The sequence below is a fragment of the Ornithinibacillus jepli genome (assembly GCF_047228935.1).
Taxonomy (GTDB): domain Bacteria; phylum Bacillota; class Bacilli; order Bacillales; family Amphibacillaceae; genus Ornithinibacillus.
This window is the reverse complement of sequence record NZ_JBFEGG010000003.1, coordinates 346,029-403,699: the sequence shown is the minus strand read 5'-3', so window position 1 is coordinate 403,699 and position 57,671 is coordinate 346,029. Positions and strand designations below refer to the sequence as shown.

The 57,671-nt window shown below is 36.5% G+C and carries 52 protein-coding genes, 1 tRNA gene and 1 other RNA gene; 6 read left to right on the top strand and 48 right to left on the bottom strand.

What is annotated here, in order from left to right; all coding sequences use genetic code 11:
* Positions 1 to 336: 336 nt before the first annotated feature.
* From ssrA to secG, 7 genes are all read right to left on the bottom strand, one after another.
* Positions 337 to 697: a transfer-messenger RNA gene (gene ssrA, locus AB1K81_RS13755) on the bottom strand.
* 159 nt (positions 698 to 856) lie between these two features.
* On the bottom strand, positions 857 to 2,518 hold the full coding sequence (locus AB1K81_RS13750; RefSeq protein ID WP_412977226.1) for a M20/M25/M40 family metallo-hydrolase: 1,662 nt from the start codon (positions 2,516 to 2,518) through the stop codon (positions 857 to 859).
* 62 nt (positions 2,519 to 2,580) lie between these two features.
* Positions 2,581 to 3,048, bottom strand: coding sequence for an SsrA-binding protein SmpB (smpB, locus tag AB1K81_RS13745; protein WP_412977225.1), 468 nt, complete (start codon positions 3,046 to 3,048; stop codon positions 2,581 to 2,583).
* Between the two features lie 143 nt (positions 3,049 to 3,191).
* Positions 3,192 to 3,998: a zinc transporter ZupT gene (gene zupT, locus AB1K81_RS13740; RefSeq protein WP_412977224.1), complete on the bottom strand. Its 807-nt coding sequence runs from the start codon at positions 3,996 to 3,998 to the stop codon at positions 3,192 to 3,194.
* A gap of 206 nt (positions 3,999 to 4,204) precedes the next feature.
* Entirely contained in the window at positions 4,205 to 6,484 is a 2,280-nt protein-coding gene (gene rnr, locus AB1K81_RS13735) for a ribonuclease R (RefSeq protein WP_412977223.1), read from the bottom strand.
* Between the two features lie 40 nt (positions 6,485 to 6,524).
* Positions 6,525 to 7,271: an alpha/beta hydrolase gene (locus tag AB1K81_RS13730; protein ID WP_412977222.1), complete on the bottom strand. Its 747-nt coding sequence runs from the start codon at positions 7,269 to 7,271 to the stop codon at positions 6,525 to 6,527.
* 141 nt (positions 7,272 to 7,412) lie between these two features.
* Positions 7,413 to 7,646: a preprotein translocase subunit SecG gene (gene secG, locus AB1K81_RS13725; protein WP_412977221.1), complete on the bottom strand. Its 234-nt coding sequence runs from the start codon at positions 7,644 to 7,646 to the stop codon at positions 7,413 to 7,415.
* Between the two features lie 179 nt (positions 7,647 to 7,825).
* Here secG and AB1K81_RS13720 point away from each other — a divergent pair, with 179 nt between their 5' ends.
* Positions 7,826 to 8,752: an alpha/beta hydrolase gene (locus AB1K81_RS13720; protein ID WP_412977220.1), complete on the top strand. Its 927-nt coding sequence runs from the start codon at positions 7,826 to 7,828 to the stop codon at positions 8,750 to 8,752.
* A gap of 114 nt (positions 8,753 to 8,866) precedes the next feature.
* On the top strand, positions 8,867 to 10,579 hold the full coding sequence (gene ptsP / locus AB1K81_RS13715; RefSeq protein WP_412977219.1) for a phosphoenolpyruvate--protein phosphotransferase: 1,713 nt from the start codon (positions 8,867 to 8,869) through the stop codon (positions 10,577 to 10,579).
* Positions 10,580 to 10,681: 102 nt separating this feature from the next.
* Here ptsP and AB1K81_RS13710 read toward each other — a convergent pair whose 3' ends face one another.
* From AB1K81_RS13710 to AB1K81_RS13655, 12 genes are all read right to left on the bottom strand, one after another.
* Positions 10,682 to 11,656, bottom strand: coding sequence for a nucleoside hydrolase (locus AB1K81_RS13710; RefSeq protein WP_412977218.1), 975 nt, complete (start codon positions 11,654 to 11,656; stop codon positions 10,682 to 10,684).
* A 228-nt stretch (positions 11,657 to 11,884) separates the two neighbouring features.
* Positions 11,885 to 13,174: a phosphopyruvate hydratase gene (gene eno, locus AB1K81_RS13705; RefSeq protein WP_412977217.1), complete on the bottom strand. Its 1,290-nt coding sequence runs from the start codon at positions 13,172 to 13,174 to the stop codon at positions 11,885 to 11,887.
* Positions 13,175 to 13,191: 17 nt separating this feature from the next.
* Positions 13,192 to 14,730 (bottom strand): 2,3-bisphosphoglycerate-independent phosphoglycerate mutase, encoded by a 1,539-nt coding sequence (gene gpmI / locus AB1K81_RS13700; protein WP_412977216.1) that lies wholly within the window; start codon positions 14,728 to 14,730, stop codon positions 13,192 to 13,194.
* Positions 14,727 to 15,485: a triose-phosphate isomerase gene (tpiA, locus tag AB1K81_RS13695; protein ID WP_412977215.1), complete on the bottom strand. Its 759-nt coding sequence runs from the start codon at positions 15,483 to 15,485 to the stop codon at positions 14,727 to 14,729. Before tpiA ends, gpmI begins: the two co-directional genes overlap by 4 nt.
* A gap of 22 nt (positions 15,486 to 15,507) precedes the next feature.
* Complete coding sequence (locus AB1K81_RS13690; RefSeq protein WP_412977214.1) at positions 15,508 to 16,689, bottom strand: phosphoglycerate kinase; 1,182 nt, start codon at positions 16,687 to 16,689, stop codon at positions 15,508 to 15,510.
* A 139-nt stretch (positions 16,690 to 16,828) separates the two neighbouring features.
* Positions 16,829 to 17,836 carry a type I glyceraldehyde-3-phosphate dehydrogenase gene (gene gap / locus AB1K81_RS13685; RefSeq protein WP_412977213.1) on the bottom strand — a complete coding sequence of 336 codons (1,008 nt, stop codon included), beginning with the start codon at positions 17,834 to 17,836 and terminating at the stop codon, positions 16,829 to 16,831.
* A 38-nt stretch (positions 17,837 to 17,874) separates the two neighbouring features.
* Positions 17,875 to 18,903, bottom strand: coding sequence for a sugar-binding transcriptional regulator (locus AB1K81_RS13680; RefSeq protein WP_412977212.1), 1,029 nt, complete (start codon positions 18,901 to 18,903; stop codon positions 17,875 to 17,877).
* A gap of 152 nt (positions 18,904 to 19,055) precedes the next feature.
* A complete protein-coding gene (locus tag AB1K81_RS13675) occupies positions 19,056 to 19,307 on the bottom strand; it encodes a glutaredoxin family protein (protein WP_412977211.1) in 252 nt (83 codons plus the stop codon).
* Between the two features lie 260 nt (positions 19,308 to 19,567).
* Positions 19,568 to 20,422 (bottom strand): N-acetylmuramoyl-L-alanine amidase family protein, encoded by an 855-nt coding sequence (locus tag AB1K81_RS13670; RefSeq protein ID WP_412977210.1) that lies wholly within the window; start codon positions 20,420 to 20,422, stop codon positions 19,568 to 19,570.
* A gap of 342 nt (positions 20,423 to 20,764) precedes the next feature.
* Entirely contained in the window at positions 20,765 to 20,983 is a 219-nt protein-coding gene (locus AB1K81_RS13665) for a BhlA/UviB family holin-like peptide (RefSeq protein WP_412977209.1), read from the bottom strand.
* 255 nt (positions 20,984 to 21,238) lie between these two features.
* Positions 21,239 to 21,730 carry a sigma-70 family RNA polymerase sigma factor gene (locus tag AB1K81_RS13660; RefSeq protein WP_412977208.1) on the bottom strand — a complete coding sequence of 164 codons (492 nt, stop codon included), beginning with the start codon at positions 21,728 to 21,730 and terminating at the stop codon, positions 21,239 to 21,241.
* A 209-nt stretch (positions 21,731 to 21,939) separates the two neighbouring features.
* A complete protein-coding gene (locus tag AB1K81_RS13655) occupies positions 21,940 to 22,134 on the bottom strand; it encodes an XtrA/YqaO family protein (RefSeq protein WP_412977207.1) in 195 nt (64 codons plus the stop codon).
* A gap of 236 nt (positions 22,135 to 22,370) precedes the next feature.
* Here AB1K81_RS13655 and AB1K81_RS13650 point away from each other — a divergent pair, with 236 nt between their 5' ends.
* Together AB1K81_RS13650 and AB1K81_RS13645 are read left to right on the top strand one after the other, a co-directional pair.
* Complete coding sequence (locus tag AB1K81_RS13650) at positions 22,371 to 22,796, top strand: helix-turn-helix domain-containing protein (RefSeq protein WP_412977206.1); 426 nt, start codon at positions 22,371 to 22,373, stop codon at positions 22,794 to 22,796.
* Positions 22,797 to 22,973: 177 nt separating this feature from the next.
* Positions 22,974 to 23,429 (top strand): ImmA/IrrE family metallo-endopeptidase, encoded by a 456-nt coding sequence (locus AB1K81_RS13645; protein ID WP_412977205.1) that lies wholly within the window; start codon positions 22,974 to 22,976, stop codon positions 23,427 to 23,429.
* Between the two features lie 345 nt (positions 23,430 to 23,774).
* On the opposite strand, the gene AB1K81_RS13640 is transcribed toward AB1K81_RS13645, so the two are convergent.
* A complete protein-coding gene (locus tag AB1K81_RS13640) occupies positions 23,775 to 23,990 on the bottom strand; it encodes a hypothetical protein (protein WP_412977379.1) in 216 nt (71 codons plus the stop codon).
* Positions 23,991 to 24,346: 356 nt separating this feature from the next.
* A tRNA-Arg gene (locus AB1K81_RS13635) sits at positions 24,347 to 24,422 on the bottom strand.
* A gap of 256 nt (positions 24,423 to 24,678) precedes the next feature.
* Between AB1K81_RS13635 and clpP the strand changes: the two genes are divergently transcribed.
* A complete protein-coding gene (gene clpP / locus AB1K81_RS13630) occupies positions 24,679 to 25,266 on the top strand; it encodes an ATP-dependent Clp endopeptidase proteolytic subunit ClpP (protein WP_412977204.1) in 588 nt (195 codons plus the stop codon).
* 85 nt (positions 25,267 to 25,351) lie between these two features.
* Here clpP and AB1K81_RS13625 read toward each other — a convergent pair whose 3' ends face one another.
* From AB1K81_RS13625 to AB1K81_RS13540, 18 genes are all read right to left on the bottom strand, one after another.
* Positions 25,352 to 25,606, bottom strand: a complete 255-nt coding sequence (locus AB1K81_RS13625; protein ID WP_412977203.1) for an HPr family phosphocarrier protein — start codon at positions 25,604 to 25,606, stop codon at positions 25,352 to 25,354.
* Between the two features lie 106 nt (positions 25,607 to 25,712).
* Positions 25,713 to 26,660, bottom strand: a complete 948-nt coding sequence (gene whiA, locus AB1K81_RS13620; RefSeq protein WP_412977202.1) for a DNA-binding protein WhiA — start codon at positions 26,658 to 26,660, stop codon at positions 25,713 to 25,715.
* A gap of 18 nt (positions 26,661 to 26,678) precedes the next feature.
* The gene (locus tag AB1K81_RS13615) at positions 26,679 to 27,638 is read right to left on the bottom strand and encodes a gluconeogenesis factor YvcK family protein (protein WP_412977201.1); all 960 of its coding nucleotides are present in this window, start codon (positions 27,636 to 27,638) and stop codon (positions 26,679 to 26,681) included.
* A 3-nt stretch (positions 27,639 to 27,641) separates the two neighbouring features.
* Positions 27,642 to 28,526, bottom strand: coding sequence for an RNase adapter RapZ (rapZ, locus tag AB1K81_RS13610; protein WP_412977200.1), 885 nt, complete (start codon positions 28,524 to 28,526; stop codon positions 27,642 to 27,644).
* A gap of 454 nt (positions 28,527 to 28,980) precedes the next feature.
* Positions 28,981 to 29,931 carry a thioredoxin-disulfide reductase gene (trxB, locus tag AB1K81_RS13605; RefSeq protein WP_412977199.1) on the bottom strand — a complete coding sequence of 317 codons (951 nt, stop codon included), beginning with the start codon at positions 29,929 to 29,931 and terminating at the stop codon, positions 28,981 to 28,983.
* Between the two features lie 78 nt (positions 29,932 to 30,009).
* A complete protein-coding gene (locus AB1K81_RS13600) occupies positions 30,010 to 31,020 on the bottom strand; it encodes a tetratricopeptide repeat protein (RefSeq protein WP_412977198.1) in 1,011 nt (336 codons plus the stop codon).
* Between the two features lie 147 nt (positions 31,021 to 31,167).
* Positions 31,168 to 32,817 (bottom strand): glycerol-3-phosphate dehydrogenase/oxidase, encoded by a 1,650-nt coding sequence (locus AB1K81_RS13595; RefSeq protein ID WP_412977197.1) that lies wholly within the window; start codon positions 32,815 to 32,817, stop codon positions 31,168 to 31,170.
* 111 nt (positions 32,818 to 32,928) lie between these two features.
* Entirely contained in the window at positions 32,929 to 33,477 is a 549-nt protein-coding gene (locus tag AB1K81_RS13590; protein WP_412977196.1) for an acyltransferase, read from the bottom strand.
* Between the two features lie 2 nt (positions 33,478 to 33,479).
* Entirely contained in the window at positions 33,480 to 34,115 is a 636-nt protein-coding gene (gene ppaX, locus AB1K81_RS13585; RefSeq protein ID WP_412977195.1) for a pyrophosphatase PpaX, read from the bottom strand.
* Positions 34,090 to 35,049 (bottom strand): nucleoside recognition domain-containing protein, encoded by a 960-nt coding sequence (locus AB1K81_RS13580; RefSeq protein WP_412977194.1) that lies wholly within the window; start codon positions 35,047 to 35,049, stop codon positions 34,090 to 34,092. The genes ppaX and AB1K81_RS13580 overlap by 26 nt, the downstream gene beginning before the upstream one ends.
* A 26-nt stretch (positions 35,050 to 35,075) precedes the next feature.
* On the bottom strand, positions 35,076 to 35,942 hold the full coding sequence (gene lgt, locus AB1K81_RS13575; protein ID WP_412977193.1) for a prolipoprotein diacylglyceryl transferase: 867 nt from the start codon (positions 35,940 to 35,942) through the stop codon (positions 35,076 to 35,078).
* 4 nt (positions 35,943 to 35,946) lie between these two features.
* The gene (gene hprK, locus AB1K81_RS13570) at positions 35,947 to 36,882 is read right to left on the bottom strand and encodes an HPr(Ser) kinase/phosphatase (RefSeq protein WP_412977192.1); all 936 of its coding nucleotides are present in this window, start codon (positions 36,880 to 36,882) and stop codon (positions 35,947 to 35,949) included.
* Positions 36,883 to 37,021: 139 nt separating this feature from the next.
* Entirely contained in the window at positions 37,022 to 37,381 is a 360-nt protein-coding gene (locus AB1K81_RS13565) for a phage holin family protein (protein WP_412977191.1), read from the bottom strand.
* Between the two features lie 764 nt (positions 37,382 to 38,145).
* Positions 38,146 to 38,817 carry a bacillithiol biosynthesis deacetylase BshB2 gene (gene bshB2 / locus AB1K81_RS13560; protein ID WP_412977190.1) on the bottom strand — a complete coding sequence of 224 codons (672 nt, stop codon included), beginning with the start codon at positions 38,815 to 38,817 and terminating at the stop codon, positions 38,146 to 38,148.
* 27 nt (positions 38,818 to 38,844) lie between these two features.
* Positions 38,845 to 39,198, bottom strand: a complete 354-nt coding sequence (locus AB1K81_RS13555; RefSeq protein WP_412977189.1) for a YojF family protein — start codon at positions 39,196 to 39,198, stop codon at positions 38,845 to 38,847.
* Between the two features lie 115 nt (positions 39,199 to 39,313).
* Positions 39,314 to 42,190, bottom strand: a complete 2,877-nt coding sequence (gene uvrA, locus AB1K81_RS13550) for an excinuclease ABC subunit UvrA (RefSeq protein WP_412977188.1) — start codon at positions 42,188 to 42,190, stop codon at positions 39,314 to 39,316.
* A 7-nt stretch (positions 42,191 to 42,197) separates the two neighbouring features.
* Positions 42,198 to 44,183 (bottom strand): excinuclease ABC subunit UvrB, encoded by a 1,986-nt coding sequence (gene uvrB / locus AB1K81_RS13545; RefSeq protein ID WP_412977187.1) that lies wholly within the window; start codon positions 44,181 to 44,183, stop codon positions 42,198 to 42,200.
* A 178-nt stretch (positions 44,184 to 44,361) separates the two neighbouring features.
* Positions 44,362 to 45,462, bottom strand: coding sequence for an MGDG synthase family glycosyltransferase (locus tag AB1K81_RS13540; protein ID WP_412977186.1), 1,101 nt, complete (start codon positions 45,460 to 45,462; stop codon positions 44,362 to 44,364).
* A 93-nt stretch (positions 45,463 to 45,555) separates the two neighbouring features.
* On the opposite strand from AB1K81_RS13540, the gene AB1K81_RS13535 reads away from it, so the two are divergent.
* On the top strand, positions 45,556 to 46,380 hold the full coding sequence (locus AB1K81_RS13535; RefSeq protein ID WP_412977185.1) for a metallophosphoesterase: 825 nt from the start codon (positions 45,556 to 45,558) through the stop codon (positions 46,378 to 46,380).
* Between the two features lie 2 nt (positions 46,381 to 46,382).
* On the opposite strand, the gene AB1K81_RS13530 is transcribed toward AB1K81_RS13535, so the two are convergent.
* From AB1K81_RS13530 to secA, 9 genes are all read right to left on the bottom strand, one after another.
* Positions 46,383 to 46,922, bottom strand: coding sequence for a YkoP family protein (locus AB1K81_RS13530; RefSeq protein ID WP_412977184.1), 540 nt, complete (start codon positions 46,920 to 46,922; stop codon positions 46,383 to 46,385).
* A 131-nt stretch (positions 46,923 to 47,053) separates the two neighbouring features.
* Positions 47,054 to 48,226, bottom strand: coding sequence for a PDZ domain-containing protein (locus AB1K81_RS13525; RefSeq protein ID WP_412977183.1), 1,173 nt, complete (start codon positions 48,224 to 48,226; stop codon positions 47,054 to 47,056).
* Between the two features lie 164 nt (positions 48,227 to 48,390).
* Positions 48,391 to 49,869, bottom strand: coding sequence for a S41 family peptidase (locus AB1K81_RS13520; RefSeq protein WP_412977182.1), 1,479 nt, complete (start codon positions 49,867 to 49,869; stop codon positions 48,391 to 48,393).
* 192 nt (positions 49,870 to 50,061) lie between these two features.
* Entirely contained in the window at positions 50,062 to 51,405 is a 1,344-nt protein-coding gene (locus tag AB1K81_RS13515; RefSeq protein WP_412977181.1) for a murein hydrolase activator EnvC family protein, read from the bottom strand.
* Positions 51,406 to 51,505: 100 nt separating this feature from the next.
* On the bottom strand, positions 51,506 to 52,399 hold the full coding sequence (ftsX, locus tag AB1K81_RS13510) for a permease-like cell division protein FtsX (RefSeq protein WP_412977180.1): 894 nt from the start codon (positions 52,397 to 52,399) through the stop codon (positions 51,506 to 51,508).
* On the bottom strand, positions 52,389 to 53,075 hold the full coding sequence (gene ftsE, locus AB1K81_RS13505; RefSeq protein WP_412977179.1) for a cell division ATP-binding protein FtsE: 687 nt from the start codon (positions 53,073 to 53,075) through the stop codon (positions 52,389 to 52,391). The genes ftsX and ftsE overlap by 11 nt, the downstream gene beginning before the upstream one ends.
* Before the next feature lie 250 nt (positions 53,076 to 53,325).
* Complete coding sequence (locus AB1K81_RS13500; protein WP_412977178.1) at positions 53,326 to 53,679, bottom strand: c-type cytochrome; 354 nt, start codon at positions 53,677 to 53,679, stop codon at positions 53,326 to 53,328.
* Positions 53,680 to 53,845: 166 nt separating this feature from the next.
* Positions 53,846 to 54,944, bottom strand: a protein-coding gene (gene prfB / locus AB1K81_RS13495; protein ID WP_412977177.1) for a peptide chain release factor 2 whose coding sequence is annotated in 2 segments (ribosomal slippage) — positions 53,846 to 54,880 and positions 54,882 to 54,944 — 1,098 coding nt in all. Because the reading frame shifts where the segments join, the coding sequence is not laid out codon by codon here.
* A gap of 144 nt (positions 54,945 to 55,088) precedes the next feature.
* Entirely contained in the window at positions 55,089 to 57,599 is a 2,511-nt protein-coding gene (gene secA, locus AB1K81_RS13490) for a preprotein translocase subunit SecA (RefSeq protein ID WP_412977176.1), read from the bottom strand.
* Positions 57,600 to 57,671 lie beyond the last annotated feature (72 nt).

Here is a 57,671-nt window from a genome sequence, read left to right as displayed (position 1 = left end):
ATCTACTTCCTGACAAAATTAAAGTTCACTCTATAGGATGAGTATTTCTGTAGCCATCTATCTAATAAACCACTAGGAATATTATACTATCATTTAATAATAGATGAATTTTCCAATATTTTCTCTTTTGGTTCTTTAAAATTTTATAATCAAAAAACTCATATTATTAAAGAACACTTCAATCGTTAGAACCCAAACAGTAATCTTTCTAACAATTCTAAAACAATCCTCTGTATCGTACCAATTGGAATTAATGAAAAATAAAGCATAGACTTTCCAAATAGAAAGTCTATGCTTTAAACCACAATAACGCAAAAAAACCACCAACATATGTATTGGTGGAGACGGCGGGAGTCGAACCCGCGTCCAAAGGTAACGACACTCAGGCTTCTACACGTGTAGTTGGTATATTATATTTCGCTATCTCTTCAGCCTACCAACAGGCTTCCGAGTAGCTAGTCTGATTAATTTCTACGGCCATCCTCAGACGGTGGATGCCGTAATAGCCCGCTCAATTTGAGACCCTTCAATCCGCTTCACGGGCGAAAGCGGGAAGGATCCTTTAGGCTAGCTTATGCAGCTGCTAAAGAGTAATTGTTTTCTTTGCCAGTTATATTTAGGCGATAACGTTTTACGAGTCGTAACCTCGACGCGCAACCTGAGCTCGACCTACCCCTGTCGAATCCGTAACGTCCCCATAAAAGGAAAACGCTCGGGTATATACGAGCACAAATTATTATTTAATTGTTGGCCGCTCATTGGCGACATATTCTATTATAACATATCCAAATACATTTTCAAGGGTACTACCGTGGGATGTTTTCCCAGTAAAGCTTTCGTTTCCCAGTAGACTCATTTATTCAATTAGTAGTTTTTCTATGACGAGCTTCGTCATATTCGGCACAATCTCCATTGAGTAATCAATTTCTACTCGTTCAAGTTTCTTATGCGCATCAAACCCATATGGTCCAATATTGATTACCGGAACATTTATATCACGTATTGCTTCATAATCCACATAATGCTTTGTTCCCCAAGCTGGATTATTTTCCTTAACAGCATTAATCCCCGCTTCATCATCACTGATTGCCATAAAACTCATATCCGAAATATATGGGAAGAAGTTCTTAACCTTTATTGGTTTATCATAAATAGTCTGTATGGTTTCCACTGCTCTTTCTAATGCATCATTCAACCTGCGTTCATTAGGAGTCTTTTCAGTCAATTCAATTCTTGGGTAATACAACGATGAGTAAAAAAGTATAATGGCAGGATCCTTATCCTCCATCCACTTCCATGCCTCTTCCACAACTTTTAAAGCAAATAGTCTTGTATCTAGTGATTCATCATGAAGTAATGCCATTTTAAAAGTATCCATCGAATCTAAATACTTCTTTCCATAAGCCTTCACTAACATTGCTTCCATTTCCTCGTAGGTAAACACTCTAGGGTTCCATTTAACACCGTCGTACTTTTCCCCAGACATCTTACAATATGCTTTATAGCTTTTATCAAAAGTATCTAATGCATTCTGAAAAGCAGTCTCAGCTTGCTCCTTTAAAATGGAGAGTACTTTTTTCGGCGTCCACGAATGAATGAAAAAGTTATAATACACAAATGCTCCCAACGCTGTTTGCACATTATAGGCTGTCTTAAGATCCATTTGTTTTAAAGCTACTGGAGGTAATGTATACTCACCATATGATTCATTACAAAGCTGTGAATTATAACTAATCTGTCTTGTCAGTTCGGAAGCAATAAAATTAGGATCAATTCCCTCAAAAGCAGCACCAACATGGGTTTCTGCTCCAGTAATATAGAAGGATGGTAGTAATTTTCCTACTGTACCTTTATAAATATACCGGTTCGGATCTCCTTCATATAAAGGAGATACAAAATCAGCATTTATCGCTGCAACATACTCAAATTCAAGATCCTTTTTCCATTTTTTTAATGTCTCTAAAGCAGAGAGAATACCATGAGAACCGTCCTCTTCATCACATTCTGCAAGGAACACGAGGTTACCATCTAGTTTTTCCGGATGTTCTGAAAAATATTGTAGTAAAAATAAGTTACTTGCTACTCCGCTCTTCATATCTAAAGCTCCGCGCCCAAATAACCACTCATTAGGTAACAGTTGCTCCCGAGCTTTGTAAGGGATATCTTCTTCCTTTAAGATTTCCATCCATTCATCAGGCTGAAAAGCATAATCCCCTTGTTGATTGAAATCTTCCACTCCAACTGTATCCATATGCCCCATCATAATCACCGTTCGATTGCTGTTACCTTTTCCTTTCACATAAGCTAATACATTATAGCGATTCATTTCATCGTTATTGGTTTTCTCGATAATTAACTGGTCGGGATTCGTTTGGAAATACGAGAAAGAAGCGATCATCGTATATAACGAGTGGGCTATCACACTTTCCCCTTCCGTATTGACAATACTTCGAATCGAAACAAGCTGCTTCGTAAGGTTTAACACATCATCACGGCACTTTATTATAGTATATCCCATTATGTTTATCCCCTTTTATAGACTAAACCATCAGCAGAATAAATCATGCTGATGGAAAAGGTTTATCTATTATAGTCTTTTATAGCTCGGTCAATATCTCTCTTCACTTGCTTCTTCTTTAGATCCTCACGTTTATCGTATTTCTTCTTCCCTTTACCAAGTCCAATTAATACTTTCGCATATCCGTTTTTGATATAAATTTTCAACGGAACAAGTGCAAAGCCTTCTTGTTGGGTTAAACCAATTAGTTTATCAATCTGTTTCCGATGTAATAATAGCTTTCTTGTTCTAGTCGGATCATGATTAAACCGGTTACCTTGCTCGTATTCCGAAATATGTAAATTAATTAATTGAACTTCTCCACGTTTATCAATTCTCGCATGGGAATCTTTTAAATTCACGCGCCCTGCACGTAAGGATTTAATTTCTGTACCTTGAAGTACAATACCTGCTTCATACGTATCTTCAATAAAATAATCATGTGATGCTTTTTTATTTTGTGCAATTACTTTACCTTCACCTTTAGGCATTTTTAAGCCCTCCCAAAACTTCCGTGCATCAATTTTACCAAATAATGATGTGTTATTCCAATAGGAAACCATTATTCAAACCATAACATAACTAAATACAACGAAACCCCAAAGGCTAGCTTTTAAACCATTGGGGCTAAAATTTATAACATCAATAAACTTAGTGCCATTAGCGCCATACCACAGATGACACCATAAATAGAAACATGGGCTTCATCAAATTTCTTTGCTGCTGGAAGTAGTTCATCTAAAGAAATAAATACCATGATTCCTGCTACTGCTGCGAAAATAATACCGAACATTGTTTCCGATAAGAAAGGCATTAGGAATAAAAATGCTACAATGGCCCCAACTGGTTCAGCTAGACCGGAAAGAAAGGATAGTTTAAATGCTTTTTTCTTATCATTAGTTGCAAAATAAATCGGGACAGAAACCGCAATTCCTTCTGGGATGTTGTGTATAGCAATTGCAATGGCAATCGCAAATCCTAAGGTTGGATCTTGGATAGTGGAAACAAATGTTGCAATACCTTCTGGGAAATTATGTATCCCAATTGCTAGTGCAGTAAATACGCCCATTTTCAATAAGTCAGGATTTTTTGTCATTGCTCCATTGCCTTTCATATCCTCCACTTTCTTCAGTTCATGAGGATTAGAACCTGATGGAACAAAACGGTCAATCAACGCAATTAAAAGCATTCCAGCAAAGAAAGAAGAAACGGTTAACCATCTACCACCATCCTCACCTAATTCCGAGACAAGTGAGTCCTGTGCCTTTACAAAAATTTCAATCATCGACACATAAATCATAACCCCTGCTGAAAAACCTAAAGCAAAAGATAAAAATTTCGTATTTGTAGTTTTGGCGAAAAATGCTAATAAACTTCCTATTCCCGTTGCTAATCCAGCCATTAGCGTGAATAAGAAGGCAAGAATCACTTCATGTGACATTCGATGGATCTCCCTTCATAGTTGGACTACCTAATTTGTTTTTCCCTAGGGAAACATTTTGGTTATAGCAATATATTATTCGATTGATAAAAAATATGCAATAAAAATATTCTAAAATTTAGTAATCCTGTTCTCCTCTAAAGAAAAAGACTAATCCTGTTTTTGGGGAACAGAATTAGTCTATGCGCAACGAACTGTTTTTGCGCCTATTTCCTCTTTCGTGTTTTCGGTTTGTTGGATTTGGCGGGATGTTTACCAGATTTCTTACTAGATTTCTCATTTACAGCTGTTTTTCCTTTATTATTTCCATTACGGCTCTTATCCACTTTAGGAAGATCTTTGTTTCCCTTTTTTCCTACTCCAACGATTTCAAAGTCAATCGCATGTTCATCCATATTAACACCTGTAACACGCACCTTGATTTCTTGTCCGATTCGATATACTTTACCTGTCCGTTCACCTATCATTGCATAATGACGCTCATCAAAGTGATAATAGTCATCCGTTAAATAACTCACATGAACTAGACCCTCAATGGTATTTTCTAGCTCTACAAATAATCCAAAGCTTGTTACCGAACTGATAACTCCAGTGAATTCCTCTCCAATTCGTTCCTGCATGTATTCAGCTTTTTTCAAGTCATCCGTATCTCTCTCGGCATCGACTGCGGTTCTCTCTTTTTCAGAAGAATGTCGTGCAATCTCAGGTAATTTCTCTTTCCAAGCCCCGATTGTTTTGCTATCAAGCGTCTTTTCAATTAAATACGTACGAATTAAACGATGTACAATTAAATCCGGATATCGTCTGATTGGCGATGTAAAATGAGTATAAAACTCTGTTGCTAGCCCAAAGTGTCCGACCCCTTGTGGATCATATTTTGCCTGCTTCATGGAACGGAGCATGAGCTTCGATATAATCATTTCTTCTGGTTCACCCGCGGCATCCTCTAATACTTTTTGTAAGCTCTGTGGGTGGATTTCATTTGCAGTACCTTTTACTTTATAGCCAAGTCCGCCTAGAAATTCAAAGAAATGCTGTAATTTACTTTGATCCGGATCTTCATGAATCCGGTGAATAAACGGTACATCCATCCAATGGAAATGCTCTGCCACCGTTTCATTAGCTGCTAGCATAAACTCCTCGATTAACCGCTCTGCAACGGAACGCTCCCTAATCACAACGTCTGTCGCTTTTCCTTCTTCATCCACTAACACTTTTGCCTCTTTAAAATCAAAGTCAATCGCACCACGACCCATTCGTTTTGAACGCAAAATAGATGCTAGCTTTTCCATTTGCTCAAACATCGGGACAAGTGGTTGATATTTCTCACGAAGCTCGTCATCTTGATCAACTAAAATTTTGTTTACATCAGAATATGTCATTCTTTCCGTTGTGCGAATTACACTTTGGAAAATTTCATGATTTACTACTTTACCAGTAGTATCAATTTCCATTTCACAGCCTAACGTTAATCGGTCCACTTTCGGATTTAAAGAACAAATTCCATTAGACAAACGATGAGGAATCATCGGGATAACGCGATCCACTAAATAAACACTTGTCCCACGTTCAAATGCTTCTTTATCTATTGGTGTACCTTCTTTTACATAGTAACTAACATCTGCAATATAAACACCTAGCTTATAATTACCATTTTCAAGCTTTTTAACGGTAACCGCATCATCTAAGTCTTTCGCATCCGCTCCGTCAATTGTAACAATTACTTCGTCACGAAGGTCTCGTCTATTTTCAAGCTCATTCGGATCAATTTCATCTGGTGTATTCACTGCTTGGTCTAAAACTTCTTCTGGGAAGTCCATTTTAATTCCATGCTTATATATTATTGAAATAATATCAATACCAGGATCATTTTTATGGCCAAGAATTTGGATGATTTCACCTTCCGCACTCATCCGATTCTCTGGGTATTTCGTAATACGTGCAATAACTTTATGTCCTGCTACTGCACCGTTCATCTTACTCTTTGGAATAAAAATATCATTTGGAATCCTTTTATCATCCGCAATAACAAAACCAAACGCTTTATTATCCTCAAATGTCCCGACAACCTCGGTAATAGCACGTTCTAAAATACGTATTACTACCCCTTCCGGACGGTTTCCTGATATATCTTGCTTTTCAATACGTACAAGCACACGATCATTGTTCATTGCTGAAGCTAAATCCGAATGATGAATATACACATCGGTTTCGTTTTCATCATCAGGAATTAAAAAAGCAAAACCTTTGGCATGCATTTGAATTCGACCACGGATTAAGTTCATTTTTTCCGGTAAACCGAAGCGATTCTTTCTAGTACGAACTAATTCACCGTTATACTCTAATTCATTTAGTGCTTTTACTAACTCTTTAAATTCTACAACATCAGTAATTTCTAATATCTCTTCTAATTCCTCAACAGCTAAAGGCTTAGAATCATATGTTTTAAAATAATTTCTCACTTTTTCTAGCATTATTTCACTCATACTAACACCCTCTTTCTCTTTCTACTTGCTATCTTTATCATTATTCTGCCCAATCTAATGTTTCTAAAAACTGATAAATATCCTCATGTAGCTGTTCCTTTTCTTTATCAACGGTAATAACATGGCCAGAATTCTCATACCATTTCAATTCTTTTCGTTCCGCTTCCACATTTTCATATATATATGTAGCACTTTCGGTATTAATCATCTTATCCTGTCTAGCTTGAACGACCATTGTTGGTGTATAGATAGTATCTACGTTAGCTTGTACCTCTTGAATAAGCTCACCTAGCGCATCAAACATTGGACTAGAATTTTCTACTAAATAAGCTAGCTCTTCATTAATCGTTTCCTCATCTTTTCCCTCTAATTGCTTGTACTCCTTAGAAAAAACTTGGAATCCAGAGGTTAGCTGCTTTTCATTATCAAAAAACATCGGAGCACACATCGGTATAACTGCTTTTATATTTTGGGAATATGCTAGTTTCAAACTAAATACACCACCAAGTGATAGACCACATACCGCAATTTCGTTATAACCTAAATCCTTTAAATGTTGAAAGGCTTTCTGAACATCTTCCCACCACTCATCTGGCCTTGTTTCAATCAATTCTTCTGGTGGTTTACTATGTCCTCTATAAATTGGTGCGTGACTAGTATATCCTTTTTTCTGTAAAAATCGCCCAAGCATACGTACATCTGCTGTGTGGCCGGTAAAACCGTGTAATAACAAAACCGCACGTGGTCCCGCTTCAAATGTAAATGGCTTTGGTTGAATTACTTTCATCTTTTTAAACCCCTTCTCTATTTCTTACTTTACCCTTTATACTATAACTTACACAAAATTGAGTAGAAAAACTATTGGATTGATTATAAGCTTATTAAAGTAAAAAACCCCTACCACAATTGTGATAAGGGTTATCGTTGACTATTGTAATACGTAAGCACTTAAGAAAGCTAAGACAAAGAACAGAACTCCTGTTACAATTGTAGCTCTGTGTAAAACTAAGTCAATCCCTCTAGCCTTTTGCTTACCGAATAATTGTTCCGCTCCTCCTGAGATCGCCCCAGACAAGCCCGCACTTTTTCCACTTTGTAATAGAACTAAAATAATCATAATGATTGCATCAAGAACTAATAGAAAATTTACAACACTAGCCATGTTTCCATGACACCTCCTGAACTTATGCAGACAGTTAACTATTCATACTTTAGCATAATTTCGAATACTTTATCAAGCTATTTTTACAAAAGTTGATATATTATCTATAAATAATAGCATTTCCAATTAGATTAATCTATGATAATCATAACAATCATTGTTTATTTAGGAGTGATTATATGAAAACTACTTTCTGGTTGGAATCCAATGATGGCGTAGAATTATATGTAGAAAAATGGCATGATTCTGATAAACAACCAAAAGCAATTATTCAAATAGCACATGGAATGGTAGAACATATCCAACGATATCATGATTTTGCTAGGTACTTACTAAAGCATAATATTTTTGTCTATGGAAATGATCACCGCGGACATGGAAAAACCGGGCAAAAACAAGGTCTTATGGGTTATTTTTCAGAAACAGATGGATTTGATAGAGTAACAGATGATTTATATATGCTTACAATGAAAATTAAGGAAGAACATCCGGAAGTACCTATTTATTTGCTTGGACATAGTATGGGGTCCTTTTTAGCTAGAAATTACATCCAGAAGTATAGTGAAATTCTTCAAGGCGTTATTTTATCGGGAACAGGCTTTTATCCGTCTCTTACTACAGCCCTCGGTAAAGCACTATCATCTAAGTTAAACCCTACAGAAAAATCGCCTCTTATGAATAGACTCGCCTTTGGAGCTTTTAACCGGAAAATTAATAATCCGAAGTCACCCTTCGATTGGATTTCACGAGATGAAAAAGTAGTCCAAGACTATATGCAGGATAGATATGCAGGGTACATTCCAACTGCACGATTTTTCTATGATTTAATGACCGGACTTCAATACATTCATGATGCAAAACGAAATGCAAACATACGGAAAAGTCTACCTATACTATTTATTAGCGGTGAAGCTGACCCGGTTGGTAACTACGGAAAGGGAATTTGGAAAACATCTAACGGTTATGAACAGCTTGGGATCAAAAATATTACAACTACCCTCTTTGAAGGTGCACGTCATGAAGTATTAAATGAGATAAATAAAGAAGAAGTATATGAGCTAGTTTTACATTGGATTTCAAAAAATTTGCCACTAAAAACCAATTAAAACGTTTACAATATGAACAATTTGTAGACAAAAGTGAAATCGCTTGAAACCTACTAATATTACCGTTAAAGTAGGTAAGTATAGTAAATTTTTTTGAAGGGTTGGTACTATCGTATGACAAACATCCAAGGTATTGCAGCATCTTCTGGTATTGCAATTGCAAAAGCTTTTCAGCTAGTAACACCAGACTTAACATATACATCAAAGAACATTGACAATCCAGAAAGTGAAATAAAGCGATTAGAAGATGCATTAGCAATTTCTAAACAAGAGCTAGAAAAGATTAAAGCACATACATTAAATGAACTAGGTGCAGAACATGCAGAGATTTTTTCAGCACACTTACTTGTATTAGGTGATCCAGAACTTATTAATCCTATTAAAGACAAAATACAAAATGAAAAAACTATGGCTGAAGCTGCATTAGAAGAAGTTGCAAATATGTTCATACAAATGTTTGAAAGCATGGATAATGAATATATGCGTGAACGTGCAGCAGATATTCGTGATGTAACAAAACGTGTATTAGCACATTTATTAGGTGTTTCCTTCCCTAATCCTGCACTTATTGATGAAGAAGTTATCGTTATTGCTAGTGATTTAACTCCATCAGACACTGCTCAATTAAATCGTCAATTCGTTAAAGGATTCGCTACGGATATCGGTGGACGTACATCACACTCAGCAATTATGGCAAGATCTCTTGAGATTCCTGCAGTTGTCGGTACTAAAGATGTTACCAAAACAGTTTCTCAAGGCGATATCGTGATTATTGATGGAATTGATGGAAATGTCATTGTCAATCCAACTGATGAACAAATCAAAGAGTTCGAAGGAAAACGTGAAAACTTCAAAAAACAGCAGGCACTTTGGGCTGAATTAAAGGATGAACCAACATTTACTTCTGACGGAGAACAAGTTGAACTTGTAGCGAATATCGGTACTCCAGATGACGTCGTTGGTGTAATGAACAATGGTGGTGAAGGTGTCGGCCTTTATCGCACAGAATTTTTATATATGGGTAAAAGCGAACTTCCTACTGAAGATGAACAGTATGAAGCATACAAATCCGTATTAGAACAAATGGGAGACAAGCCTGTAGTTGTTCGTACACTTGATGTAGGTGGAGACAAGGAACTACCATATCTGGACTTACCGAAGGAATTAAATCCATTCCTAGGATTTAGAGCTATCCGCTTCTGCCTAGAAAATGAACATGTATTCCGCCCACAATTACGTGCATTACTTCGTGCAAGTGTATACGGAAACTTAAAAATCATGTTCCCGATGATTGCAACATTAGAAGAATTCCGTAGAGGGAAAGAAATTCTATTAGAAGAAAAAGCAAACCTGAAGAATGAAGGTCATCAAGTTTCTGACAATATCGAAGTTGGAATCATGGTTGAAATTCCTTCAACTGCTGTTATTGCAAAACAATTTGCAAAAGAAGTTGATTTCTTCAGTATCGGAACAAACGACTTAATTCAATACACGATGGCTGCTGACCGCATGAACGAACAAGTATCCTACTTGTACCAACCGTATCATCCAGCTATCTTAAATCTAGTTAACAACGTCATTGAAGCTGCACATAGTGAAGGTAAGTGGGCAGGAATGTGTGGAGAAATGGCTGGAGATCCAATAGCTATTCCAATCCTACTTGGCTTAGGATTAGATGAATTCAGTATGAGTGCAACTTCCATTTTACCGGCACGTACTCAACTAAAAGGTATTTCTAAGAAAGAAATGGCTTCTTATAAGGACAAGCTATTATCCATGTCTACCGCTGAAGAAGTCGTTGCATTTGTTAAAGAAAAGACTGAATAACGATCAATCGCCCAGAATAATCTGGGCGTTTTTTTTAATTGTTTTTTGGTTGGATTATATTCTACTCATCCTAAAACCAACATTAAGTAGCTGTCTCCAAAATTACTGAAACTGTTGCCCTGACATTGTTGTCATAAAATCAATAAAAAACTGTCTATAATCAAAATTAAAAGCAATTCGATGTCTTTTAATCTCTTTTTCCGTTTCTTCTTCTAGGCTACCAAATGGTCGGATATCAGCAATACTTTGACCTCTCTCCGTACCTTGGGTTGCTTGAACGATATGAACAGGAAGTTCTTGAAAAGTAAACATATCCTCTCGATTGACAGCCATTAACGTTAACACATCATGTAATGGTGCACCTTGCACATTAGGATTACGTTCCCTATAATATTCATAATAATAATCAATCATCGGTTTTACGATGTCAATAGGGCCAATCTGATCAATATAGTCTATCATTTGCTGCGTAGCTATTGCTTTTTCAGTTACGTTTAACGGTATAATGGTCACGTGATCTGCATATGTTAAAACAATTTGTGCAGCAACAGGGTCGCCATGAAAATTCGCCTCAGAGACAGCAGTTACATTCCCTGGTACCCAGAAAGCACCACCCATTATATAGATTTGTTTTACTTTTTGCATGGTTTGAGGATATAAAAGGTATAACGTAGCAAGTGATGTTAATCGTCCAATATTAACGATGACTAACTCATCTTCATATTGATCAATAATACCAATAATTTCAAAGAAATTCTCAAGCTCGATTAGTGTTTCATCTGAATTTGGCGGAATTATGGGTCCAAGCCCAAATTCGCCATGAATTTCTGGTACAAAATCTGGAACTTCTGATGTCATTGGATTTTCAGCACCTGCTATTATCGCTACCTTCTGAGCCTCTTCAGTTGCAATTTTCGTCCTTAAATAACCTACAGTTCTTAGGGCATTCTCCCGTGGAATATTACCATAGTCAGTTACTACTCCAACAATATCGATATCATCATTTAAATAACCATATAGTAATGCTGTAATATCATCTACACCAATATCTCCAAATACTAATACCTTGTCTGCCAATTTTGCTCGCCCTTTCTAAAAATATTGTTTATATAGCCTATTACGAAACAGCTTTGTCCTGTGACAAACTAGTTTACAGAAATTACTTTTGTATTTGGAAGAGTTTTCATGTTCTTACATTTATTTTCAATGAGAATATCTACATACTAGTAAATATGAAGTAGCTATTTCTGAGGTTCAAAGGAGAAAAGAGAAAAGAAAAAGGCTGCGAAACCGCAGCCTTTTATCTTATTTATTTTTTAAGTTATAGAATGCATTCAGTCCAGCATATTCACCCATGCCAGCTAATTCATCTTCAATACGTAGTAATTGATTATATTTTGCAACACGGTCCGTACGTGATGGAGCACCAGTCTTAATTTGTCCTGCATTTGTTGCTACAGCGATATCAGCAATTGTAGCATCTTCCGTTTCACCAGAACGGTGAGAGATTACAGCAGTGTAGCCAGCACGTTTCGCCATTTCAATTGCATCAAATGTTTCGGTTAATGTTCCGATTTGGTTTACTTTAATTAGGATGGAGTTTCCTACACCTTGTTCAATACCTTGAGCAAGCTTTTTCGTATTCGTAACGAATAAATCGTCTCCAACAAGCTGTACTTTTCCGCCAAGGCGTTCGGTAAGAAGTTTATGACCTTCCCAATCGTTCTCATCTAATCCATCTTCAATAGAGATAATTGGATATTTATTAACCATTTCTTCATACCAATCTACCATTTCTGCAGAAGTACGGGTTACACCTTCACCTTTAAGCACGTACTTACCATCTTCATACATTTCAGAAGACGCTACGTCCATTGCTAATTTAACTTCTTCACCAGGCTTGTAACCTGCAGCTTCAATTGCTTCTACAATTGTTTGAAGCGCTTCTTCGTTAGAGCTTAAGTTTGGAGCGAATCCACCTTCATCTCCTACCGCTGTATTATATCCTTTAGATTTTAATACGTTTTTAAGAGAGTGGAAAATTTCTGCACCAGTGCGAAGTGCCTCTTTGAATGTAGGTGCTGCAACTGGCATAATCATGAATTCTTGAATATCCACATTGTTATCAGCATGCTCTCCACCGTTTACAATGTTCATCATTGGAGTTGGAAGAGTTTTACCGTTAAATCCACCTAAGTAGTTGTATAAAGGTACTTCTAGGAAGTTAGCTGCTGCATGTGCAACTGCCATAGATACTCCAAGAATAGCATTAGCACCTAATTTACCTTTGTTTTCTGTTCCATCAAGATCAATCATTAATGCATCAATAATGTTTTGGCGAGTTACGTCAAGACCGATTAATTCTGGTGCAATAATTTCATTTACGTTATGAACAGCTTTTTCTACACCTTTACCTAAATAGCGCCCTTTATCACCATCACGAAGTTCTACTGCTTCATATTCCCCAGTAGATGCTCCACTTGGAACCATCGCAGAACCGAATGCTCCTGATTCTGTATAAACCTCTACCTCAACTGTTGGATTACCTCGTGAATCTAATACTTCGCGTGCATATACGTCTGTAATGTATGGCATAATGTTATTCTCTCCTTTTACTTTTTAATTAGGGATGTGCCTGTCATTTCTTTTGGTTTTTCAATATCTAATAAATCAAGCAATGTCGGTGCTAGGTCTGCTAAAATACCGCCATCGCGTAACTCAATGCCTTCTTTTGTAACAATAACTGGAACTGGATTTGTAGTGTGTGCTGTCATTGGATTACCTTCCAATGTAACCACTTCATCCGAATTACCATGGTCTGCTGTAATGATTGCATGACCACCTAACTCGATTATTTTATCCACTATTTTTCCAAGACATTCATCTACCGTTTCTATCGCTTTAATTGTAGGCTCAAGCATACCAGAATGTCCAACCATATCTGGATTTGCAAAATTTAAAATAATGGCATTTACTTCACCATCGTCTAGCTCTTTTAATAGTGCATCCGTGACTTCATAGGCACTCATTTCCGGTTTTAGGTCGTATGTTGCTACTTTTGGAGAATCAATAAGGATACGTTTTTCACCAGGAAATTCTTGCTCACGTCCACCACTCATAAAGAAAGTAACATGTGGATATTTTTCTGTTTCCGCAATACGAAGCTGTTTCATATTGTTCTGTGCTAATACTTCACCAATTGTATTATCTAGGTTCGTTGGTTTATAAGCAACAAAACCGTCAATCGATTCACTAAATTGGGTTAGCATAACAAAATCTAAATCCTTCGGTACGCTTGGGCCTCGATCGAAATCACGGAAGTCTTCATTTGCAAACGTGCGTGAAATTTGAATTGCTCTATCTGGACGGAAATTGTAGAAGATAATTGAATCTTCATCTTCTACTTTACCAACTGGATTACCAGTTCCATCAGTTATAACAGATGGAAGAACAAATTCATCATAGATACCATTTGCATAAGAGTCTTCTACGACTTCAAGAGCACTCTTATAACTTGGCCCTTCTCCATAAACCATGGCATCATAGGCCTTTTTGACACGATCCCAACGTTTGTCGCGATCCATAGAATAATAGCGACCAGATATAGTAGCTATTTTTCCAACACCAAGCTCTTGCATTTTTTGCTCAGTTTGCTCAATATAGCCTTTTGCTGTTTGTGGACCGACGTCACGACCATCAAGGAAAGCATGTAAATAAACTTTTTCTAGTCCTTGATCACTTGCAAGCTTCAGCAGTGCAAATAAATGATCAATATGACTATGGACACCACCATCGGAGAGTAATCCGAAAATATGGAGCGCTTTGTTTTTCTCTTTAGCACGTTTAATTGATTTCAAAAAGGCTTGGTTTTCGAAAAAATCACCTTCACGAATCGATAAGTTAACACGTGTTAAGCTTTGATAAACGATGCGTCCGGCACCAATATTTAAATGGCCAACTTCTGAGTTACCCATTTGACCTTCTGGTAATCCAACCGCTTCACCGCTAGCCTTAAGTTGATTATGAGCAAAGGTCTTCCAATAACGGTCAAAATTAGGTTTATTTGCTTGTTCTACTGCGTTTCCTTTTACCTCATTACGAATGGCAAAGCCATCTAAGATAATCAACGCAGCTAATTTGTTTTGACTCATTTTGCGCCAGCCTCCACAAGCTGTAAGAATGATTCAGCTTCAAGACTTGCTCCACCAACTAATGCGCCATCAATATCAGATTGTGCCAATAGTTCATCAACATTAGAAGGTTTTACACTACCACCATATTGAATTACAACTGCTTCAGCTGTAGCTTCATCGGTTAATGACTTCACTACATTACGAATATGCGCACATACTTCATTTGCATCCTGACATGAAGCAGTTTTACCTGTACCAATGGCCCATACAGGTTCATAAGCAATAATAGTTTTCGCTACTTGATCATTGGATAACCCTTTAATTGCCTCAGTAACTTGTGTTTGAACTAAAGACATTGTTTCATTTGCTTCACGTTGTTCTAATGTTTCGCCGACACAAACAATTGGTGTCAAACCATGATTAAATGCTGCATGGGTCTTTTTATTAACCGATTCATCAGTTTCAGCAAAATATTCACGACGTTCTGAGTGTCCGATTACTACATGTGTTACACCTAAGTCTGTTAACATTACTGGACTAACCTCACCAGTGTATGCTCCATTATCTTCAAAATGCATATTTTGTGCACTCACTTTAAGATTAGTTCCTTTAGCTTTTTCTACTAAAGAAGCAAGATACGGGAAAGGTGCACAAACAATTGCTTCTACTTTATCATTAGCAGGAATTTTATTTACAACATCTTCTACAAATTGATTTGCTTCTGAAAGAGTTTTATTCATTTTCCAGTTCCCTGCAATTACGACTTTACGCATCGTATCACCTCTATTGATATTTTTACTTATCGCTTAAAGCTTCTACACCAGGTAGTACCTTTCCTTCCATAAACTCTAAGGAAGCTCCACCACCAGTAGAAACGTGGTCCATTTTATCAGCTAGATTGAATTTTTCTACAGCTGCTGCTGAATCTCCACCGCCAATTACTGTATAACCATCAGTTTCAGCTAACGCCTCTGCAACGGCTTTTGTACCATTAGCGAATGCATTTAATTCAAATACGCCCATAGGGCCATTCCAAATAACTAGTTTAGAACCTTTAACAATTTGAGAATACTTTTCTCTTGTTTTTGGACCAATATCAAGTGCTTCCCAATCAGATGGTATTTCGGAAATTGCAACTTCTTTCTTATTTGCATCCTCTGAGAAATCATCTGCAACGACTACATCTTCAGGTAACACAAAATTAACGCCTTTATCTTTAGCTTTTTGCATGAACTCTTTTGCTAAATCAATTTTGTCTTCCTCAAGAAGGGATTTACCTATTTCATGACCTTGGGCTTTAACAAAGGTGTATGCTAAGCCACCACCGATTATTAAATTGTCAACTTTATCTAATAGATTATCAATTACGCCAATTTTATCTTTTACTTTTGCTCCACCTATTATAGCAGTAAATGGACGATCAGGGTTTTCCAGTGCCTTACCTAATACAGATAGTTCTTTTTCCATCAGGAAACCAGCAGCAGATGGAATTTTTTCTGCAATACCTGCAGTTGATGCATGTGCACGATGTGCTGCTCCAAAAGCATCATTAACATAAACATCGGCCATATTAGCAAAAGCTTCTGCTAGTTGAGAATCATTTTTTTCTTCGCCAGCTTCAAAACGAACATTTTCAAGAAGAAGTAAGTCTCCTTCATTTAATCCGGAAATCGCTTCATCCACCTCATGTCCATAGACAGAATCGGTTTTCACAACTTCTTTTCCAATTAAATCACTTAAACGTTTTGCAACTGGATCTAATCGTAGTTCATCTACAACCTGGCCTTTAGGACGCCCAAGATGACTAGCTAAAATAACTTTTGCACCTTGTTCTGATAAATAGGTAATCGTTGGTAAAGCAGCTTTAATACGTGTATCATCTGTTACTTCTCCATTATTCATTGGAACGTTAAAATCAACACGACAGAAAACCTTCTTCCCTTTTAAATCAAGGTCTTTTACTGTTTGTTTCTTCATTTGGATTCCCTCCCAAAATAAAAAATATGTAAGCATTACTTCATAGGTTTCCCTAGTCTTTGACTATTACTCAGGGAGAAAGTTGCAAAAATCACATGAGAAAAGGAGGAGAATTATTCCTCCACCTTTTCTGTATGTTTTATAGTCCTTTTTGTCCCATGTAAGCAACTAAGTCAACAACACGAGTAGAGTAACCCATTTCGTTGTCATACCAAGAAAGAACTTTAACCATGTTACCTTCCATTACCATAGTAGATAGACCATCTAGGATAGAAGAATGAGTATTTCCAACAATATCACGAGATACTAGTGGAGCTTCACTATATTCAAAGATTCCTTTTAATTCGTTCTCTGCAGCTTCTTTGAATGCTTGGTTAACTTCTTCAGCAGTTACGTCCTTTTCAACTTCTGCTACTAAGTCTACCATTGAACCGTCTGGAACAGGTACACGAACAGCCATACCATTTAATTTACCTTTTAATTCAGGTAATACTAGTGCAACTGCTTTTGCAGCACCAGTAGTTGTAGGGATAATATTTTCAGCTGCTGCACGAGCACGACGATAGTCTTTATGTGGTAAATCAAGAATTTGTTGGTCGTTTGTATATGCATGAACAGTTGTCATTAGACCACGTTTAATTCCGAATTTATCGTTAAGCACTTTAGCAAATGGTGCTAAACAGTTTGTAGTACAAGAAGCGTTTGATACGATATGGTGCTCACTAGGATCATATTGGTCATGGTTAACACCCATAACGATTGTTAAATCTTCATTTTTAGCAGGAGCAGAGATAATAACTTTTTTCGCACCAGCATCAATATGTTTTTGAGAAGATTCACGATCAACGAAGCGACCTGTTGATTCGACTACCACTTCAACACCAAGTTCACCCCAAGGAAGATTTGCTGGGTCACGCTCAGCTAATACTTTAATTTCTTTTCCATCAACAACAATGTTAGAACCGTTTACAGATACTTCTTCCTCTAATACACCATGTACTGAGTCATATTTTAATAGATGTGCAAGCATATTTGCATCTGTTAAGTCATTTACTGCTACGATTTCAACATCGTCTCTTTTTAGAGCTTGACGAAATACATTACGTCCAATACGTCCAAAACCATTAATACCAACTTTTACTGCCATTTTATATTCCTCCTAAAATTTCTTCTAATATGATTTATTTAAAGGGAAGTATCCCTTAAAATCTGTTCTGCTGCTGCCTCATCTGTAATGAGCACATTACTTGTACCGTGCTTGAAATAGGATTCAATTGCTCTTGCTTTTGACTTTCCGCCAGCAACGGTAACTACATATTCCTTTGATTCTAAATCTTCAAGTTGCAATCCAACTGTGCGTACTTTATGGACAACATTACCCTGTTGATCAAAATAATAGCCAAATGCTTCACTAACTGCATTTTTTTCTACAAGTTTTTCTCTTAGTTCATCAGGAGTCTTCCTGCGGTCTGCCATCGTAAACGCATCACCAATGCCATGTAGGACAATATCTGCATTTTTTATAAGCTTTAAAACTTCTATAATAGAAGGCTCTTGGATGATGTTTTGATAGGACGTTTCACTAATTGGATCAGGGACATAGAGTAACCGGTAGTCTCCTTGTGCTTTTCGAGACATTTGTGCAACGATGGTGTTTGCTTGATTTTCCATCTTTTCCCCAATGCCACCTCTTGCTGGCACAAACAGGTAATTACTATCTTTTTCAAATGGGGTCATCACACTAGCAACCGAAGCCATCGTAGTACCACCTGTTACAGCAATGGTTGCGTTAGGCATGATGATTTTCTTTAGGTAATTAACACAAGCCTTGCCCATCTCTTGTTTAACCCATTCTGCATCATCACTATTACCTGGTACAACGACAACATTCTCTACTTGTAATGTTTCCTTAATTCTTTTTTCTAAAACACTTAAGCCCATTATCTCACCCATAAATTGACTTAATTGTTCTAGAACTTTTTTACCTTGTTCCGTAATAAGCATTCCCTTTGTCGTAACTTCTAATAACCCTTGTTCATAAAGTAAATCAATCTCACTTCGAACTTGTCTTTCAGTTAAATTGCTACTTTCTGCAAGCCCTCTTCTTCCAATTGGTTGATAGAGGTTAACACTTCTGAGCAGAGAGAATCTCGATTGCATTACGTCTAACAAGTCAGGTATAAGCTTTTTTTGTAAGTCGACTAACTCTTTCATGACATTACCCCTTTAGAATCGGGAACGAAAATGTCCCACACATTCTTATGGTGTCCCACATGTCCCAAAAAAATTCACATAGAAGATTCTATGTACATTATTATCATACCATAATGTGTAAAATATACAAACAATATGATTGTAAAATTTAGTTATTTCTTTTGTAAATTCTCACTTAAGGTGGTTTCAATTGAATTATAGTCCACCTGTTCACAATTCAGCTGAATCCCGCCTATTTCGATTACTGGTATGGATAAATGATAGTTTTCTAGCCACGCATCATTCGTGTAAATATCGCGCTTTTCAATTTCAAAATCAAAATCAAGTTGAAACATTTCCAGTAATGCTTCAGCGTTATCACAAAGAGAACAGTTTTCTTTTGTGTATAATAAAACTTTTTCCATAAGGCACCTTCTATATATCATTTTCGTCCTAAGTATACAAAACTCTCCTCCTAATCGCAATTATCAGTAGCTAGTGCACCAAAGTTTCCTTGTTTTTTAGTTTTTTACAACAAAGACTCATACAAGTCGAAACCTCATTAAACCTGAACATACAAACATGGCCATTCTGTTATCAACTTTGTTATAACAGATACCTTTAAAGTAAAAAAGCCCAGCCATTGTCACGGGCTGGGCTTTAGTCATTAGTCATTTACCTGTTTTTACCTAACTCTCAAACGATCCCCTGGTTGGATAACATCGCTTGTCAATCCATTTAAGCTTTTGATGGTATCAACCGTAGTGTTATACTGTTGTGCAATTCCCCATAATGTTTCACCAGATTGGACTACGTGATAAACTGCTCCACCATTAACAATCAGAACTTGTCCAGGATAAATAGTATCATCCGTAAGGCCGTTTAAATCCTTTAATTGTTGTACTGTCATATTATGGGCTTGTGCAATACTCCACAATGTGTCACCAGGCTGAACTGTGTACGTACCTGTTCCGCCATTATCTTTTTTTCTTAATCCAAAATGAGAGGCAATTGCATCTGCTAGCGCCTTCCCTGTGTTATTCATAACAGTATCGTTTCGCATTTTGACAATATCGATAGTAGAATCCATAAATCCGCCTTCAATTAGTATTGCTGGCATATTGGATTCACGAAGCATATGGAAGTTTTCTGATTTAATACCACGATCTCGTAACCCCATTGCCCCTACAATTGCTGGATGAATTTTACTAGCTAATGCATAGCCGGAAGATGAACCTGGATAATAGTATGTTTCCGTTCCAGTCCAAGTACCCCATTGACCTGTGTTTGCGTTATGATGATAAGATACCAGAATATCAGCACCTTCACTATTTGCCTTGTTAGTTCGTGCCGTTAAAGATACATCTGTGTTTCCAGTAGGATCATCTAAGCGAATTATTGTTGCATTTTCATATTCATTAAGATATCTGGTAGCTGCAACTACTACTTTGTTGTTAAAATACCACTCTCGTTCACCATCCGGAGTTCTTTTCCCCGGTGTATTCATACCATGTCCTGCATCTAATGCGATTTTAACCATAAACAATCTCCTCCTAATTTTTTATATTAAAAAAGTGACTTGTCCATTTGAACTAGCCACTTATTTAATCAGTTGATTTTTTTAGTTCTTTCATATTTACATGATTACTTAAGCACATGAATGTGAGTCATAAGACAATCCACTAACATGTTGATACTGGCTTATCCTTAACTTAAGGGTGAGAGAATGCTTGTACAAATCCCCTACTATTACCGATGTTGTTAAATCATAGATATGGCTGCTAGGATTATAGGATTAGCTGAGCACAGAATAAAGGAATACTTATTCCCATTAATCTTCAACCTATAATCACCTCCACAAGCGAAATATAATAAAAAGCCCTTACTTAGGTGGCAAACGTTCTTCTATATCATCTAGTTTTGTAATTACGATGTCATACTTAGTGCTAAATCCTTTTAATATTTCATTTTGATCATTGATTGTTTGATAGAGTTTTTTTTCTCTTTCATTTGCTTCTTTTCTACTCGTATAAAATAGCCATACAAAAAGAACTGCAAATGGCCCCTGTGTAAGAAAATATTGAATTAAAGTTTCATCCATAAGTACCCCCTTTTATTACTTAAAATCATTAGCTCCGTCCAAAAATAGAATAACTCTTTTGATTCCTCTAACACTCTTATACCATTCCAATCCCTCCCGTCTCACACCATACACGTTCAACACTATTCCTTTTCATAGTATTAAAACTCCAATACTTTGATAAATCCTAAATCAGATTATAAGGCTCGTGTATGATCTTTTTTTTATGAAATAAAGAGCTTAAATCTGAAAAGCTCCTTTCACTTATTAAGAACTTCATACGACATCTGCACGACAAATTTTATCCTTCGCACGCTCAATATGTTTTTGAACTGTACTTCTACCAATATTTAATTCATTAGATATTTCTGCGTATGATAGCGCATAGACCGTATGCAATAAGAAGCATTGCCTTTGTCGTGGTGTCATTTCTGCTAGAATATTGATAATAGTACTCTTCTCTACTTGGTTTAATTTCCGTTCTTCGGGTATAATTTCCAGTGATGGAAACATGTCCATATCCTCTATTGCCATACGTTGATATGCTGCCTTTTTATCGATTCCACGTATTTTATTTGGCTCTCGACCAGTAGACATCCATTCAATCGCTTCTTGAATTGTTTCAATCATGCTATTAATTTGCGTCTTATCTAGCTGATCCAGTAATGAGTCTCCTAAATTGTTTTTCATGTTGAATAACGCCTGCTTACTCTGTTCATATTCTAGAATTAATTTATCCGTCCAATTTTCCGTTGATTTTCGACTCATCTAAACTCCTCCACAACGTTTCATATTTGTAAATACATAAAAATAAGGACACCAAACAATAGACTAGCTATCATTCAGTATCCTCCAGCTTACTGGTAGAACTATTTAAGCATTTCTTCTATAATTTCTTTATTAATCCTAGCTTCAAAGAATAAACTTAATACCCATTCAATAGCCACTCTATTGAATATGAAGCCATAATAATTCAGTCAAAATTCTTCCCCTTCATCAAACTTGATGCGCTTCACCTTCCCCTGATGTGTAATAATCTTCGTCTCACCATGTTCAGGTAAATAAGTTATCCTAGCTTTCCCTTGACAATACACTACAACAAATGGTTTATCTCTTTCATTGATATCGATAATTAATGCACCCTTCTTAATAGGTAGATCTTCTAATCTCATTCCATCTCCTCCCGATTGATAGTTAACCTGCTCGAATAAGCAGCCACTTATTACTTTTACCAATCAACATAGCTTGGCCACCTCCTTTTAGAAATGAGTTGCTCGTCTTGTGTTGTAACTTGACACTAAGATAATCTATTTCGTGTTAAATGTCAACACAAAATTAGATTTTTATTTATTTTTGTGTTGTTTTACGATACAATAAACTGTAAGACTAGGAATCAGTGGTGATCAATATGGTAGCTAACAATAATATTGGGGACTTTTTGAGGAACTATCGTAAGGAAAATAACGGCATGTCCTTACGAGCACTTTCCGAAAAAACTGGTATCAGTTTCTCTCATTTAAGTAAAATTGAACGCGGAGAGCATAATCCATCTAAACCCACCTTAAGATTATTAGCAAAAAAGCTTGAACTAGAATTAGACGACCTCTTCATTATGGCTGGATTTGCACCTGAGAAAAAAGGTAGTGAATTCGATCTGTTTTTTTCTAGTCAGGATCCTGAAGAACATCGGAGAGTTAATATCATGGAAAAAATTACCAGGGAATTCCATGATGCCGATTTAATGTTTAACGACCTTGCCAACATGACATCAGAGCAATTAGAAGAGGTTTATGAATTTATAAAATTTAAATTAAGTAAGAACAGGGAGAGTTAGTTTGTTTTACGAAAGGTAATTCCAACTAACAAAGAACACCTTTATTTTCGAGTAATACCACATCTAAAGAGAGCTATCAGGGTTAAACCAGGATTGGACTTTTAAGGGGTGCATAAATCTGCACTCCTCATCTTATACCACAAAATAGAACGTATATTCGTATTTAGGAGGATGGAAATGTATACGCATTTAGAAGATTTTGTTTTCAATTTATACAATAATTTATCCATTAGTCATCCTGAGCAATTAGATCTAGAGGATATTGCCATTAAACTCGGGATAAACCTTTATTATAGCTCCTCTACCTACAGATATGGTAATAGTATCATCCTTCAATATGATACCAAACAAAAACAATGGCAATTATTCGGACATGAAATATGTCATTTTTTAAGACACTTCGGTAACCAACTAACGATGAAAAAATCCTTTATGGACCTTCAAGAATGGCAAGCGAATCATTTTGCCTATCACTTTTGCGTTCCAACCTTTATGCTAGAAAAACTACACACACCTACGGTTACGGATATTATAAGCATATTTAATGTTGAATTCGATTTTGCACTCAGGAGGCTGGAAATGTATCAGAGTAAAATGATATTGGAGGGAGAAAAAATATGTTTGAGTATGTAACGTTTAAGTAAGGTTTGAAATCTGGTTAGTTGCCCACTTTTCTGTATAAAAAAGCAAGGGTAGAAATCACTCTCTATCCCTTGCTACTATTAATTTTGTAAAATGCCCCCAGAGGAATAGACCCGCGGCAAATTTGATAGGAATAAATAATAATATCACAATCAGAAATCCATACTTCAGAAAATCAAATGTTAAAAATTCAACTTGTTTTAAGAAAATGTTTCTAGAATTGATTTTTATAACTGTTCCTTGTTATTTGCTGCTTCCACATCTCGTTTAACATTTGAGTGTGCTCTCGCATCATCATTGCAGCCCATTTAAAACTTCCTCGATAGTTCATTCATATTATGCCCCCAATTTCTTTCTGACTGGTCCTGCTGAAAGGATATTCTCCAATTTAAACGTTCTAATCTTTTTACGCCAATAGCAAAAAGCCACAATAGATTCATCACGCATGCTAATTACACGGACAAACCTTTGGGTCACTTGACTTTTAGAGTCCATATAAAAGATAATGATTTTCTCTTTATTTTCGATGGAACGTAAGAATAATCCTTTCATCACAGACCACCCCCACAGAACATTTGTTCCTATTATATCATAAAACAAGAACGTGTATACCCCATATTCAGAAAAAATTAAGCTTAATTGAGTTTTTGCTTGGAGATGATTTTTGCAGAGTTAAATGGAAATCTAGTGGCACACCTTTTTAGGTACTGGAGTGCTTCCGAAAGTAGTTCAAGAACGATTGGAGTATAGTTCAATACAAAAAAACGTAGACATGTATTCTTATGTTATTTCAGGAATACAATAAATTGCAGCTATTATATACAAAATTCTTTATCTACGGCTAATTGGATAAAAAAAGCAAGGGAAGAAATCACTCTCTATCCCTTGCTACTATTAATTTTGTAAGACGCGCCCAGAGGGATTCGAACCCCCGGCAAACCTGGTACCGGAAACCAGTGCTCTATCCAGCTGAGCTATGGGCGCACAATATAGGATGGTCAAATAGAAAATCTGACACATAGGCTATTATAACGTTTGCGAACACAATTAACAAGTAATTTTAGTTGGAAAAGGTTTATTTCGTTGTGGTAAAGGGCATCATGAAAAGTATGATTTTTCCCTAATACATAATTTGAAATAATAGTCGAACGTTTTTGTTTGACCTTAATTGACCATTGTTATATGATGAAATTATCCAAAGATTGGATATATCCATAGAAAAGATTAAGGAGGAATTCCAATGAATTTAATACCTACAGTTATTGAACAAACAAATCGTGGTGAACGCGCATATGATATTTATTCCCGTTTATTAAAAGACAGAATCATTATGTTAGGAAGTGCAATTGATGATAATGTTGCAAATTCAATCGTTGCACAATTACTTTTCCTAGAAGCAGAAGATCCTGGGAAAGATATCTCTTTATACATTAATTCACCAGGTGGATCCATTACAGCTGGTATGGCAATTTATGATACAATGCAATTTATTAAATCTGATGTATCTACAATTTGTACAGGTATGGCTGCATCAATGGGTGCTTTCTTGCTTGCAGCTGGTGCTAAGGGGAAACGTTTTGCTTTACCGAACAGTGAAGTAATGATTCACCAACCATTAGGTGGTACTCAAGGTCAAGCAACTGACATTGAGATCCATGCTAGACGTATCATTCAAATGAGAGAAAACTTAAACAAAATTCTTTCAGAACGTACAGGTCAACCAATTGAAGTAATTAATCGTGATACTGAACGTGATAACTTCATGACAGCTGCTGGTGCAGTAGAATATGGTTTAATTGATAAAGTGTTAGAACGTAAGCCTGAATAATGAGAAGAGAGGGTGGATCCGAATGGATTCACCCTCATTTTCATTCATAATGTTATCTACTTCACATAGTAAGTTAATTAAAAAACTACTTTTTGCTAACAAATGATACTAAGTGATTTAGTGCCACTTCCTCATCAGAACCGTCAGCAATTAATTTAATGGACTCCCCAGTCGTAATTGCCAGACTCATTAACCCCATAATGCTTTTTGCATTTACTCGTTTACCCTCTTTCTCTAGAAATAAATGCGCAGCATATCGATTTGCTTCTTGCACAAACTGTGCAGCAGGTCTTGCCTGCAGCCCCGACTCAAGCTCAACTGTAACAACTCTCTCCACCATATTCTTCTCATCCTCCCCTATGTTAAGCAAAAACCAAATTGATGCATAATTAAAAAAATATTCATGATACACTATTATATCATGAATATTTTAAATGACAATTAAGTTAAGACAAAATTTCACCTTGTTTAATTTTTTCTGCAAATTCATCTATTTTCTTTAATCGATGATTTATACCCGACTTAGAAATTTTACCACTACTTACTAGCTCGCCAAGTTCTTTTAACGATACATCCTCGTGCTGAACACGTAATATCGCAACCTCGCGTAGCTTGTCAGGTAACGCTTCTAGACCAACGGTATTTTCAATCAATTTAATATTTTCAATTTGACGGAAAGCAGCACCAATCGTTTTATTCAGATTAGCTGTCTCACAGTTTACTAATCTGTTAACAGAGTTACGCATATCTCGAACAATTCGTACATCCTCAAATTTAAAAAGGGCATTATTCGCTCCAATAATACTTAAGAACTCGGTAATTTTCTCCGCTTCTTTCATGTAAACGATAAACCCCTTTTTCCTTTCCAATACTCTTGCACGTAACCCAAAGGAATTTAACAGTTCACTTAATGCATCATTATGTTCTTCATTCGTATTAGAAATTTCCAGGTGGTAAGAAGAAGTTTCTGGGTTATTAATTGAACCGCCAGCAAGAAAGGCTCCACGTAAATACGCTTTCTTGCAGCACTCTTTTTCTAAGTATTGAGAGGAAATATTTCGTACGAATGTATAGGAATCTTTCATAATCCCTAATTCCGTTAGCATTTCATGGACGTCTTCCTTTAATCGGACAATATAGACATTATTTTTTTTAAGCTTCATTTTCTTCCGAACTAATAGCTCAACAGGAATTGGGGAAAAGCTAGCCTTAATTAACGTGTAAATACGTCTAGCTATGGCTGCATTTTCTGTTTGAACATCTAAAGTATAACGAAAGTTTGATAAGGAAACTGTACCATTCATCCGAATTAAAGCAGCTAGTTCTGCATAGGAACAACAATCTTCATTTTCATAAGAAGTTAGTTCTTTTTTAATTTCAGAAGCAAAGGACATTATTTACCCTCCTTTACCTTATTTTTTAATTAATGAAAATAAAAGGTTAGCAATTTTTTCTGTATCATGGCGAATTGTTCCCCTTGAGTAATCAATTATATCGCCCTCTATAATTTCTAGTCCCATATCCAATAATCTTTCAACATCATAAACAACTGGTTCTGCATTTTCCCCAGCATAAATATCACGAATTTCGGGAGCGATTTTTTCTCTATTCACTACAACTGCATCAATTACATTATTTCCTACATGATTGATAATTGCTTGTACATGATCACTTGCTGAAAAGCCTGTAGTTTCCCCAGCTTGAGTCATCACGTTACAAACATAAACAATTTTAGCTTTCGCTTTTTGTAGAACTTCACCAATTTGAGGAATGATTAAGTTTGGCATAATACTAGTAAACAAGCTACCAGGTGAGATGACAATTAAATCTGCTGTTTCAATTGCTTTTATCGCATTTGGTAGTGGCGAAACATCTTCAGGATTCAAAAATACACGCTTTATTTCTTTACCTGATAATGGTATATTAGATTCCCCTTCCACAATTGATCCATCCTTCATCTCTGCACACAATGAAATATTCTCATTAGAAATAGGATAAATCTTCCCCTTTACGTTTAAAACCCTTGAAATCTCCTTAATTCCAGTATAAAAGTCTCCTGTGATAGAAGTCATTGCAGCTAATAGTAGGTTTCCCATGGAATGACCTGATAGATCATTTCCATCTGCAAATCGATGTTGAAATAGCTGTACTAACATCGGTTCAACTTCAGACATTGCTGCGATAACATTCCGAATATCGCCGGGTGCCGGAATAGCCAAGTCATTTCTAATTCTTCCAGTGCTACCACCATCGTCTGCAACTGTCACTAACGCTTTAAGTTTTATTGGGAGATTTTTAAGACCACGCAAAAGAACTGGCATCCCAGTTCCTCCGCCAATAACCACAATTCGTGGTAGATTCTGTTCTGTCATGATTTAATGGCCCTTTCTTTTTTCGATATCTCGATGGGTAACATGCGTAATATAATTACCTGCTAATTTTTTAGCAAAATACTCTGCCAAAGCAACAGAGCGATGTTGTCCACCTGTACAACCAATTCCAATTACAAGCTGTGACTTCCCTTCTTTTTTATATTGAGGAAGCATGAATTGCAATAAATCCAACACTTTTTCCTGGAATTTCTGTGTTTCTGACCACTTGAAAACATAGGAGGAGACATCCGGATTAAGACCTGTTAAAGGCTGTAAATTGGCAACATAATGTGGATTAGGAAGAAAACGCACATCAAACACTAGATCAGCATCAATTGGAATTCCATATTTAAAGCCGAAGGATACCATATTTACCGAGAAAATCTCCTGTTTCTCCTCGGAATAAAATTTAAGGATTTTTTCACGTAATTGACGTGGTTTCAAATTAGTTGTATCGATAACTTTATGTGCACGTCCTCGCATTTCATCGAGTATTTGACGTTCTTGTTTAATCCCTTTAAGTGGTAAATCTCCAATAGCCAAAGGATGGGAGCGTCTTGTTTCTTTATATCTTGTAACAAGCTTTTCATCGTTTGCATCAAGGAATAAGATGTGCTCATCTAACCACTCTTCTTCACTTAAAATATCAAGTGCTTCAAATAACGAATCAAAAAATTCTCTCCCACGAAGATCCATAACAAGTGCAACTTTATGAATATTATTTGTAGAATCTCGCATTAATTCTAAAAACTTCGGCAATAATGCAGGTGGTAAATTATCTACACAGTAGTAGCCTAAGTCTTCAAAACTTTGAATAGCGACGGTTTTACCGGCACCTGACATTCCAGTTATGATGACCATTTTTGTTTCTTGCTCAACATTTGTCATTTCCTTCACCCCATACCGTTCGCTTAAAGTATATAAAGCTACATCTCGAATGTAGCAAAAGTTTACACTACTATATCTATTATACATGTAATTAATTTAATGCTACAAGAAAATGATTATTTTTCCTGTTTTGATGATAAAGTGTAAATATTGAATAGTTGATTATATTATAGATGAAAAATTTTTTTGTACTAAGCGGCCCGAATACACGGAGACTCCTGCAGGGGGACAGGCCGAGGTGAGATCCCACAGGAGCTTTAGTTCCGAAGAAGCTCACCAGCTCGGTCCGCAGTTCTCGTAAGAAAAATAAAAAAAATACGCAGATGATATACATCTGCGCCAATAACTAATCTATCTATTAAAAAGGGGGTCAATTAGTTAATTATATTGTACCCCATAAATGTTTCGTGCGTGTTACAACAACGTTAAGATGTTTTTACTTTCAAAATTTACCTTAATTTTTCGCTTTTATTTTTTCTTCTAATTCCTCTATATATGCTTGAGCTGCTTGTGCAGCAATCGATCCATCACCGGTTGCCGTTACGATTTGTCTCAGCTTCTTGTCGCGAATGTCACCAGCTGCATAGATTCCAGGAATAGCAGTTTCCATGTTATCGTTAGTGACTACATATCCTTCATCATTTGTAATACCTAACGACTTAAATGGTTCACTTAATGGTACCATTCCAATATAAACAAATACACCATCAGCAGGCTTTTCATAAGTTTCACCGGTTACCAAGTCTTTTAGTGTAACACTGGAAACTTTACCTTCCGGACCATTGATTTTTTCTGCTGTTGTATTCCAAATGAAATCAACTTTTTCATTATCAAAAGCACGTTGTTGAAGGATTTTTTGTGCACGTAGCTCTTCACGGCGGTGTACAATAGTTACTTTACTAGCAAATTTAGTTAAGTAAACTCCCTCTTCAACAGCGGAGTCTCCTCCACCAATGACAATCAGTTCTCTTTCCTTAAAGAAAGCACCGTCACATACTGCACAATACGAAACACCGCGACCGCCTAATTCTTCTTCACCAGGAATGCCGAGTTTTTTATATTGGGCACCTGTAGCAATAATAAGTGCTTTCGTTTTAAAAACTTTTGAACCAGCATTGATTACTTTATAATCTCCTTCGTCCTCAACACTTTTTATATCACCATATGCATACTCAGCACCAAACTTCTTTGCATGCTCAAACATTTTATTAGATAAATCCGGTCCAAGAATATGATCATAGCCCGGATAATTCTCTACGTCTTCTGTATTTGCCATTTGTCCACCTGGAATACCACGTTCAATCATTAACGTATCCAAGTTAGCTCTAGATGCGTAAAGTGCTGCAGTCATACCTGCTGGACCTGCACCGGCAATAATTAAATCGTATATTTTTTCTTCGGACATGTTTAACGCCCCTTTCTAAAACAATTAGTACTCTATCTAAAGGGTATAAAATTTATCATTCCCCGTCTATTGAAATGCTCAAGAATTCCAAGGACCTTCTTCAGCTGATAATTTAGGATGTCTACGACAACCTTCTTCCCATAAGCTTAATGCCTTTGAAGGTTCACCTAAACGATAAGCTGTCATACTATACCAACGATAGTACGAAATATGACTTTTCACGATTCCTTTATCAAGCATACGAAAACGATTGTATGCTTCTTCAGATAATCCTGTTCGAGCTAACGTCACAGCAATACGTAATTTTTGTTGTTCATGCATCGGGTATATATTTAGTAATGCACCTATATGCTTTTCATATTCTCTTTCATTGCCTGTCTCATAATAAAAAACAGCTAGATTCGTATGACTGTATAAATTATTTGTATCTTCCTTAAATAATTCAAGCTCTTTTTCAATAGCTTCCTCTTTTCTACCTGAAAAGAAGAGTGCAAATGTATATTCATGATGAGCTATTTTATGCTCGGGAAAAAGTAAAATCATTTCCTCTAATAAAGCTAAAGCTTTATCCCATTCACTATTTTCTAAATGATGAAATACCGTCTCTTGATATACTAAGAGTTCATCCTCTTCATCAAGCTCCCAATCATCATCCTCCATGTCATCATCTATTTCAATTAACTGCAATAATGATTTAGCATCGTCACTAAAATCACCATCAGGTTCCTTATCTAAATATGACACAGCAAATTTCTTCGCATCATTTAAAAGTCCCAAGTGGGCATAATTATTTGCAAGTAAATAATAACAATCTACATATTGGTCACCTGTAGCTTGTAATACATTCGTTAAAATTTGATTTGCCTTATGAAAAGAACCGGTTTCTGTATAGATGATTGACATTTGACATTGGTATAATGGATTATCTGGGGCGGTTTCTACCGCTTTTGTTAACCATTTTAATGCAACATCAAACTTTCTTTTACGAAACGCTTCTACACCTTTTGCAAAATAGAAATCACCTGTAGGGATAAAAGGGATAACATTATTAGTTTGTGCTTGTTTTTCCTTTTTTTCTACTGGTTGCATGCATATCCCCCTATTTTTTCACATATCGCTAGAAGTATACCATACTTATAGGTGAAATTATATACTAAGTTTGGGATGTTACATAATAGCTAAGTAGTCATTAGAAAAAGCCTCCCCTAAAAATTTCATAGTGGGGAGACCTTTTTATTAACTAGTCGGTTCTACAGCCTCTTTCAGTAAAGTATCCAACTCTTTCGCAAAGTCGACGTTTCGTTCTGCGTTCCAATTTAATTTTTTTCTCATGTATTTAATCACACCTGCTTTATGTTCTCTAACCCAATTAATATTAAAAAATAAAGCACCCGTTCTTCTAATAAAGAAGTCGGTCGGTTTATAAACAAGTTCATTTTCTATGCTATAACAAAGCTGTGCAAAAACAACTGGGTCAATTCCTTCTTCCCTAGCTTCTAACTTATTCGTTTCAAACAACTCAAATACCTTTTCAACATTAGCCCCATATCTTTTGACTAATTGCCTGGCCACATTATATTCAATACCTAACAGCACTCCTTGATCTACTTTTTCCTTCAAAAACTTTTCAAATCCTTTTGAACCATTCACCTCCCCACCAGATATAGGAAGATGTTTCGTTACCGATTCCGTATACACATCTTTTAACTGCTTAACGACGGTATTAACCGCTTGTTCAGCCATTTTCCGATAACCTGTCAGCTTCCCACCTGCCATAGAAATCAATCCGGAGTTAGATATAAAAATTTCGTCCTTTCTCGAGATTTCACCTGGCTTTTTACCATCTTCAGCAATTAAAGGTCTTAATCCAGCCCAGCTTGATTCCAAATCTTCTGCCTTAATTTTAAGAGTAGGAAACATATAATTAATAGCATCTATAACATAATCTCGGTCTTCTCGGTTCATCGTTGGATGGGAAATGTCACCTTCATAAGTCGTATCAGTTGTACCTACATAGGTCTTTCCATCCCGAGGTATGGCAAAAATCATTCTGCCATCAGGTGTATCAAAGTAAATAGCCTGTTGTAAGGGAAATCTTTCTTGAGAAAATACTAGGTGAACACCTTTTGTTAATTGAAGATGTTTTCCTTGTTTGGAACCATCTAACTTACGCAACTTATCTACCCAAGGTCCACATGCATTTACGATTTTTTTCGCATAGATTTTATGGGTTTCCCCATTTGATTGGTCCTCTACTTCCACCCCAATTATCTTTCCAGTGTCATTGTAGATAAAGGAAGTCACTTTTGTATAATTAATCGCATAGGCTCCTTCTTCGACTGCTTTTTTTATGACTTCTATTGTTAAGCGTGCGTCATCAGTCTTATATTCCACATAAAAACCGGCACCTTTTAATCCATCCTTCTTTATCAATGGTTCCATCCGTAACGCATCTTTTGCAGATAACATTTTTCTCCGTTCCGATCGCTTAACTCCAGCTAAATAATCATAAAATCTAAGTCCAATATTCGTTGTTAACGGGCCAAATGTTCCCCCTTTGTGGAAAGGCAGAAGCATCCATTCTGGTGTTGTAACGTGAGGTCCATTTTCATATACAATAGCCCTCTCTTTGCCAACCTCTGCGACCATCTTAAATTCAAATTGCTTTAAATAACGAAGACCACCATGTACGAGTTTAGTTGAGCGACTTGACGTACCAGCCGCAAAATCCTGCATTTCTACAACAGCTGTTTTAAGTCCTCGAGTAACCGCGTCTAATGCAATTCCAGAACCTGTTATTCCTCCACCAATAATGAGTAAATCAAGATCTTCTTTTTTCATCGCTTCCAATATTTTTCTTCGATCGAAACTTGAAAAACTCCCCATTACCGTTCCCCCTTAAAATATTTATTAATACTAATCTATTAGTTAGTCCTTTCTTTTTAGAATGCATGTGGGAAAAATGCATTAAAAAAACCACAACCAACTAATGTAATTCTAATCATTAGTTGAATTGCGGTTCATTCTATCCTGGAGGAATTCTTTCGCACGATTCTCCATTTCTTCTTTTGTATAAATCATTTTCATTGGATTACCACCGACAAAAGCACCTGCTGGCACATCCTTATGGACTAGTGTTCCTGCAGAAACTATTGCACCATCGCCAATTGTAATACCGGGAAGAATTGTGCTATTAGCACCAATCATTACTTCATTACCAATGATGACTTCTCCTAATCGATACTCTTTAATTAAATATTCATGAGCTAATATCGTCGTGTTATAACCGATTACCGAATTGTCCCCGACGGTGATTTTTTCTGGGAACATGATATCTGGCATCACCATTAGCGCAAAAGCTGTTTTCTTGCCAACCTTCATACGCAAAAATACGCGATATAACCAATTTTTCATACTTAAAAAAGGAGTATATCTGGCAATTTGAATGACAACAAAGTTTTTAACTACCTTCCAAAAGGAGACAGTTTTATAAATTTGCCAAAGTGAATTATTTTCTTGGACAGGATGGCGTTCTGTGTTTCGCATACTTACACCTCAATGATTTCAATTAAATCCTTCATGTCCTGTAGCATATAAGTAGGATTATATTTTCTTAGCGCTTCCTCACCCTTAAGTGACCAGGAAACTCCAGCAGTTTTCACACCCGCGTTTTGACCTGACTCTATATCATGAGAATTATCTCCAATCATTAATGTTGTTTCTGGATCTGCATTTAAATATTTCATTGCAGTTAACACGGGTTCGGGGTGTGGCTTTGCGTTAGTAATATCATCTAAACCAATAATCGTATCAAAATAATCATAGATTCCTGTTAGCTTCATTCCTCTTATTGCTGTCTTACGCATTTTCGTTGTAACGATACCTAATTTTAATCCACTTTCTTTCAATAGTTCTAATGTATCTTTCACATTTGGAAAGGCTTTAACATAACTATCATGATGAGCAAGATTATGTTTTCGATATGTGGAAATCATAGCTTCCGCTTTATCTAGGTCAATTTTTTCAAACGTTGCTTGAAGTGGTGGACCATTAAAGGCTAGAATCTCCTCATGTGTATATTCCAAACCAAATTGTTTAAAAGTATGTCTAAAGGATTCATTAATTAATTCATTCGTATCAATTAAAGTTCCGTCCAAATCAAATAGTATGGTATGAATGTTCATTGGTGATTTCCTTTCTCTTACGCTCGTCTGCTCGTTTCCAAATGAAGGCTATAGTGATGGTTAAAACTGTTGCAGTTACTAACCTGATTAATAATAAGGGCCAAACCGGAATGCCTAATGGAATAAATATTAGTGTATCTTCCACTACTGCGTGACAGGAAACGAGAAAAATTAAAGCTAGCGTCATATCTTTCTTTGAAACACCGTCTTCCTTCACAGCTTGAATCATCAGACCTGCTCCATATGCAAGCCCAATAGTCAGTCCTGCCACTAATGTCATCGAAGTATTTTTTTCCATACCCAATACTTTTGTTATCGGAGCAAAGACATTGGATAGCTTTGTCAACCATCCTTTTTCCCTTAAAAATTGCATGATGACCATAAGCGGGATTACGATTATAGCTAACTGCGCAACGGCAAGTAATGCTGTAGTTATTCCGTGTATGCTAATCTCTAGCCAACCTGATAAATCGGTCGAATTATTAGAGATTAGTCCGTATTGCGCTTGCTCACTACCACCTTGCCAAACTAAGTTAATAATCGTTGCAGCAGTTAAGGCAAGCCCAATACGAACACTAATAATAATCCACCACTTAATTCCTACCTTTGAAGCCACTGCCGACTCGATAAATAAATTATGTGAGAATGAAAGCATGATCGCCATGATAAAAACTTCTTTCACCGTAAAATCAAAGGAAATAATAGCACCAATACTAGCGTATAAATTTAATGCATTACCTAGTACGAGAGGTACAGCGGCTTCCCCTGATAAACCTAGGAGTCCCATTAATGGACTAATTTTATCAATGATCCAGGGTAATACAGGAGTAAATTGTAAAACCGTAATGATCAAAGTAATTGGAAAAATGACCTTTCCTAACGTCCAGGTTGTTTGAAGTCCTTGCTTAAAACCTCGCATAATAATACCAGACATCTATCGTTTCCCTCTTTCTAAGGCTGCTATTTTTTCTTCTTAGACTTTTTATTTTTATCTGGCTTTTTCTTCCCTTCTACATCGTCATATCGCATTTTAACTGTTTTATAGCGATATATAATTAGACCAATAGCACCCACGATAATTAATATAGAGATAAATTGCGCAGTACGAAGATTATCTACAATGTATAAGCTATCTGTACGCATCCCTTCAATGAAGAAACGACCTACCGAATATGCTGCTAAGTAAATTAAGAATACTGTACCACGAACTAGATTTTTCCGACGTAACCATAATAGTAATATAAGTACTAAAATATTCCATAAAGATTCGTATAAGAACGTCGGATAATAGTGTGTTCCCTCTATACACATCTGATTCATAATAAAATCAGGTAGAAGGGTATAGTGCATATCGAGCACACCAGAATCTGTAATTGGTCCACCATGGGCCTCTTGATTCATAAAGTTACCCCAACGACCAATTGCTTGACCTAAAATTAAACTAGGTGCCGCAATATCTGCCAATTGCCAGAAAGGTACTTTTTTCACACGAGCAAACACTACAGCTGTTAATACCGCACCAATTAATGCGCCGTGTATTGCAATTCCACCTTCCCAAACCGCAAATACCTTCCACCATGGGCCACCGGCATAACGTTCCCACTCAAATGTCACATAGTAAATTCTTGCGAAAAGTATTGAAATTGGAATTGCAAAAACTACTAAATCTACGAACAAATCTTTTTTCAGTCCCAATCGATCCGATTCCCTCATTGCAATATAAAGACCAAGAAATGCTCCTGTAGCAATGATTACTCCATACCAATAGATTGGTAAAGAACCAATTTGTAGGAATACCCGATCAAGAGTTGGTGCATCACAACTCATATTCTCACTCCTGTTCCTTCTCTTGTACAATCATTTTTGATAATCGTTCCGAAAACTCTTCTGCCGCATTGACACCCATACGCTTTAAACGGAAGTTCATCGCTGCCACCTCAATAATAACTGCTAAGTTACGCCCTGGGCGAACCGGAATCGTTGCTTTCGGAAGCTCCACATCCATAATTTTCATTTTTTCTTCATCTAATCCTAATCGATCGTACTGCTTCTTCGGATCCCAAATTTCCAAGTTAATAATTAAAGATATCTTCTTATTACTACGTACGGCACCAGCACCAAATAATGTCATGACATTAATAATCCCAAGACCACGGATTTCTAGTAAATGCTCAATTAATGGTGGAGAATTTCCGATTAATGTATCATAATCCTCTTGGCGAATTTCAACACTATCATCAGCGACTAGTCGATGACCACGTTTTACTAGTTCTAGTGCCGTTTCACTTTTACCGACACCACTCTGGCCAGTGATTAATACCCCAACACCATAAATATCTACTAGCACCCCGTGAATTGCTGTAAACGGTGCAAACTTCGCCTCTAGGAAATTTGTCAGTCTACTTATAACCCTTGTTGTTTTCCTCGGAGAATGGAGAATTGGTACCCCAGAATTATTGGAAGCATCAATCATCACCTGAGGAATTGTCATGCCTCTCGTTACAACAATACCCGGTGTAATATCAGTACAGATTTTTTCCATTCTATCTTGCTGCTCTTCCAGGCTTAAATCCAGAAAATAAGTCATTTCTGTTTTACCAATTAACTGCAATCTTTCTTTTGGGTAATACTTAAAATATCCCGTCATTTCAATACCAGGACGAGAAATATCACTTGTTGTAATTTCTCTATGTATGCCTTCCTCACCAGCTACTAACTCTAAATTGAAGTTTTCCAGCAATTCTTTAGTACGTACGATTGTTGTCATTTACCTTTCCTCCATTAGCAGTCCTAACTGCTTCCCATTGTAGCATATTTTTATAAAAGGAAGGAAAAAAGATGTACTAGTGTTCAGGTTGTTAAAAGAAAAAAAGCATAGGGTGTACCTCCTATGCTTAGCGTATACATTATGAAGTTAATGTATCTTTAACTAGTCTATTAAGTAGTAAGTTTAGAATAGATAGAATAACAGCTGCCAGAAGTGCTGTACCAAATCCCTCTATCACAAAAGAATCCCCAATCACTCCTTGCGTAATCATTAATGTTACCGCATTAATGACAAACAAGAATAGCCCTAATGTTAATATGGTAAAAGGTAAAGTTAAAATCACTAGAATTGGTTTAACAATTACATTAAGCACCGCTAATATGAATGCGGCTAAAAGCGCTGTACCAAATCCCTCCAAATGAAAGGAATCAAAAAGCTGCGCCACTACAATTAACGCAATAGCATTTAAAACTAGAGACAATATCCCTCGCAAAAACATTATACCCACCACCCTTCATATCCTTACATGATAATCTATTCTACATAAAAACAGATTCTCCTTCTTATGGTTGTCTCTTTTTAATAGTTGAGTGGGGGTATCTACTTTGTGTTTGGGCGCATGCTATTTGGGGTCGGGTCCATCCGTTAGACTTTTGGACTCATGTTATTCAGGGGCGGGCGCTTCTTTTTGACCTTTGGGCTCATCCGATTCGAGGTGGGCACATCCAATAGACTTTTGGGCTCATGTTATTCAGGGGCGGGCGCTTCTTTTTGTCTTTTGGGCTCATGAGACTACGGGTCGGGTGCATCTTTTGGACTTTTGGGCTCATCCGATTCGAGGTGAACACATCCAATAGACTTTTAGGCGCATGTTATTCAGGGGCGGGCGCTTCTTTTTGTCTTTTGGGCTCATGAGACTACGGGGTGGGCGCTTCTTTTGGACTTTTGGACTCATCCAATTCGAGGTGGGCACATCCAACAGACTTTTGGGCTCATGTAATTCAGGGGCGGGTGCATCTATTTGGCTTTTGGACTCATCCGATTCGAGGTGGGCACATCCTCTTCGTGTTTGGGTTCATGTGACTGGGGGTTGGGTGCATCTACTTCAGGCTTGGACTCATGTGAACCCGATAGCTCGTGAATATAGGTTGATGTAACTTCAGAATGGTGGAAGCAGTCCCACTGTACCAATCCACTTCAACATCCCCGCAGCAACGCTAAACCCAAAAAATCCCCTGCACTACATAGCGCAGGGGATTCAATTTAAAATTTCCAAATATAAAATGACTCAAAACCTAATCGTTCTTTTGCTTGTTCTTTCAAATCATCGCTCAAGTCCTCACTTTGATTCCAGCTACGGATAACACCACTAGCTTGAGATTGATGGCAAAGGATTGCTTCCATTTTTTTATCAAAATTATCTCGAACGTCCTTAATAACATCTGGTTTACCTAAGTCCTCAATGTGGGTACGTGTAATCGCCTGTGCCCATACGATAGGACGTTTTTCTGGATTCATTAAGCGAACTGCTTCAATAGCTGCAGCACCAAGTGCATTATGATCTGGATGTACAGCATGGTCTGGATAGTGGGTAATGACAAGGGTTGGTTCTATTTCGTCTAAAATACTTTTTAAATGAAGAGCTACTTCATTACGATCTTCATATTCTAACGTCTTGTCCCGATATCCTAAAAGACGTAACTCCATATCTAACACTCTACTAGCTTCGGTAATTTCTTTTTTTCTGATTTCTGGTAGTGTTTCACGGTTAGCGAAAGTTGGGTTACCCATATTTCTTCCCATTTCACCTAATGTTCCGCAAAGATATGTTACCGGAACACCTTGCTCACGAAATTCTGCAATCGTCCCAGCCGCTCCGAATGATTCATCATCTGGATGTGGATAGATGACAACAACATGTTTATGTTTTTCCATTTTGTTCACCCTTCTTTCTCGTACCAATTAGTAATTAAACGGTGTTTCACTAATTTGTAAAGCAACCATTAAACGCCCTTCACGATCGTGTCCAGCCATTAACAGTTTCTCACCTTCGTGAATTGTCCAATCCGTTAATCCTTCCGCGTAAATCCACCCGATATCCATTTTTAAACCTGCACGATAGGTCTTACCATCTCCAACTATTTTAGCTTGATTAAAACGTACTTTTGCATTGCGTATATAAGCTCCTACATTATATGCTTTCTCATTAACATGACTTGCGTATGCGCCATTTGTCGTTTCTAAATGAACATAAACATCTTTTCCAACGAAGCTTTCAAGCTTATCTTGGACTTTATCAAGCTCAATCGGTTTCATAGTCTTCCTCCTAGTACATTTCTACTTTTTACATTACCGAAATGAACATAGTACGTCAAAAATAACGCTTAGATAAGGAAAAGGATGTCTCAGACAGATTCTGAGACATCCATAATTATTTCGTACTAACCTTCTCTTTCGATTTTAATTCATCTTCTTGTCTTTTTCTATCTCGTTCAAGTACTGGTTTTAAATATCGACCAGTATAAGAAGCTTGATGTTCAGCAATTTGCTCTGGAGTTCCTGTTGCTATGATTTGACCGCCACCAGCACCACCTTCAGGACCTAGATCAATTAGATAGTCAGCCGTCTTTATAACATCGAGATTATGTTCAATGATGAGTACCGTATCACCATTATCAACTAATCTTTGTAAGACCTTTAATAACCTGCTAATATCATCCACATGAAGACCAGTAGTTGGCTCGTCTAGAATGTACATTGTTTTACCATTAGTCCGGCGATGGAGTTCACTCGCAAGCTTCACGCGTTGCGCTTCCCCACCAGATAATGTTGTGGCTGGTTGACCAAGTCTAACATAACCTAATCCAACATCCACAATCGTTTGGATCTTACGCTTGATTTTAGGGATATTGGCAAAGAACTCTAATGCTTCCTCTATGGTCATATTCAACACTTCAGCAATACTTTTCCCTTTATATTTTACTTCTAATGTTTCCCTGTTGTAACGCTGCCCATGACATACTTCACACGGGACATAGACATCAGGTAAGAAGTGCATTTCAATTTTAATTATCCCGTCACCTTTACAAGCCTCGCAACGGCCACCCTTGACATTAAAGCTAAAACGTCCCTTTTTATATCCACGGATCTTCGCTTCATTAGTAGATGCATATACGTCACGAATATCATCGAATACACCTGTATACGTTGCAGGGTTTGATCTTGGTGTACGTCCTATTGGCGATTGATCGATGTTGATGACTTTTTCTAAGTGCTCTAATCCTTTAATTTCCTTATGCACACCGGGAATTTGTTTACTACGGTTAAGTTCTCTTGATAGTGATTTAAAGATGATTTCATTAACGAGAGAGCTTTTACCTGATCCAGACACTCCTGTTACAACGTTAAACAGTCCAACTGGAACTTTTACTGATACATTTTTCAAGTTATTTTCCTTTGCTCCGACTACTTCAATAAAACGTTTATCTGGTTTTCTTCTCTCAACAGGTAATGGTATATATTTTTTGCCAGAAAGGTACTGACCAGTTAGTGATTTTTTACTTTTCATCACTTCTTCCGGTGTACCACTAGCCACGATTTGTCCCCCATGTTCTCCTGCACCTGGACCAATATCAATTAGCCAATCTGCTGCTAACATCGTATCTTCATCATGTTCCACGACAATTAGTGAGTTATCTAAATCGCGCATTCCTTTTAATGCTTCAATTAACTTATCATTGTCACGTTGATGAAGACCGATAGACGGCTCATCTAGCACATAAAGAACACCTGTTAAGGCAGAACCGATTTGGGTAGCTAGACGAATTCGTTGTGCCTCTCCACCTGAAAGCGTCCCAGCAGTACGGGATAAAGTAAGATAATCTAGTCCTACATTATTTAAGAAATCTAAACGATTATTAATTTCTTTTATTAGTAACTTAGCAATTTGCTTTTCTTTTTCACTAAGATTTAATTCTTGGAAAAAGTTCATAGCATCTGTAATGGAAAAATCTGTTACGTTGCTAATATGAAGACCGTCAATTTTAACCGCCAACGCTTCTTCTTTTAAACGATGCCCCTTACATGTCGGACAATGTTTTTGAGCCATATATTTTTCCAGACTTTCACGAACGTAATCCGAGGATGATTCTTTATACCGGCGGGCAATATTATTTACAACCCCCTCAAATTGAATCATTCCATTGCGTGTATGTCCAAAGTCACTTTTAAAGTAGAAATGAATTTTTTCATTACCACTCCCATATAAAATTTTGTCCATTTGTTCTTTCGGGATATCTTTTACAGGTATATCCATATCAATGTCAAAATGTTCACATACACTTTTTAGAAGCTGTGGGTAATATTGAGAGCTTACCGGCTCCCATGCAGTAATTGCATTGTCATTTAACGTTTTATCCCAATCCGGAATAACTAAGTCCACATCAACTTCTAAATTGGTTCCAAGTCCATCACAGGTTGGACATGCACCAAATGGGCTGTTAAAAGAGAATAATCTAGGCTCTAGTTCGCCAATGGAAAATCCACATATAGGACAAGCATGATTCTCACTAAATATAAGCTCCTCTTCATCCATTACATCTACTACAACTTTTCCTTCACCGAGCTTTAGCGCTGTCTCTAATGAATCACTAAGTCTTGCTTCAATACCGTGTTTCACAACCAATCTGTCGACTACTACTTCAATTGTATGTTTTTTATTTTTTTCTAGTTTAATATCTTCTGTAACCTCTCGCATTTCTTTATCAACACGAATACGAACAAAGCCTTCTTTTTTCAGGTTTTCTAATACTTTTACATGTTCTCCTTTTCTACCAGATACAACTGGTGCTAGAAGCTGCATTTTCGTTCTTTCTGGGTATTCCATAATACGGTCAACCATTTGCTGAACCGTTTGTGAGGAAATTTCAATCCCATGGTTAGGACATACTGGATGCCCAATTCTAGCGTATAAAAGTCGTAAGTAATCATATATTTCGGTTACCGTTCCAACTGTTGAACGTGGATTTCTACTTGTTGTTTTTTGATCAATCGCAATTGCTGGAGATAACCCATCAATAGTATCAACATCCGCCTTATCCATTTGACCTAAAAACTGACGAGCGTATGCAGATAACGACTCTACATAACGTCTTTGCCCTTCAGCGTAAATCGTATCAAAGGCTAGCGACGATTTCCCGGAACCAGATAGACCTGTTACAACTACTAGTTTGTTTTTGGGTATCGATATATCAATATTTTTTAAATTGTGTGCCCGTGCACCTTTAATATCAATCATTTTACTTGGCATTTATTGGTCATCCTTCCGCTTTAAGTTCAAATAATATATCTCTAAGTTCCGCAGCCTTTTCAAAGTCAAGCGCTTTGGCAGCTTCTCGCATTTCTTTTTCCATACTTTCGATAACCTTTTCTCTTTCTTTCTTCGTAAGCTTTGCTAGACTCTTTGATTTTTCCTCATATTCTGCACCATCTTCAGAAGCAACGGTTGCTCGTATAATATCTCGAACGTCCTTCTTAATCGTTGTCGGCGTAATATTATGTTTTTCATTGTATTCCATTTGAATTTTACGTCGGCGTTCCGTCTCTTCAATCGCCTTTTGCATGGAATCCGTTATCTTATCCGCGTACATAATAACTTGGCCGTTCGCGTTACGTGCGGCACGTCCCATCGTCTGAATAAGGGACCGTTCTGAGCGTAAGAAACCTTCTTTGTCAGCATCTAAAATAGCCACTAATGAAACTTCCGGAATATCTAATCCTTCTCGTAGTAAATTAATTCCAATCAGAACATCAAATTTACCTACACGAAGGTCACGAATTACTTCAATTCGCTCTAATGTTTTAATTTCACTATGCAAGTAAGCAACTTTGATTCCTATTTCCTTTAGATAATCTGTTAAATCCTCAGACATTTTCTTCGTTAATGTAGTTACTAACACACGTTCATTTTTCGCTGTCCGAGCATTAATTTCAGCGATTAAGTCATCAATCTGTCCTTCAATTGGACGAACTTCTACTTTCGGATCGAGTAAACCAGTAGGTCGAATAATTTGCTCGGTCATTTGTGGTGTATGTTCTAGCTCATAAGGACCAGGTGTTGCAGAAACAAAAATAATTTGTTTTACTTTCTTATCAAATTCGTCAAACTTAAGTGGTCTGTTATCTAACGCCGAAGGTAAGCGGAAACCGTGGTCAACTAAAACTTGCTTACGAGCTTGGTCGCCATTATACATCCCACGAATTTGCGGCAACGTAACATGAGATTCATCCACAACTACTAAAAAGTCTTCAGGAAAATAATCTAATAAAGTATAAGGTGTTGCACCAGATTCTCGTAAAGTTAGATGTCTTGAATAGTTTTCGATTCCAGAGCAAAAACCCATCTCTCGCATCATTTCTAAATCATAATTTGTTCTTTGTTCTAAACGTTGTGCTTCTAATAATTTATTTTGACTACGAAGCTCTTCTAAGCGTTCTTCCAATTCCTTTTCAATGTTGGCAATAGCTAGCTTTAACTTTTCTTCACGTGTTACGAAGTGGGAAGCAGGAAATATTGCAACATGCTCTCTGTCTCCAATAATTTCACCAGTTAAAGCATCAACTTCTCGAATCCTATCAATTTCATCACCAAAAAATTCAATACGTAAACAGTGTTCTTCACGGGAAGCAGGAATAATCTCTACAGAATCACCACGAACACGGAACGTCCCGCGTTGGAAGTCGATATCATTTCGTGCATACTGTATATCTACTAAATCACGAAGGAGTTGGTCACGATCTTTTTCCATTCCCATGCGAAGGGATAGCACTTGTGCACTATATTCTTCAGGATTACCTAAGCCATATATACAAGAAACACTCGCCACAATTAATACATCATTACGCTCAAAAAGGGCAGAAGTAGCTGAGTGCCTTAATTTATCAATTTCATCATTAATACTGGCATCTTTTTCAATAAACGTATCGGTGGAAGGGACATATGCCTCTGGTTGATAATAATCATAATAGCTAACAAAATATTCTACAGCATTATTAGGAAAAAATTCCTTGAATTCACTATACAATTGACCTGCCAATGTTTTATTATGAGCAATGACTAAAGTCGGTCGATTTATTTCTTTTACTACATTAGATATAGTAAATGTCTTACCAGTACCTGTTGCTCCTAGCAATGTTTGATGGCGCTGACCAGCAAGCACCTTATCGACTAATTCTTGAATCGCTTTTGGTTGGTCTCCTTTTGGCTCGTATTTTGAAACTAATTCAAATTTATTATTTTCCATGTTCTCCCTCCATCCTTTAACCTACAAATAAGTGTACCATAATCTACCATATATTTTAACATAAATGCGAACGAACATTCGATTATTTTGTTATATATACATACTAACTATTTTATCCTTACTATTCAAGAAATTAGACAAAAGAAAAACAACTGCTAAAAGAACAGTTGAATTCTTGTTAGTTACATATACGTAACAAAATCTCAGATAAGGTTTTTTCCTCTAAATATTGATGATACAAGTGTAATTTTTCTTTATAAAGTCTTTGTTTATCTTTGTCCTGAAAGAAATCTTTTACTTGTTTCTCCATACTTAAAAATGGATTTAAAGGATTAATAACACCTAGATCTGTTAATTCCATTTCGTTTACCTTTTCTTGCCCTGGTAAAGCGTTGCAAGTAAAAATTGGAATCCGCTTCATCAAACATTCACTTATCGTTACTCCACCAGGCTTCGTTATTACCGCATCCACCTTATTATACCAACTATTCATTTCCTCTTTACTCTCCACATACTGAATAGGTTCAACATATGGATGGTTCCATTCTAGTAGATCATGATATAGTTTTTCATTTTGACCACAAAGGACAGTATATTTAATCTCAGGATGGGTTGGAATAATCTTTTCTATCGATCCTACACCTAAGCTCCCCCCTGTTATTAACACATGGAGCTTTTCACTACTCTTACTTTTACTATCGATTCGAAAGACAGGATGGACAGGAATTCCAGTAATTAAAATCCTATCTTCATTTACACCTAATTTTAATAAAAATTCTTTGACCGTAATAGAAGGAACTAAATGATAATCGATACCCTCAATTCCCCACACTCGATTGATAAAAAAATCGGTATAGACATTAACTGTTATAGCATGAAGTTTTCCTTTTTGCTTCAAAATGCTTGCTATGTTTGAAGGAAGGCAATGAGTATTAAAAAGAATTCTTGGTTCTGTTTCTTTCATTAATTTCTTGAAAAAGGATAGAAATATTGCTTCGTATAAAAGCTGCCTTGATCGCTTCGACTGATTCTTTACAGCTAATCGGTTATAGAGTAAGTCATATGCTTTAGGCAACATTTTAATCCAATTTAAATATGTAGTAGAAACAATCTTTTCTACCTTCCCATAGCTATAAGATAAAATATCGACCTTTTCACAGTTAATCTCTTGTGCAGTTCGGTCTAATTCTTCCATAACTGCATCTGCAACATGGTGATGGCCAGTAGGAATTTGCATAAATGGTAGTAATAGTGCATCGCTCTTTGAGTTCGATTCCAATTCATTCACCCTTATTGTACAAATGAATCCCTTGATTTACCAATGCTTCACATGTATAAAGCATGGTATAATCCTATTCGGGGAGGAATTCAAATGACTTATATCGTTATCATTCTATCTGCTATATTGCTAACCATAATTAGCATTTCCATATATAAAGCAAACCAAAACACAAAAGATATCCAAATTAATAAAATACAAATTGCAACAAAGCAACAAACGAACCGCTCAAATCTTTCCATCTTACACTTATCTGATCTACATTTAGAAAATATTTCAATCACACCATCTCAATTAGCTAGTAAACTTCAAGATGAAAAACCAGATATCATTGCACTTACCGGTGATTTCCTTGACCGTAAGCGTTCCATACCAATATTAGTACCCTATCTAGAAGTACTACAAACAATGAAGCCTACACATGGTATCTATGCAGTACTAGGTAATCATGATTATGTCCTAAAAGAAGGAAATTTATTAAAACTAAAATCTATTCTTACCGAATATGGATGTACTGTCTTGGAAAATACGTCTGAAACTATAGAAATAAATGGGCAAAAGATTAATATTATCGGTATCGATGATTATAGTACGAATCGAAGCAATCTGAAAAAATCCTATGAGCAAGTTGAAGATGGATTAAACATTGTCTTAACACATGACCCTAACGTGGTACTTGAGATGGATAATTATCCTTTTGATTATTTATTAGCTGGACATTTTCATGGTGGACAAATCCTGTATCCGAAAGCTTATCATTTAGTAAAGATGGGGAAATTACCCCGCTTGAATATGGTTAAAGGTCTACACACGCATAATGATTCGCCATTCTATATTAGTGAAGGATTAGGTCAAACCGGTGTTAATATCCGTGTGGGTAGTAGGCCAGAAATTACTATACACGATGTTGCTATTTAGTCTTATTTACTATATCTATTTACTAGCTCATCCTTCGACATGAATAAATATACTGGATTATTATGACTGGATGAGCTAGCTAAATAATTTATTGGTGTAAATGTAATTTTTTTATAAGTTCGATAAATCGGGTGTTGAATTGGGACATTATCAAAACCTAAACGTTTCGTCCCTTTGTGTAATGTGGTTATCCCAATAATTCCCTTTAATTCCTCATAACGCTTATGATTTTGTACATAGTCCGCTAAAAGTGGCATTGCCTTCTTCACAATATGGTAAATGTATACCGCACGCTTTGTATCGTGTTTCACTGCATATAACTCGTTCATTAGTTTTACATTATGTAGATGAATCTTCATAAGTAAATCATTTTTGTTAATTACTGTACCGTCTTTCAGTACTGTTCTCCTTCCTTTATATCGTGTTAGTCGAACTCGAAAGACCGTTCTATTCTCTTCTCTGTCCTTTACATACCGTAATCTAGTAAATGAATAATATATTGGGTCAAATACATTCCAAAACCCTAATAAATAGCTTTTCATCCATATAATTATCCTTCCTGTAGATATTTTGCGTTATTAGTTTGGATGAAAACAGAAAAAATATTAGTTGTTTTACTTAATATTTTTCTAATAAGAAAACCGTATCTCACATTTGAGATACGGTTTATTTATCATTTATTTTTTCGATATGGTTCTCCCGCAAAAATTAATCCTAGTTCATGGTGGTCACCTTCATACATTGCACTTTGTACAAAACGGATTTCCCCTTTATTATCTATTAGTTCAACTTTAAAGAAGGATCCAGTCTGTTGAAGGGCCTCATATAAATGATCTTCACATTGAATTCTGGTACCATTTACCTTTGTTACGGTTTCTCCAATTAAAATATTTAAACGGTCAGCTGGGGAACCTGGGATGACACCAAGTACTTTTAACCCGTCATTCGTATGATTAAAATAAGAAGCTTTTGCTTGATCCTTTGTCCGATGCTGATAATTGAGAATCTCTCTTCCAGCTATTGCAATAGCTACCGTAACAATAGATAACCATGAAAGAAAAATACTTCCTACTGCAACTGCTAGTACTATGACTGCTAGCCCTAATAATTTTATAGCAATACGGTTTGCTGCCTCATGTGGCAAACTTCCTCGAACAGAAAATTCAAATCCTAACACAAACGGGATTAGCACTATGGCATAATTTTCATTTCCAACCGTTAGAAACGGCCAGTATGGCGCAAAAGGTTCTATCAAGCCAGATGGCACTAAAGTGAAAAACGGTATTACAGCTAATTTCTTTATATAATGAAGACCAATCCAACTCCCCCTAGCTCCTTTTATCAAACTAGGAAAAGTATCATGTACCTTAATTCTGCTTAAAAAATGTGCCTCTACAAATAAAAATAATGCAAGCATTATTGCTATTACTGAAAAGTTAAATTCACTAAGCTGTGGTAAAAAGTCTAGATAATCTCCTGCTATTGGTAGTAGCATCAAAACTATTAATGTAATTCCTAATGTATAACTAGGAGAAAGTAATGAAAATCGTAGTGTAAGACTTAATACAATCGTGACTATGCTAAGTATGAAAATCATCTCATAAGAAACAATCATTCCGATGGCTATCGTTAACACCGAATAAAAAAGTCCTATAAAAATGGAAAACCCCCACGTATCCTTCCACTCGGTAAAAATATCAAGTACTTTTGTTCCAAATAATCTTCTTTCTTCTTTAACCCTTCTAATGCCTACTAAAATAATAAGTGCAAAAGCCCAATAAAATAGTGGATTAAGAAATACTTTTCCAATCCCTTTTCCTAATTCCAATAACCAATCCTGTATCATAATCGTCACCTTCCACGTTGCAGTCCCATCATATAACTTAATTATAACTTTATATATTCAACATTTGTCGATTCATTTCCTGCTTTTTACGTAAAATCATTATATTCTTGCTATTTCTAGCATAAAGAAAAAGGAATCCACGATAAACGTGAACCCCTTAAAAATTATTGATGTACTACTTCAAGTGCTTTATCTAACTGAAGGTCATCTTCACCACTACGAATATGCTCAATAATTTTTGTTTCTAACATTCCTGCAGTTTCTTGGTCAACTTTACCAGTAACTTTTAGACCGTTATCTTCTTGGAATGCTTTAACTGCTTCTTCTGTTTCCCTATTGAAATAGCCATCAGTTCGACCAGGTTCATAGCCAAGTCCGTCAAGCATTACTTGCACATTTTCAATTTTACTGCCAGATTGGTCATATTCTAATAGTTCATCTTCTATTTGGATTGGCGTTGTATAATAATATTTTGGCTGCTCTACTTTAACAGTTGGCTCAACGCCCTTTTCATGTATCCAATTTCCTTCTGGTGATAACCATTTAAAGAAAGTAAGCTTAACCGTACTTCCATCACCTAAAGGAACAGCTTGTTGAACTGTACCTTTTCCAAAAGTAGTATTTCCAACAATATCATATCCAATTTCTTTCATAGCAACTGCTAATATTTCAGAAGCAGATGCACTACCTTCATCGACTAAAACAGAAATTGGATAATCCTTTTTCTTATCTAAATCTGAGTAATATGGGGTTTTATTACCATTTTGATCTTCTATTTGAATGTATGGAGTATCTTTTGGTACAAACAGACTTAAAATTTCTTCAATGGAACTTAATAGCCCACCAGGGTTGCCACGAACATCAATTACTAAACCTTCCATGCCATCTTCTTCTAACGCTTTAAGCTGTGTTTCAAATTCTTTAGAAGTTGTTTCAGCAAAATTAGTTATTTCAATGACACCTGTTTTTTGGCCGTCAATTGTCTTCATTTCTGAATGAACGGTTTCAATTGGGATGGTGTCACGTTTAATCGTCACCTCAAATGGTTCAGACGTACCTTGACGTACGATGGTAAGAACAACTTCTGTTCCTTTTTCACCACGAATTTTGGCAACCGCTTCATTCAAATCGTAGCCTTCTAACGATTCCCCATCCACTTCAAGCACTTGATCATTTGGTCTTAATCCAACCTTTTCTGCGGGAGAATTCTTAATTGGTGAAACAATGGTCACCACACCATTTACCATACTCACCTCGGCACCAATACCTTCAAAGGATGATTCAATCTGTTCATTGAATTGATCCATTGTTTCTACATCCATATAAGAACTATACGGATCACCTAATGTCTCAAGCATCCCTTGGATTGCGCCTTCAATTAGTTGCTGTTCTTCTGCACCTTCTAAATAATTGTTTTTAATTAAGTTATACGCTTGAGCAACTTTTGACCATGATTCAGGTAATGTTGCTTCTTCTAGCTCTTCACCTGATTCATCTTGACTATTACCGGCGATATTATTATCACCAATTAGTTGTGTATCTTCATTAGATTGAGCAAGTGTAACTCCAATATATGCACCTGCAAAGCCTAAGAGTAAAGCTCCAATCAATATTAATCCAATATGTACTTTATTCCATTTCATGTCATCACCCCAGTATTAGTTATATGTTAGATAGTAATTTAAAACACCAAAAACAATTATATATCTGTTCAAGATTCAAAACTACTTATTGTTTAATAATATCGAAAAACTGTAACGTACGCCAAACTTTTTTGTTTGAAAAGGAAAAGAAAAAGCATCACACCTATTGTGCAATGCTTTTATAAGATAAATTTAAGGTAAATAATCCATTGGATTTACGTTATTTGTATTCGGTGGATAAAATCCTTTCCAGCCACCCTTATGAACTTCAAAGTGTAAGTGAGGTCCAGTTGAACGCCCAGTAGAACCAATGTACCCTATAACCTGACCTTGTTGTACTACTTCACCATCACCAACAGCAAAACCGTTAAGATGTGCATATAACGTAGTGTAATCCACACCATCAATCTTCGTTACAATTAAAATATGGTTTCCGTACGTGGATGATAGGTTTCCTCGTACTGCTACACCATTTGTTGAAGCATAAACTGGTGTACCAGTCGGTGCAGCTATATCAATGCCAAGATGATAGCTAACTTGATTCGTAAATGGATCCACACGTTGTCCCCAGTTAGATGAACGTCTACCATTTGCCGGCCAAATAAATGAAGAACTATTGACCTCGCCGCCACTATTAGATAATTGACTCAGATTGCTCTCTGCAACCTCTCTTGCTCTAGCAACTGCTTGTTCTTGCTTCTTGATCATTGCTTGCTCATCTTCTAAGGTGAACATGTATTGCTCAAGCTCATCATGCTCTTTCTCAAGTTGAGCTAAAAGACGCTGTCTTTCCGCTTTTTGATTATCAAGTTGAGTTTGTAATGCAACAAGCTCTTTCTTTTGGCCTTCTAAAGCTAGCTTCTTCTGTTCAACATCATCTCGTTTTGCTTCAATTTCTTTCTTATTGTCTTCTACTGCAATCTTTTTTGTTTCTACGTCTTTCTTATCTTTAGCTAAAGAATCAAGAATTGCCTTATCTTGATCCATCATAATATTTACTGCTGCTGCTCTTGAAATAAAGTCAGAAAAGCTTTTAGAACCAAGTATCACTTCTAAATACTTCATTGGCCCGCCACTTCTTTGAATAGTACGAAGTCGTTCTGCCAGCAAAGCTTCACGTTCGGCTATACGTCCTAGTAACACTTCTATTTCATCTTTTAGCTGTTCAATTTCATTAGTCAGGTCATTAATTTTATTCGTTAAACTATTAATCTCACTATTTGTAGCGTCAATTTCACCTTGTTTAGCAGAAATAGATGCTTCCGTATTTTTCAATTCTTCTTCAAGTGAGTCTATTTGACCTTGAACCGAATCCTGCTTATGCAGGTTTTCTTCAATTTTTGCTTCTGTTTCATTTTTATTGGATTCAACTTCTTTTTGTTGATCCTGAAGTTGTAATTGTTCTTTTTCCAGTTCTTCGATTTCTTGCTGAAGTTCCTTTTCTGATTGAGCAGAAATTTGGTTTCCATCAATCAAGATAAACGCAAAAGATAACAGACCAATAAATAATCCAGTGATTCCCAACTTTCTTCTCATTCATCTTCCCCCTACCATCAAGTAATCTATTAATCTATTAATTAAATATGTAAATTCGTAAAGAGACAGCTACCTTTACTGATAGCTTGTCCCTTATAATTTAAACTTTTAAGAACTTACGGACACTCATTAGACTTCCCCAAATACCGATACCAGCACCAATCACTAGTATAATTAAAGATAATTGCCATGCAAATGGATTAAACGGCAATACCTCTACAAAGCCTATTGAAGTCATTCCAGAAATACTAGATTCAATAAGTTTATATCCACCTAGTACAGCTCCAATTGGTAAAACTGCACCAAAGACACCTAACAAAAGCCCCTCAACAAAGAATGGCCCACGGATAAAACCATTGGTTGCTCCTACTAATTTCATAATTCCAATCTCTGTACTTCTAGCCATTATAGTTAGCTTAATTGTATTGGAGATTAAGAAAATAGCAGTTAATACTAAACCAGCAATTAAAATGACCCCAATTGTTCTTGCGTAATCTGTAAACTTAAACAGATTCTGAGCAACATCTTCTCCATAGGTTACAGAATCTACAGAATCCATTTTTCCAACTGCATCTGCTATTGCCTGTGTGTTATGTGGATCTTCCGCTTTAATAATGTAAGCATGGTTTAATGGGTTATCTTGTTCATATAAAGCCCAAACTTCTCCACCTTCACCCATGCTTTCAATTAAGCTGTCAAGCTCTTCATCTTTAGATGAAAATACAATACTCTCAACACCAGGAAGTTTCTCTATTTCTTCACGTAATGCAATTACTTGTTCATCATCGGCAGCCAAATCAATTAAGACTTTAACAACTACATCTTCCTCGATTTTCTTTGCCATATGGTTAAGGTTTAAAATTAAACCTAAAAATGCACCAACTAAAAGTAAAGTTACTGTTACAGCACCAACTGAAGCAACGGTCATCCAGCCATTACGGTAGATGTTTTTTAGACCTTCACGAAAATGTCTTTTGATTGTTCTAGCTTTCATAACCGTAATCACCTCGATGTTCGTCTCTCACAATCATGCCATCTTCAATTGCAATAACACGCTTCTTAATCTTATTTACGATTTCCTTACTATGTGTTGCCATTAGAATCGTTGTTCCACTGTTATTAATTTCTTCAAATACACGCATAATTTCCCAAGAAGTCTCTGGGTCTAAGTTACCTGTCGGCTCATCAGCAATAACAATTTTCGGATGATTAACAATAGCACGAGCGATGGAAACACGTTGTTGCTCTCCACCTGACAATTCTCTAGGAAAGAATCTTGCTTTATTCTTAAGACCTACTAAATCCAATACTTCCATTACACGTTTACGAATATTACGAGGAGATTCTTCAATAACCTCTAACGCAAAAGCGACATTTTCATAGATAGATAGTTTAGGAAGTAAGCGGAAATCCTGGAAGATAACACCCATGCTTCTACGAAGTAAAGGTACTTCTTTTTCCTTTATTTCACTTACATCTTTATTGTTGATATAAATTTGTCCTTTGGTAGGCTTAATCTCACGGTACATTAACTTGATAAAAGATGACTTACCAGCACCTGATGGTCCTACGATATATACAAATTCACCTTGATCAATTTCGACATTAATCCCGTTTAAAGCTGTAACGCCATTATCATACGTCTTATATAAGTCCTTCATTAGTATCATTTATTATCACCTTTATATTTAAAGTTAGTCAAAAAGTCTTATTTTGTACAAGTTTCTTTTACATTATAACATCATTCAACAACTTTTTTTGACAAAAAAATATTACATTTATATTTCAAAAGTAAAAAACAAGCGGATTTTGTAGAAGAGTGCTAAGGAGTTGGAAATATAGGTAATTAGTATGGGTTTTAATTCAAATAAAAAAGCCTAAGCTAAAGATCCTTTAGCTTAGGCTTTTTTATAATACATTTTATTTCTTTTCTGCTAACCAATCAGAAAGTGTCTGAATCTCTTCATCAGAAAGTCTATCTGAAAACGCAGGCATTCCACCATCTTTACCATTTGCGATAATGTCATGCAATTCTTCTGAGGAATATTCTGCACCGATTTGTGTTAAATCAGCACCTGCTCCACCTGCTAGATTAGCTCCATGACATGCAGCACAATTGGCTTCATAAATGCTTTCTGCCGATGCTACTGCTTCCCCACCATCAGTTTGACCAGAATCATTTACTGAACCATTATCATCTGCTTCGTCTTCACCACCACATGCACCTAGTGCTAAGACAGTACCAAATAAAATTGCAAATAACCATTTCTTCATTTTTTAATCCCCCAATCATGGAATTCGATTAACATATACAGTTTTTAGTATATCCCTAAAAGCTAAATATACCAGCCACAAAATTGCCACATATTGGGTAAAAATCAATATTTATCTAGCTTTATACCGCTTTTTGACAAATTTTTAAATTTTATTATCGTAGGTTTTATAACTGTGCTCGTAAATAGGCATCAATAAATGGGTCTAAGTCTCCATCCATTACAGCTTGCGTATTTCCAACTTCTACATTCGTACGGTGATCTTTAACCATGGAATATGGATGGAATACATAGGAACGTATTTGGCTTCCCCATCCAATTTCTTTTTGTTCTCCGCGAATCTGAGCTAGTTCTTGTTGTTGCTTTTCGATTTCTAGTTGGTAAAGCTTTGATTTTAGCATCTTCATCGCTGCTTCACGGTTTTTAATTTGCGAACGTTCATTTTGACATGTTACTACAGTATTTGTTGGTATATGGGTAATACGAACAGCAGAATCTGTGGTATTAATATGCTGTCCACCAGCACCACTTGCCCTATACGTATCAACCTTTATATCTTCATTCCGGATTTCAATGTCCACATCATCATTCATTTCCGGAGTAACATCACAAGAAACGAATGATGTATGTCTACGTCCTGAAGAATCAAATGGTGAAATACGAACTAAACGATGGACACCTTTTTCTGCCTTTAAGTAGCCATATGCATTATGTCCTTTTATTAGTAAAGTGACACTTTTTACTCCAGCTTCTTCTCCAGGAAGATAATCTAAAGTTTCTACTGAAAAATTATGTTGGTCTGCCCAGCGTTGATACATTCGAAGGAGCATGCTTGCCCAATCTTGTGATTCAGTCCCACCAGCACCTGGGTGAAGTTCTAAAATTGCATTATTTGCATCATATGGCTCACTAAGTAGCATTTGCAATTCAAAATCGTTAATGTCTTTTTTTAATGATTGAAGTTCTTCTTCTAGCTCGGTTAGTAATTCTTGGTCGTTTTCTTCTTTTGCTAGTTCATATGTTACTTCTAAGTCTTCATATCGATTGTTTATTGATTCGAAGCTGTTTACGAAGTTTTTTAAGCCGTTTGCTTCGTTTATTACAGTTTGGGCTAATGCTTGGTCGTCCCAGAATCCCGGGGCAGTCATGTCATGTTCTAGTTCTTGGATGCGAGCATTCTTTGCATCTAAGTCAAAGAGACCCCCTAAATTCCGCTATGCGGTTGTTTATATGGTCTAGTTCTGTTTTGATTTCGTTAAATTCCATTAATGTTCACCTCTTAAGATATAATTGATAAATTTTATTTCTTGTCCAACTATTAAGGCAAGACCGCAGTCCGAATACATTCCGCTGCCTCAATTCCTTCAAAACGGCCTGACTCCGGTTGGGGTCAGACCGTTTTTGGGATGATTATTGGCCGTGGCAGTTTTTATATTTTTTGCCGCTGCCGCATGGGCATGGGTCGTTTCTACCGACGTCTTCTTTTTTCACATATGGTTTGCGTGCTTTTTTCTTCTCTTCACCGCCACCGGATACTGCTTGTGTATTTTTCACTACTGCTTGACGTTGTAAGTTATCACGAATTTCTGCTTTCATAATATAACGTGACACTTCCTCTTCAATGCTTTCCACCATCGCTTCAAACATTGCAAATCCTTCTAACTGATATTCACGTAGTGGATCGTTTTGACCATATGCTCTTAAATGGATTCCTTGACGAAGCTGGTCCATTTGGTCGATGTGATCCATCCATTTCGTGTCAACAGTTCGAAGTAAAATAACTTTTTCAAATTCACGCATTTGTTCTTCAGAAAGTTCTTCCTCTTTCTTATCATAGCGAGCACGAACTTTTTCTATAATAAGTTCATGAATTTCTTCTGTTTCTTTACCTTTTAAGTCATCAACTGTTAGTGAATCTTGCTCTAACAAGTTACCTTGTACATATTCTACAATAGCTTGCAGATCCCATTTTTCTTCATCATCTTGTGTATGTGTATTAATTACACGTTCTAAAGAAGAACTAATCATGTTTTCAATAATCGTGCGGAGTTCATTTCCTTCCGCATCAATCACTTCAAAACGCTGTTTATAAATAATTTCGCGTTGTTCTCTTAATACATCATCATATGCTAAAACATTCTTACGTGCATCATAGTTATTCCCTTCTACACGTTTTTGTGCGGATTCAACAGCACGTGAGACGAATTTATTCACAATAGGTTGGGAATCATCCATTCCCATTTTATCCATCATATTTCTAAGGTTATCTGAACCAAAACGACGCATCAATTCATCTTCCATTGATAAATAGAATTGAGACATACCTGGATCACCTTGACGTCCAGAACGTCCACGCAACTGATTATCAATACGTCTTGATTCATGGCGCTCTGTACCAATTACTGCTAGACCACCAAGCTCTAGTACACCTTCTCCAAGCTTAATGTCTGTACCACGACCTGCCATGTTTGTTGCAATAGTTACAGCACCTTTTTGTCCAGCCTGTTCAATAATTTCCGCTTCACGAAAATGGTTTTTTGCGTTTAAAACATTATGTTTTACGCCTGCTTTTTTCAAGTATTGAGAGATTAATTCTGACGTCTCAACTGCAACAGTACCAACTAGTACCGGTTGTCCTTTTTGATAACGTTCTTTAATGTCTTCTACTACTGCTTTAAACTTACCATTTATTGTTTTGTAAATTTTATCCGGATAGTCTACACGAGCAACCGGTTTATTCGTTGGAATTGCTACAACATTCATATTGTAAATACTGCGAAATTCCTCTTCTTCCGTTTTCGCTGTACCAGTCATACCAGCTAACTTATTGTACATGCGGAAGTAGTTCTGGAAAGTAATCGAAGCAAGTGTCATACTTTCATTTTGAATTTTCAAGCCTTCCTTCGCCTCTATAGCTTGGTGTAATCCATCACTATATCGACGACCTTTCATCAAACGACCTGTAAATTGGTCAACGATTACAACTTCACCATCTTCTACAACATAGTCTGTATCACGGTGCATCGCAACGTGTGCGCGTAAAGCTTGACCAATATGGTGTGTCAATGTTACATGATTTAAATCAAAAAGGTTATCTACATTAAAATATTTTTCCGCTTTATTTATACCCTCTTCAGTTAGCTGTGTTCCTTTTGTTTTTTCATCATACGTATAATCCTCATCACGCTTTAATGTACTAACAAAAGAATTTGCCTGCGTATATAGGGACGCAGACTTCTGCGCTGAACCGGAGATAATTAATGGTGTTCTAGCTTCATCAATTAAAATGGAGTCAACCTCATCAATTACTGCAAAGTTTAATGGACGTTGAACCATTTGCTCTTTGTAAAGAACCATATTATCACGTAGGTAATCAAAACCAAATTCATTGTTCGTACCATAGGTAATATCAGCTAGGTATGCTTCACGCTTTTCTTCTTTAGTTAGGCCATTTGTATTTAATCCAACGGTTAATCCTAGAAATTCAAATAATTGCCCCATTTGTTTAGAGTCACGGTCAGCCAAGTATTCATTTACCGTAATAACATGAACACCTTGTCCAGAAATTGCATTTAAGTATGCTGGCATTGTGGATGCTAAAGTTTTCCCTTCCCCAGTTTTCATCTCAGCAATATTTCCTTCATGAAGTACAATAGCACCAATTAACTGGACTGGAAATGGTCGCATATTTAATACACGCTTAGATGCCTCACGAACTACCGCATACGCTTCAACTAATAAATCATCCAAGCTTTCACCATTAGCATATCGTGATTTAAATTCTTCTGTTTTTTGTTTTAACTGACTATCTGATAACTGCTCCATATCAGATTCCATGGATTCAATTTGATCTACTATACTTTGAATACGATTTAATTGTTTTTTATTCCCATCAAAAATTTTATTTAGAAAACCTGCCATCGTTACGCCCCTCGATCCTAATAGTGAACTAGTGTGAATCTTATAATGAGACACCACTTATTTAACTATTTT

Excerpts from the sequence above, each read along its gene's own strand:
- AB1K81_RS13750 (WP_412977226.1), bottom strand. The coding sequence starts at position 2,518 with ATGGGATATACTATAATAAAGTGCCGTGATGATGTGTTAAACCTTACG.
- smpB (WP_412977225.1), bottom strand. The coding sequence starts at position 3,048 with ATGCCTAAAGGTGAAGGTAAAGTAATTGCACAAAATAAAAAAGCATCA.
- zupT (WP_412977224.1), bottom strand. The coding sequence starts at position 3,998 with ATGTCACATGAAGTGATTCTTGCCTTCTTATTCACGCTAATGGCTGGA.
- rnr (WP_412977223.1), bottom strand. The coding sequence starts at position 6,484 with ATGAGTGAAATAATGCTAGAAAAAGTGAGAAATTATTTTAAAACATAT.
- AB1K81_RS13730 (WP_412977222.1), bottom strand. The coding sequence starts at position 7,271 with ATGAAAGTAATTCAACCAAAGCCATTTACATTTGAAGCGGGACCACGT.
- secG (WP_412977221.1), bottom strand. The coding sequence starts at position 7,646 with ATGGCTAGTGTTGTAAATTTTCTATTAGTTCTTGATGCAATCATTATG.
- AB1K81_RS13720 (WP_412977220.1), top strand. The coding sequence starts at position 7,826 with ATGAAAACTACTTTCTGGTTGGAATCCAATGATGGCGTAGAATTATAT.
- ptsP (WP_412977219.1), top strand. The coding sequence starts at position 8,867 with ATGACAAACATCCAAGGTATTGCAGCATCTTCTGGTATTGCAATTGCA.
- eno (WP_412977217.1), bottom strand. The coding sequence starts at position 13,174 with ATGCCATACATTACAGACGTATATGCACGCGAAGTATTAGATTCACGA.
- gpmI (WP_412977216.1), bottom strand. The coding sequence starts at position 14,730 with ATGAGTCAAAACAAATTAGCTGCGTTGATTATCTTAGATGGCTTTGCC.
- tpiA (WP_412977215.1), bottom strand. The coding sequence starts at position 15,485 with ATGCGTAAAGTCGTAATTGCAGGGAACTGGAAAATGAATAAAACTCTT.
- AB1K81_RS13690 (WP_412977214.1), bottom strand. The coding sequence starts at position 16,689 with ATGAAGAAACAAACAGTAAAAGACCTTGATTTAAAAGGGAAGAAGGTT.
- gap (WP_412977213.1), bottom strand. The coding sequence starts at position 17,836 with ATGGCAGTAAAAGTTGGTATTAATGGTTTTGGACGTATTGGACGTAAT.
- AB1K81_RS13680 (WP_412977212.1), bottom strand. The coding sequence starts at position 18,903 with ATGAAAGAGTTAGTCGACTTACAAAAAAAGCTTATACCTGACTTGTTA.
- AB1K81_RS13675 (WP_412977211.1), bottom strand. The coding sequence starts at position 19,307 with ATGGAAAAAGTTTTATTATACACAAAAGAAAACTGTTCTCTTTGTGAT.
- AB1K81_RS13670 (WP_412977210.1), bottom strand. The coding sequence starts at position 20,422 with ATGGTTAAAATCGCATTAGATGCAGGACATGGTATGAATACACCGGGG.
- AB1K81_RS13665 (WP_412977209.1), bottom strand. The coding sequence starts at position 20,983 with ATGGATGAAACTTTAATTCAATATTTTCTTACACAGGGGCCATTTGCA.
- AB1K81_RS13660 (WP_412977208.1), bottom strand. The coding sequence starts at position 21,730 with ATGAGTCGAAAATCAACGGAAAATTGGACGGATAAATTAATTCTAGAA.
- AB1K81_RS13655 (WP_412977207.1), bottom strand. The coding sequence starts at position 22,134 with ATGAGATTAGAAGATCTACCTATTAAGAAGGGTGCATTAATTATCGAT.
- AB1K81_RS13650 (WP_412977206.1), top strand. The coding sequence starts at position 22,371 with ATGGTAGCTAACAATAATATTGGGGACTTTTTGAGGAACTATCGTAAG.
- AB1K81_RS13645 (WP_412977205.1), top strand. The coding sequence starts at position 22,974 with ATGTATACGCATTTAGAAGATTTTGTTTTCAATTTATACAATAATTTA.
- AB1K81_RS13640 (WP_412977379.1), bottom strand. The coding sequence starts at position 23,990 with ATGAAAGGATTATTCTTACGTTCCATCGAAAATAAAGAGAAAATCATT.
- clpP (WP_412977204.1), top strand. The coding sequence starts at position 24,679 with ATGAATTTAATACCTACAGTTATTGAACAAACAAATCGTGGTGAACGC.
- AB1K81_RS13625 (WP_412977203.1), bottom strand. The coding sequence starts at position 25,606 with ATGGTGGAGAGAGTTGTTACAGTTGAGCTTGAGTCGGGGCTGCAGGCA.
- whiA (WP_412977202.1), bottom strand. The coding sequence starts at position 26,660 with ATGTCCTTTGCTTCTGAAATTAAAAAAGAACTAACTTCTTATGAAAAT.
- AB1K81_RS13615 (WP_412977201.1), bottom strand. The coding sequence starts at position 27,638 with ATGACAGAACAGAATCTACCACGAATTGTGGTTATTGGCGGAGGAACT.
- rapZ (WP_412977200.1), bottom strand. The coding sequence starts at position 28,526 with ATGACAAATGTTGAGCAAGAAACAAAAATGGTCATCATAACTGGAATG.
- trxB (WP_412977199.1), bottom strand. The coding sequence starts at position 29,931 with ATGTCCGAAGAAAAAATATACGATTTAATTATTGCCGGTGCAGGTCCA.
- AB1K81_RS13600 (WP_412977198.1), bottom strand. The coding sequence starts at position 31,020 with ATGCAACCAGTAGAAAAAAAGGAAAAACAAGCACAAACTAATAATGTT.
- AB1K81_RS13595 (WP_412977197.1), bottom strand. The coding sequence starts at position 32,817 with ATGGGGAGTTTTTCAAGTTTCGATCGAAGAAAAATATTGGAAGCGATG.
- AB1K81_RS13590 (WP_412977196.1), bottom strand. The coding sequence starts at position 33,477 with ATGCGAAACACAGAACGCCATCCTGTCCAAGAAAATAATTCACTTTGG.
- ppaX (WP_412977195.1), bottom strand. The coding sequence starts at position 34,115 with ATGAACATTCATACCATACTATTTGATTTGGACGGAACTTTAATTGAT.
- AB1K81_RS13580 (WP_412977194.1), bottom strand. The coding sequence starts at position 35,049 with ATGTCTGGTATTATTATGCGAGGTTTTAAGCAAGGACTTCAAACAACC.
- lgt (WP_412977193.1), bottom strand. The coding sequence starts at position 35,942 with ATGAGTTGTGATGCACCAACTCTTGATCGGGTATTCCTACAAATTGGT.
- hprK (WP_412977192.1), bottom strand. The coding sequence starts at position 36,882 with ATGACAACAATCGTACGTACTAAAGAATTGCTGGAAAACTTCAATTTA.
- AB1K81_RS13565 (WP_412977191.1), bottom strand. The coding sequence starts at position 37,381 with ATGTTTTTGCGAGGGATATTGTCTCTAGTTTTAAATGCTATTGCGTTA.
- bshB2 (WP_412977190.1), bottom strand. The coding sequence starts at position 38,817 with ATGGAAAAACATAAACATGTTGTTGTCATCTATCCACATCCAGATGAT.
- AB1K81_RS13555 (WP_412977189.1), bottom strand. The coding sequence starts at position 39,198 with ATGAAACCGATTGAGCTTGATAAAGTCCAAGATAAGCTTGAAAGCTTC.
- uvrA (WP_412977188.1), bottom strand. The coding sequence starts at position 42,190 with ATGCCAAGTAAAATGATTGATATTAAAGGTGCACGGGCACACAATTTA.
- uvrB (WP_412977187.1), bottom strand. The coding sequence starts at position 44,183 with ATGGAAAATAATAAATTTGAATTAGTTTCAAAATACGAGCCAAAAGGA.
- AB1K81_RS13535 (WP_412977185.1), top strand. The coding sequence starts at position 45,556 with ATGACTTATATCGTTATCATTCTATCTGCTATATTGCTAACCATAATT.
- AB1K81_RS13530 (WP_412977184.1), bottom strand. The coding sequence starts at position 46,922 with ATGAAAAGCTATTTATTAGGGTTTTGGAATGTATTTGACCCAATATAT.
- AB1K81_RS13525 (WP_412977183.1), bottom strand. The coding sequence starts at position 48,226 with ATGATACAGGATTGGTTATTGGAATTAGGAAAAGGGATTGGAAAAGTA.
- AB1K81_RS13520 (WP_412977182.1), bottom strand. The coding sequence starts at position 49,869 with ATGAAATGGAATAAAGTACATATTGGATTAATATTGATTGGAGCTTTA.
- AB1K81_RS13515 (WP_412977181.1), bottom strand. The coding sequence starts at position 51,405 with ATGAGAAGAAAGTTGGGAATCACTGGATTATTTATTGGTCTGTTATCT.
- ftsX (WP_412977180.1), bottom strand. The coding sequence starts at position 52,399 with ATGAAAGCTAGAACAATCAAAAGACATTTTCGTGAAGGTCTAAAAAAC.
- ftsE (WP_412977179.1), bottom strand. The coding sequence starts at position 53,075 with ATGATACTAATGAAGGACTTATATAAGACGTATGATAATGGCGTTACA.
- AB1K81_RS13500 (WP_412977178.1), bottom strand. The coding sequence starts at position 53,679 with ATGAAGAAATGGTTATTTGCAATTTTATTTGGTACTGTCTTAGCACTA.
- secA (WP_412977176.1), bottom strand. The coding sequence starts at position 57,599 with ATGGCAGGTTTTCTAAATAAAATTTTTGATGGGAATAAAAAACAATTA.